Consider the following 57,671-nt stretch of genomic DNA (forward strand, 5'->3'; position numbering starts at 1 on the left):
GACTTACGTGTTCAGCGCACCCAGACTGCGCTGAAAGAGGCTTTTCGGACGCTTGCTTTAAAGTATCCGCGCTATCGTGATATTACTGTTAAGGAGCTCACAAGTGTCGCTAATATCAACCGCAAAACTTTCTATTTACATTTCGATTCCATTGACGATTTAGCGGAAACGTTCGTTCAAGAAGGTGCTGATAAGATTCTAGCACTCATTGACCCGCAAGATTTCAAGAAAAACATTAGCCAACCCGGCTTAATCTTTGATCGCTTAGTGACCTATTTTCGCCAATCTGAAGCTTTTCACCGAGTCATTTTGTTGAATGATGATTACAGTTTTTTGTCTCGGAAAATCCACGCTGCCGTGGTAGCAGGGCTTACAACGACGATTCAAACAAACTATCATTTATCTGCAATCGATGCTAAGGTCTGTTCAAGCTTTTTGATCCACAACAATTTAACCTTTTTCCGGCTCTATTTTAATGGTGATTTAGGACTATCTTTGGCTGAACTAAAGCAGCGTTTAGTTTCGCTCAACACTTATGGCATTCATCAATTCTTCTACCCTAATCAATCACTTTAATAGGACCCAAAAAGCTGAGCTATCGAATAACGATGTTCATTCGATAGCTCAGCTTTTTACTGACTAGTTATAGGCTTTTAATTATTTAACAACTCTTGTTCAATGGTTGCTAATACCCCATCATGTTCATTATCCAGGGCCGTCACGTGTTTTGCTGCGGCTTGAATGTCCGCCGGTGCGTTGCACATCGCATAACTGTGCGCTGCATATCGCAATAATGGGACATCATTCGCCCCATCACCGAAGGCCATCACATTAGCTGCAGTTAACCCAAGTTTAGTCGCCAAGAATTGAATTGCTGGTAATTTTCCGACCCGCTGATCAACCAAATCTACGACGCCATACCCACTATCATGCGCACGTAACTCGCCATCAAAATAATCATTAGCTCGTGCCACCAGATCAGCAGCCTGGTCCGGTGTCGTTGAGATACTGATTTTTTTAACGGTATCATCAACAGTGGCCAGATCCGCAACCAAGTGTAAATGATCATAAAACTGACGGGCCATCGCTACTAACTTATCAGGTGCTCCTAACTCAGTATACGACCCATGGCTACCAACTAAGATTACGTATGCGTCTTTGAATAGTGGCTGGTAACGATCAACAGTCACAAACTTTCGTTGCTGGTCTGCTGAAAGACTACCATCAAAGATCAAGCGGTCCTGGGCATAAATCGACGCCCCATTTTCAGCAACAACGATAAGATTATCCGCCATAACATCTTTAAATAACTGTCTAAGATGGGCATATTGGTTACCGGACGAAAGTACTAGGGAAACATTTATCGCCCGTAACTGCGCCAATACCCGTTTAAACCGTTCTTTGTCAAAACGCTGATCTTGATGCAATAATGTTCCATTCAAGTCAGTTGCAATTAAATTGATTGCCACAAGTAGCCACCCCATCTTTTATCATTTACTAACAAAATCGGCCTCGTCTCGTCATGTGATTCAGCCGATTAAACATCAACATGGCACTCAGTTACATTGCTACGAATACTATTGTAGCATACCATTATTGTCATGCCATAAATGTCGCGGGTAGTTGCGGTTTGGCAAAATAATATCCTTGCCCTCGCGTAATGCCTAGATGATTAGCCAGTTGAACATCAGCCGCTGATTCAATGCCTTCAAAGGTAAATAGCATTTGCTGTTCCTCCGCCTTATCAAACCAAAATTTGAGCGTCGAAACAATTACATCCGTAGTTGGGGTCCCCAGCGGTCGCATATTTTGTAACGCGAATTTAACCGTATTCACATATGGCAACATCATTTTGATCTGTTGGAATAGGTTATCAGAACCAACATCATCAAAAGCAAGTAATATACCAGCTGCCCGGTACCCAACACTTAATTGCTGTAACTCACTTAGCTCAGGTGTCGCAACTAGCTCAACAGTTAGTTCTCGTGGTAACAAATGCGTCTGCACATAGTGACTAATTGCAGCTTGAAAGTCAGGATTAGCAAACTGACGCGCCGTTAAATTGATGGAAACATGATGGTTATTTAATTCCTGAATAGCGCAATCCAGCAATTGAATCAATTCTGTTGGCGCTATTTCAAAGGTCGCTGGTATTCGCCAAGTTTGTTGCCTCTCATCCCACTGTCGTAATAATAACTCATACAAGATTGTTCGGTTGGTTCCAAGGTTATTAATTGGCTGTGCAAAATATTTATATTTCAGCATGACCATTCATCCCCAATAGTCTAATTATTTAGTTGTGTTATCGCAACCGCTTACTTTATCATACCAAAAGATCGTCAACTTTCACAATAGCCTTATGAATATTAGTAGTTAAAAATTATGCAAAAGCTTTGTGGGCAATCAAAAAACGCCACCGTAATCGAACGGTGACGTTTCTTGGTGCCCACACACTTACTTTAAATTATTCAACGGTCACACTCTTGGCAAGGTTCCGTGGTTTGTCCACATCTAAGCCCTTGTTTAAGCTCGTGTAGTAGGCCAATAACTGACCAGGAACAACACTAAGCAAAGCCGTTAATCGTTCATCAACCGTTGGCAAGATAACCGTGTCACCATCTTTAGCTAAACTATCGGTGACGATAGTAACTGTCTTAGCTCCCCGTGCAGCAACTTCTTGTAAGTTGGAGCGGGTCAACCCAGCGGTATTCTTTTGCGTAATAATCCCAATCACTGGGGTATCCTTTTCAATCAAAGCAATCGTACCGTGCTTTAATTCACCAGATGCGAAACCTTCAGCTTGAACGTAAGAGATTTCCTTGAGTTTCAAGGCCGTTTCTAATGAGACGGCGTAATCCAGTCCCCGACCAATATAAAAGGCGTTTGGCGTATTCAATAAGGCACTCTTAGCAATCTTTTCAAAAGTAGCCTTTTCATCAACTAAGCTTTGCATCCCATTAGCGACTAACGCCAACTGCTGTTTCACGTCGAAAGCTGTTGCAGCTGGTTGGTCAACGGCCACACCTAACGCTTTAGCCAAGATGGCTTGTAAGGCAATCTGTGCGGTATAGGCTTTGGTTGAAGCAACCGCAATTTCTGGGCCGGCATGCAATAACAACGTGTACGTTGCTTCGCGTGATAACGTTGAGTTTGGCACGTTCGTGATGGTCAAGCTTGGGAAATGTTGATCGTTCACATTCAATAACACTTCACGACTATCAGCAGTTTCACCAGACTGGGTCAAGAAGATGAAGAATGGATGTGCTGATAATAATGGTTGGTTGTATGCAAATTCTGACGAAACGTGCACTTCAGTTGGCACGTTAGCCAACGATTCAAATAACTTTGCACCAACCAGACCAGCATGATAACTAGTCCCAGCAGCCACAATGTATAGTCGATCGGCTGCTTTAAGAGCTGTTAACAAGTCATCATTGATGATTGGATCACCCGCATCATTAAGATAAACTTGGGATAGCTTCCGCATCACATTCGGTTGTTCATCGATTTCTTTTAACATGTAGAATGGATAAGTTCCCTTGTCAGCTTGAGCTGCGTCAATGTCGACATGGAATGGCTTCCGTTCAACTGGTTCACCGGCCTGGTTCGTGATTTTAATTTCATCAGGTTTAACGACCACGATTTCGCCATCATGTAATTCCAAGAAATCTTTCGTTTGGTCTAACATCGCTAAACTATCTGAGCAGACCACGTTGAAGCCTTCGCCGACCCCAATTAATAATGGACTCTTATTCTTTGCGACGTATAAGGTGTCAGGATCTTCCTTATCCATCAGTAAGAACCCATATGAAGAATGGCCGAGTAGCCCTAACGTCTTACGGAAAGCGGCCAACGTACTCAAGCCTTCCTTGGTGACAAACCGATCGACTAATTGAACAATGACTTCTGTATCTGTTTGAGACTTAAAAGTCACGTCACTTAAATAAGTCTGTTTTAAGTCTTCAAAGTTTTCGATCACGCCATTGTGAACTAAGTAGAAGCGGCCATCCGCAGAAACTTGAGGATGCGCATTGGCAACACTCGGTTCACCGTGAGTCGCCCAGCGAGTATGCCCAATCCCGGTCGAACCATGAACAGCTTCGCCTACTTCTTTACGTAAGTCATCGATCCGACCCTTTTCCTTAACTAAATAGTCATGACCATCTTGATCATTGACATAGATACCAGCTGAATCATAGCCCCGGTATTCCAACTTTTCCAATCCGTTCAATAAGATTGATACTGCACTATCTTTACCCGTTACACCAACAATTCCACACATAAATTAATCTTCCTTTACTGTTTGAATTGTTTCTAGCTGCGTGGTCAATATATCTGTCACCAACCTCACAGTCGGTTTTTGTAATTGACCTGTAGAGTGCAGTCCCTGACGTCACCCGTCGATTATCGATAAACGTCATCCTCGTCAACTTTAGATTCTAAAGTCCTGGCGCTATTCCGCTTTAACCAATTAACAATTGGTCTAGTCTAGCCTCCAATTGGTATATTTCCTAGAAACAAGTTAACTTTACCGTTACATCTAATAAAAGTCAACAATATATTATATTGGTATACGTGTTAGTTAGCGTGTATACCAATCTCAAACGCTTATAAATCAAGGGCATCACGAATTTTCGAATTTTTTGTAACTTTTTTGCGGTCAAATTGGTTTGGGAGGCACTGGGTCCCCTGACAGTCGCCAGTTAACCGCATTTAGCAATAACCGTTCGTTTCATGGCAACAAAAAAAGTCGCGACTCTAGGAGTAACGACTTTTTTGATGATCGGTCTGATCACTTAATTATTCAACGCCAACTTCAGCTTTGACCACATCGACGATCCGATCTACATAAGCGCTAACCAGTTCGTCGGTCTTCGCTTCTGCCATGACCCGCAATAAATCTTGGGTTCCAGAAGGCCGTACCAAGACGCGACCATCACCGGCCATTTCATCTTCAACGTCCTTGATAACTGCCTTGATCTTATCATTGTTCAAAGCGGCTTTCTTGTCTTGAACCTTAACATTCACTAACTTTTGTGGGTAAGTCGTCACTTCGGCGGCTAATTCAGAAAGCTTCTTACCCGTTTCCTTCATGACGTGCAATAACTGAATTCCAGTCAACATGCCATCACCCGTCGTATTAAAGTCTAAGAAGACCACGTGACCAGATTGTTCACCACCAAGGTTATAGCCGTCCTTCAACATCTCTTCGACAACGTAGCGGTCACCAACTTGGGTCTGCTTGCTGTGCAAACCAGCTGCTTCTAAGGCCTTGTATAAGCCCAGGTTACTCATGACCGTTGTGACGACCGTATCCTGCTTCAACTTGCCTCGTTCACTGAGGAATTTTCCACAGATGTACATAATCTTGTCACCGTCAATAATGTTTCCAAGTTCATCGACTGCGATACAACGGTCACCGTCTCCATCAAAGGCTAAACCAACTTGAGCGCCTTTTTCAACGACGAATTTAGATAATGCTTCGGGATGCGTTGAGCCGACCCCTTTGTTGATGTTCAAGCCATCTGGTGCCGTAGCCATCGTATCAAATTCCACGTTCAAATCCGCAAAAATCCGGGAAACTAAGTTACTGGTAGAACCATTGGCACCATCGACAGCCAAATGAATGCCACTTAAGTCATCTGGAATCGTTTGTTCCAAGAATTGTGAATATTTAAGATTACCCTCTGGAAAATCAGCAACTGTCCCCAGACCTTCTGCTGCTGGCCGTGGTAAAGTGTCTTTCGGTTGATCCAGTAATTCTTCGATTTCTTCTTCCTTGGCATCAGACAACTTGAAGCCGTCGCCACCGAAGAACTTGATCCCGTTATCTTCAACTGGATTGTGAGAAGCCGAGATCATGACACCCGCGTCAGCATCTTGGATCCGTACTAAGTAGGCCACTCCTGGCGTCGTAATTACACCGAGACGTAAAACTTCAATTCCGGCTGAAAGCAAGCCGGCAATCAAGGCTTCTTCCAGCATTTGGCCCGAAATCCGGGTATCGCGTGCAACTAAAACGCGTGGTTGCGTACTCTTGTTTTCCGCATGTTCCGTCAATACGTAGCCACCAGCACGACCTAAACGAAAAGCCATTTCAGGTGTTAAGCCTGAATTTGCAATCCCCCGAACACCATCAGTACCAAAATATTTCATTATAATTTACCTCATTTCAAAAGTGTCATGATTAATCATTTTTAACTGTAATTTTTACTTTGACCGACGTTGGGCTAACTGACGAGATCCCATCCTCATCGCTAGTCGAAACATCGACCGTCTTAGTCGTGGTTGAATCAACATTCGTCACATCAACATTGACTGGCAAAGACTTCAACTTCGCCAATGCCGCCTTCGTGCCAGTAACCGTCACTGACTTCGTGTCAGATGAGAATGAATAACTGGTGTCCGCCGCGGTCTTGCCACTGGCTTTCAAATCGATTGGCACATCTTTCGTCGTTGTCGCCTGCGTAATGGGAATATACACCGACGTGGTCGAAGGCGTCAAGACAACGTTCAAATTTTGACCGTTGGCATCTAATGCTTCAATGATAGCCTGCTGGTTCACGGATTTCTCTAAATTCTTGTTGGTATTAACGACCGCAACGACTTTCGCGACTTTGCTAACTTCGCTGACGGCGCCCGTAACTTTGACAGATGATGTTCCGAGCCGTGCCGATCCAACTTCATAACCATCTGCTACGTTGGCTTTATTGAAGTCTGCGCTGACCTTATAAGTAGCCGTTCGTCGTGGCTGAATATTAACATGAATGTACTTTTGACTAAGTCCATAACTCAATTCTTTATTCAAGCCATCGACTTCGACTTTGACACTGTGCCGCCCAACTGCCAACTTAGATAAATTAGCATAAACTTTAAAATTCTGCGTGTTAGCCGTAGTTGTGACTAAAGCAGACGGCCCTTCGATCGTAACTTTAATATTTTCGGGATAGCCCGTTACAAAATATTTCGTACTATTCACGTTCAGTTCTAAGGGCGCGCTAATGGTCACTTTACGGTTAGATGTCAATGTCGTTTTCGATGAACTATTCGTCAAAATACTGGCGTTATGCGTTGTCTTTAACGAATTAACGTAGGCGAAGAGCACCAACGCACACAGCAGTGCTAGTAGCCGCATTGACCAATTGCTATTCATAAATTTTTTCATTTTCGGGGACCTCCTCCGAAAACTCGTCCAAACCAATTTTGAAGCGCGTTTTGCTTGGTTGAATCCTCAGGCGTTAGTAAGACTTGGCGGAAATACCGTAAGTAATTTTCACGCGTCATCCCCCGCATCAGCTCATTGTCCTTAGTAATCGACACTTCACCGGTTTCTTCCGAAATGACGATGGTGAGGGCATCCGTTACCTCACTGATTCCGACCGCGGCACGGTGCCGAGTTCCTAACTCTTTAGGAATCAGATTGCTTTCAGATAATGGCAAGTACGCCGCCGCAACCTTGATTTGATTATCTTGAATAATAACGGCACCGTCATGTAACGGCGTATTTGGAATAAAGATATTAATTAATAATTCGCCGGTGATATCAGCATCTAATGCGATCCCAGTCTCGATATAATCCTCAAGACCCGTGTCCATCTTAATCGACACTAAAGCGCCAATCCGCCGTTTAGCCATATATTGGATGGCCTTATCCAGTTCGGCAATCATCCGCTCTTCATCTTCATTCTGACGCTTACCACGCGCAAACATGGAGCCACGCCCTAAATGCTCCAATCCTCGCCGAATTTCGGGCTGGAATATAATAACCATTGCAATGACTGCCCAGTTAATAATTTGATCCATAATCCACGATACCGTGTCCAGACCAATCAAAACACTCACAGCTTTAATAATCGCAATGACAACGATCCCGCGAAACAGTTGTACGGCTTTAGTGCCCCTTAGCAACACAATCAGCTCATAAATGACAAACCATACCGCAAGAATGTCAAGGAGTCGGACAAAGTTTTGTAAGGTCAACAAACCGCTCCAATTGAAAGTCATTAGTCTCCTCCTCATGAAAATCATTTACTTTCACATTATAGCACGGCAACCCGGTTCTCGCGGTGCGATTTCAGCAGAGCCTGCGCTTTTTAGCTAGATTTTGAATAAATATTAAGCTTGATGTTATTTAATATTGCTTGATTAATATTTCTGTTAGAATTAGTACCAGAAGGGAAGTGACTAAATGACTAAGTTACAGCGGTGGTTTGTGCGACTCGCATTCTGGGGATTTTTCATCTTCGCAGCAGTCGACTTGCACGGCGCGTTCCATTTTCTATTACTTAATTCAATTTTGGCTTATGTCCCGATCGAGCTGAGTTTTTGGCTGACACCCCGACGTAGCCCGCTATTATTTTGGCTGATTGCGGTCATTTGGTTGCTTTTCTATCCGAATGCACCGTACTTAATGACTGATTTATTCCACCTCAGCCTATTGAAGCCGTATGGCATCAACGGTCTCTTGCGCTTCGACTTACCGATGTGGCGGGATTTCGCTTACTTGGTTGGGCCAATGATGGTGTCTACAATCATTGGTACCTGGGGCGTTGACCGAATTGCCCAGCAACTGACCCAACGTTTACACTTCCAGCGACTCCCTGCTAGTCGTGGTATCATCTGTGCCGCACTCTTCCTATTTGCTAGTGTCGGTGTCTACGTTGGCCGATTCCTCCGACTGCACTCCATCTACTTACTAATTACGCCACAGTACATTGTGAAACAATTAGTTGAAATGTGGTCGCTAAAGATGCTCGCTTTTGTCTTGATGATGTGGTTACTTCAACTCCTCATCTACGCGGCTTGGCGATTCACGATGCCAACAGTTCCTCATCAAACACCGGATAAGTCCTAGCGTAATCAAAAACACCGTTTGAACTGATTTGATAATCGGTTCAAACGGTGTTTCTTATTATTAACTAAATATTAGCTAATTCTTCGTCTTAGGATCACTATATTCGGTATGCCGCCCCCGCTTATCATGCAACCCACTGAAGCCACTGAAACCCAGTTCGGTAGCCTTTTGTTCCGCATCGTTGATATAACGCAACGTATCGCTTGCCCGTTTTTCACCATAGACTTGGACCCATTGATGAAAACGTTCCTCGGAAGCCGTGGTGATTTCCTGTTCCACTTTATGACCAGCAGGTGTTAACGATAAGTACTTGATTCGGCGATCATGCGTATTCGTGGTCTGTTCAATGTACTTCAAATCTAATAACACGTTGATTTGACGTGCAATCGCACTCCGTGAAACCCGCTGCTCTTTCGCAATCTTGACCAACGTCAGCGGCTCCTCACTTGTTGCAATCATCCGCATAACCGTGTAGGCCTCAAACGTTATCTTATACGGCCGGGTCGGCACTGAAACGAAGTCCCCGACATATTTTAAAATATGCATATAAGTGTCCACGAAGCGTTCATGAATTTCTGATTCTGTCATAATGATGTTTCCCCCTGTAAGGCTGCCCTTATTCGTCCGCTTAAGTAATGATTAATTTGCAAACCTAACCATTCACCGTCAATACTACTCTAACATCATTATAACCTAGAACTACTGATTTACAATCTAAAAAGTTAACTAATCTTCATCGGCCTCAATATCATTGAGCATCAATAAGTTCTCCGAGTAATTAATGAACTGCCGTAACTTTGCCGCGGTGCGTAAACTAATTTGTCCACTCTCTAACAAATGCTGTACACCCGCACGTTCGGCACCAAGACTCTTGATGCGTAGTCCATGCAGCTGTTGTTCATAATCATCACGTGATAACGTGTGATCATTTTTCGCATTCTCGATGCGATTCCGGTAATGAACGATCAAGTGATACAGAGCCTGGCGATCAAACTGTTGCTCATCAACGTTGGCCTGTTTGAGATACTGCGACAACGCTTTAATAGCAGCTTTAGAAGCTTCACGCTGAATATCCAACAACGCCACTCGTAATTCTTCGCTATCGCCAGGTGCTAACCATAGTCGAATCCCTTGCATTGCACGCGTCAACAACAACCGTAATGAGCGCAGTGTCGGAAGCCCCTGTCGATGTGTCGCCTGTAAGAAACGTTGTTCGCGCCGATCGACACGCCGCAAGTAGACCTGTCCAGCTAACTTACTAGTTTGTTTATTGGCAATCATTTCTCTAACTGCTGCCCGTTCACCATTCAGTGCCACTAAGCGAAGTTCCAATTCATCTGTCAGCATCGGCGCCAACTCATCCGCAGTCTGCGACGCCACTTCTAGACGCCGAATCTGAAACTGCTGGTCCAGGATCAAATCATAGGCCGCACGTTGGTTAGCTGGCCGCCGATGTTCTTCAATATTTTGAATCGCTAACTGTAAGATATAAATGCGGGCTTGCTTGTATGTTAACTGTGGTAATTGCCCACTGCTATCATCACCGTCATCCGTTCCGTCTGCCAAGACCGCGTCGTCTTCATCCGGACTGGATCCCCGAGTAACAAAGGGGAGTGATTTGGCCGCCATCAATGGCAAAATAGCCGCAGCAGCAACTAAACTTACAATGATGACTCCAGCCGCAATGAACAGTACGAGCGCACGTTCCGGAAAGGCTTTGCCCGAGGCCACCACGGTTGGAATCGTGAAGACCCCAGCCATCGTAATGGCCCCCCGCACACCTGATAAACCGGACAATGCTGCAATTCTGAGACTAGGTTTGGCCTTCTTGTGATGTCGTAACCAGTTGAACAACATGTAAGCGTATGTCCAAGCAACCCGAATCAGTAACAAAATCCCCCAGACGATTAAAACGTCAAAGACCGCATGAAACGTATTTGTATGCGCGCCTTTAATGGTTGCTTGCGTTGCTGCCGGCAATTCAATACCAAGAATCAGGAAGACGATCCCATTCAATAAGTAAACAACCACGTTCCAGACCCGTTCCGTCACTAATCGTAATTCCGGCGCATCTTCACTTTCATGTGAATTTTGCAAGTGCGATAATACCCCGGCCGCAACAACGGCGACAACACCGGACGCGTGGAACCATTCTTCAGCAATGAAATAAATTGCAAACGGCGTGAGAATCTGTAACACCACGTTGAACACGATATCGTTGATACCCTCTCGTCGTAACACGTCCCGAATGAGTTGAATGATCGTGATCAGCGCCAGCCCAACGGCCAAACCGACCAGACTAATATAGAAGAAATCCCCAACAGCTTCACCGAGTACAAACGTACCGGTAACCGCTGCTGCTAACGCATATTTGAACCCAATTAACCCACTCGCATCATTAATCAGGCTTTCGCCACTGACCAAGTGCAAAATTTCTTTAGGTAACTTGACCCCTTCCGAGATCGACTGCACGGCAATCGGATCAGTTGGCGATAAAATGGCCGCCAACGCGATTCCAACAGCGAGCGGAATCGTTGGGATCAATACGTGAATCAAAAAGCCACCGAGGATGGTGGTAATAAAGACGAGGACGATTGCATTCGCAAAAATTGCCCCGCGTAGTTCCCATAATTCCTGTTTTGGAAATTCTCTGCCATCGTTGTACAGCATGGGCGCAATAAAGACGAGCATAAACCAATCCGTTTGCAATTTTACCTGTACATTTAATAATAAAGCCACTCCTAGACCCAGCCCGACTTGAATTAAACTGACCGGGATTGCGACTAGATAGTGGCTCAATACATTCGACAGCAGCACTAAACATGCCAGTAAAATCACTAATTCGATAATCGGCATCTAGTGGTTGCCCCCTTTGTTAAATTGACATAACTAACCTTGAACGACGTCTTCACCAATGATTCGGACTTCCGTCTGAAGATGGACGCCAAACCGTTCAAATACAACTTTCTGGACGTAGTGAATCATATCCATATAATCGGTCGCTGTAGCGTGATCGACATTGATAATAAAACCCGCGTGTTTCTTAGAAACTTCAGCACCACCGATTCGATGGCCCTGTAAGCCAGCATCATGAATCAGTTTACCAGTAAAATACCCAGTTGGTCGCTTAAAAACACTCCCGCATGATGGCCATTCCAACGGTTGTTTGGCTGCTCGCAACGTATTCAATTCGTCCATCCGCGCTTGAATCTTGGTCTGATTACCTGGCTTGAGACCAAACGTCACCGATACGACAATATCATCATAGTCCTGGATCGTACTGTGCCGATAGCCAAAATCTAATTCGTCATGATCCAGGGTTTTAAGCTGACCCGCTGGCGTCAAAACCGTCACCGTTTCAACAACTTCACTCATTTCGCCGCCGTACGCACCGGCATTCATGAAAATCGCACCCCCGACACTACCGGGAATCCCAGCTGCGAATTCGAAACCAGTCAAGCTAGCCCCACAAGCAACCTTAGTCGTCGCAATAATTGCGGCACCCGCTTCAGCAACAACTTTGGTGCCACTCGCATGAATTTGCTTCATGCGGGTGAGAATGATCGTTAATCCACGGATACCACCATCTTTGACAATCAAATTACTGGCATTACCAATCACGGTTAGTGGTAAATTTTGCTCATTGGCAAACGTAATCAGAGCTTTCGTCTCGCTGATTGACTTTGGAAACGCAACGTAATCGGCGGGACCGCCTGTTTTAGTATTCGTATAATGACTTAGTGATTCATTTTTTTTAATTTCGATGGCTGGAAAAGTGGCCAAGACATCTTTGGTCATGGTGAAAAGTTCCTTTCGTGTTTCGATTTAATTCACTTACGTTAATAATCACTTTAACCGCATAGCGTTTTTAATTTAGGCCGACGTATCAAGCACCGCAGCATTGAAACGCTATTGAAACGATATAATCAGGTTGAAATTTGTAAGCCTATCAGTTAATTCTAGCACTTTTTAATCACTTAATAAATGACGGCACACCGCGTGACTGGTAATTGCGCCAGTTGGGGCGACTGGATTAGGCCCGTGCGTTGTTACCGCCGTCAGAAAAGCACGGATCAGCGGTGCAAATCCTCGCTTTTCCAATGTCGGTGTCCAATCCGGAAAAGCCGTCGTGGTAGTTGTTGCCGTCGTCATCACGGTTTTAGTACTTAAATCAGTCACAGACGCACGTTGCCCCGTCGTTTGGACTGTCACTTGTTCCAGGTTGACCCCACCGTACATATTCGTGATAACTTCTAATTGCTCATGAGCCGTCTGCACCGTCAAATAGCCTTGCGCCAAAGCGCCAGTTGCCGTCGTCGTCAACCGACCACTAGTGTGTTCAAGTGGTTCATCTAACAAGAATAGCCCCGTATCGACCATGTGGATCATCAGGTCGAAAACCGCCGTTTCAGGATCTTGACTACCCACTTCGCGAACCTTTTCAGCCACTAACATCCGTTTGTCAGGCAATGCCTTCAATTGCTGATTAAAAGGAGCAAAACGCCGATTAAACCCACAAGTCAATAACAGGTGCCGCGCCGCAGCCAAATCATACAAACTTTGGACCACCTGAAGATCAGTCGCGACTGGCTTATCGACATAAACGTGAATCCCAGCTAATAACAACTGCTTGATGATTGCTGCATGCGTGTCCGTGGGAGTATGCACAAATACGGCCGCCGGTTTAACTGCCATTAATTCCTCAAGGGTCGCATGGGTGTGTTGAAACCCATACATCGTCGCTAGTTGTGCTCGTTTTTCCGGATTACGCGTCGTTAGATGAAATTCATACTGGTCTTGCATCGCCGCCATGACGGGTAAATACGCCTTTTGAGCAATGTTACCTAAACCAATGACCCCAATTTTTAACATCGATATTCCTCCAATTTTATCATCAATCTTCTTTTAGCTACTACTGATTGCTCCGTGGCACACTGATTTAAATCATTCAGCGTCCAATTCATGCCAGTGATTGTTAGCTGGAAAAACGTGCCATCACTGAAAGCCAAAGATACCCGCTCGGACGCGCTGAAACTAGGCCAACCAAAGACACCAGCATGCTTTGTCACCCTATCGCACATCTATCCGCCGTGTCTGGCTTTAATCACGGCGCACTGATTCAATTGTCATTAAAATAACCAGTGGCTGCCGTGTTACAATATGAGTAAATTACTTGAAAGGTCTGAAACTCACGTGAAACTTATCTCTTGGAACGTTAATGGACTGCGTGCTGCTGTCAAACACGGCTTTGTCACGACTTTTAATGAGCTCGATGCCGACTTTTTCTGTGTACAAGAAACGAAATTACAGGCGGGCCAAATTGAACTGGACTTCCCAGGTTATTATCAATACTGGAACTATGCCGAGCGCAAGGGTTATTCGGGTACGGCGATTTTTACCAAACACAAGCCGCTCAATGTAACTTATGGTATCGGTGTACCAGAATTCGATGACGAAGGTCGCGTCATCACCCTTGAATATGCGGACTACTACGTCTTGACGTGTTACACTCCTAATTCAGGCGGTGAATTAAAACGTCTCGACTATCGGCAACAGTGGGAAGATGCTTTTCTCACATATATTAACAGTTTGAGTGCCAACAAGCCGTTGATCTTTTGTGGTGATCTTAACGTGGCCCACGAAAACATCGACTTGAAGAACTGGCGTAGCAATCACCATAGTGCCGGCTTCACTGACGAAGAACGGACCAAGTTTGACCGCCTCCTTGCAGCGGGCTATACCGACACATTCCGGCATTTCTATCCTGACCAAACCGACATTTACTCATGGTGGAGTTATCGTGGGCATGCACGTGACAACAATTCTGGTTGGCGAATTGACTACTTTATTACGTCACAGCAATTAGACAGTCAGCTCCTAAACGCCCGCATTCATAATGAAATTTTTGGTTCTGATCACTGTCCAGTGGAACTCGATATTATCCTTCCGAACCATTAACTTGAAAATTAACGAGATTCTTTGTACGATAATCCTATTCTTTAGAAACGGTGGTGGCAACTTTGAACTTTGTCGCAATGGACTTTGAAACGGCGAACGCGAAACGCGACAGTGCTTGTTCACTGGCGCTAACGGTTGTCCGTAATAACCAAATCAGCGATGAATTTTACACACTCATCAAACCAGAGAGCGATTTTTTCTGGCGGAACGTCCAAATTCATGGGATTCATGAAGCAGATGTCGCAGACGCGCCCAAGTTTCCAGACGTTTGGCAACACATTGCACCATTCTTCCAACGCGACCGCCTCGTAATTGCGCACAACGCGCCTTTTGATATTGGTGTGTTACGCAATACGCTTGCCCACTACGGCATCAGCGCGCCGGAGTACCTATCCATGGATACCGTCAAGACCAGTCAACGGTTCTATCCAGAATTGCCTAATCACAAGCTGGATACAGTCTGTCAAGCACTGGATATCGACCTGCAGCATCATCATAATGCACTAGATGACAGCCTAGCTTGCGCCAACATTTTACTCACCGAAGCGCAAGCTTTTGGAACTGAGCAACTCAAACCTTTCGTTCGCGTTCAGGGTTAAAATTAAATTTATGCAAGTCCAGCAATAAGATGCTGGACTTTTTTGTTTACGCATCGCTACCGATTATCAATACTCGTAGACAGCTTATCAATTCCCCCAACCGACTGGGAGATGAGCCAATCATTCACAAGCCGTCGCCGGTTAGGCCTGGTTCGTCAACGCTTAAATTCCGGCCCATCTACTATCAGAACCTGTTTGCCGTCAGTTCAGCGAATCCCGGATTTCAAACCCAGATTCCCATATCAATAGCTGGAACCCGTTTGCCGGTTGGGTCAACGACATCATAGCTCGTTGCCGTACAATTTTCGAACCCAAGATGCTGGTACAGCTTAACGGCACGCACATTTCGTAACTGGACCGTCAACACGAGGCGTTCCAATGAGCTATAGTTACGCGCCCAATCTAAGACTTCCTCAATCAAAGCAGTCCCCAGACCCATGCCCCAAAATTCTTTAAGTACCGCTACGCCAACTTCACCTTGCGCCGCACTAAAATCCGTACTAGCTTGCACGGTGCTCACACCAATCAACCGTGAATCTAATGTCGCAACGAAAATAATGTTGGTCGTTGTGCCATTGATACGCTCAATTTGCGCCTGTTCATCCGTTTCGCTCAAATCCTCAATGCCCTCATCAACAGTGAAAGTATTACTTTCACGTCCGAGCTGAGCGAGTAGCGCTAATAATTGTGCTGCATCCGCGACTTCAGCAGGCCGTACATCAACAACTTCTTCTGCCATGGTTGTCACTCCTTCAATTGATCAACCAGTCGTTGATAGTGTTCACCAATGGGCTTGAAGGTTATTACCCGCTGGTCATCGGCATCAGTGTCCCGGCTAATTGCAATTCGCAAGTAAGTCGTCGGTAAGAGGTCGGCAATAAACTGTGACCATTCCACAACACTAACGCCATCACCATCAAAGTATTCATCTAAGCCTAAATCTTCCGCACCGCCATCTTCCAAGCGGTAAACATCCATATGATAGAGCGGTAGTCGCCCCTGACGATATTCCCGGATGAGCGTAAAAGTCGGACTCTTAACGTTATTAGGAATGCCCAGGCTTTTTGCTAACCCCTTTGTAAAAGTTGTCTTACCAGCACCTAAATCACCATCTAGTAAGATTAAATCACCAGGTTGCACTAATTGGCCAAGTTTGGCCCCGATTGCCATGGTTGCTTCCGGCGACGTTACCGTGATTGATTCCATATTCTTCCAACTCCTCATCCAAATTAACTGTTCTTATTATAGAAAAAACGAAGGAAACTTCAAAGTACAAGCTCTGAAGTTTCCCTCGTTTAACAAACTAAGTGACCGTTTAAGCTAATCCTTGGGCTGCTGTAATAATCGCAACCTTATAAACGTCTTCTTCACTGCATCCACGTGACAAGTCGGAGACCGGCTTGTTCAGGCCTTGCAAGACAGGACCCACCGCTTCAAAATGACCAAATCGTTGCGCAATCTTATAGCCAATATTACCAGACTGAAGCTCTGGAAATACAAAGACATTGGCATGACCAGCTACTTTGGAACCAGGAGCCTTTTGCAAACCAACTTTTTCAACGAAGGCCGCGTCAAATTGAAGTTCACCATCGATAGCCAATTCCGGTTCAGCAGCTTGCGCCTTGGCCGTTGCTTCTTGCACTTTAGTGACCATTTCACCCTTAGCCGAACCCTTAGTTGAGAAGCTGAGCATCGCAACTTTCGGGTCAATATCGAAGACCTTAGCAGTAGCCGCACTCTGAGTGGCAATTTCCGCTAACGTATCGGCATCGGGATCAATATTGATGGCACAGTCAGCAAAGACGTAGCGTTCCTCACCCTTTTGCATGATAAATGCACCCGAGATTCGGTGTGAACCGGGCTTGGTCTTAATAATTTGTAACGCTGGCCGTACCGTATCACCAGTTGGATGGATTGCACCTGAAACCATCCCATCCGCTTTGCCCATATAAACGAGCATCGTGCCAAAGTAGTTTTCATCTTCCAGCATTTTAGCCGCTTGTTCTGGCGTATTCTTACCTTTCCGCCGTTCAACGAGGGCATCAAGCATTGTTTGCTTATCTTCAGCCGGGTATGTCGCAGGATCAAGGACTTGAACGCCTGTTAAATCCGCATTCAAATCGTTAGCCACAGCCTGAACTTTGTCCGTTGCACCTAAAACAATCGGCTTAACCAAGCCGTCTGCAGCTAATCGCGCTGCCGCACCGACAATTCGGGGTTCAGTTCCTTCAGGGAAAACAATTGTTTGATCTTTACCAGTAATTTTTTGTGCTAATGACTCAAATAAATCCATGTGATAACCCTCCAATAAATTAATTAATGCTCAAGATTGACGTGCTCTGGTAACTGCCAATTGATTGGCTGTTCGCCGAAGGATGTTAACGCAATGTTCGTTTTTGAAAATGGTTTGGACCCAAAGAATCCGCGATAAGCTGAAAGCGGACTCGGATGAGGTGCTTGTAGCACGACATTCGTCTGGGTATCAATCAGCTTAATCTTGGACCGAGCCGCCTTACCCCACAAGATAAAGACAACCGGCGTCGATCGTTCCGATAAACGCTGAATGGCAACGTCCGTAAGTCGTTCCCAGCCCTTACCAGCGTGTGAAAAGGCCACACCATTTTGAACAGTCAGCACGGAGTTCAATAACAAGACTCCCTGCTTGGCCCAACTTTCCAAGTAACCGTGGTTGACGGGCGTACACCCAACATCATTTTGCAATTCTTTATAGATATTGACTAGTGATGGGGGCACTGCCACGCCCGGTAACACTGAAAAACTCAGTCCGTGTGCCTGACCAGGACCATGATACGGATCCTGACCTAAAATAACGACCTTCGTGTCAGCAAATGGCGTCCATTCAAAGGCCTGAAAAATATTATACATATCTGGGTGAATATTTTTCGTTCGGTATTCATTTTTCAAAAATTCGTGTAATTGGTGGTAATACGGCTTCTCAAACTCTGGTTTTAAGACGTCCCACCAGTCCGTGTGAATAAACGCTTTCATCCTTAACACCTCTCGTTTTATTGTATCATAACCAAAACCACTAATGATAATAATTCTGTATTCAGACGTAAACATGTTAGAATGTAATTATTAAAACAACTAAGGATGTGACAACATGATTTCGATTATCGCCTCTGATATGGACGGAACGTTACTCAACAATGAAATGGTCGTTTCCGATTTTAACGCTAATGCCATCCGTCAAGCACAACAGCAAGGCGTGCACTTTATCGTCTCCACCGGCCGCCGATTTTCTGAAGCTCAGCCACTACTGGCCGCTCAAGGCATCACGGCACCCTTGATTACGTTAAACGGTGCCGAAGTATACGACGCTTCTGGCAAAATGCTCGACATGGTGCCCATAACCAATAGCGTGGCCCGCACCGTTTTTCACACGCTAACCTCACAAGGTTACTATTTTGAAGTCGTAGGCAACGATGGTATTTACTCTAACAGTAAAGCCAAGCGAATCGAACAAATTGCACATCTCCTAACTAACCTGAATCCAGATACAACGTTCAAAATTGCGGTATCGCTCGCGTCAGCCCGCTTAGAACTTATGGACATCAATTACGTGGACAACTATAACGAGTTATTGGATGATCCGACTAAGCATGTCATGAAGATTATCGCTTTCAGCGAAGAAGGGCCCGCTAAGCTAAAACCCCTTAGTGATGAAATTCTGGCAAAACATTCGTCCCTCAAAATCACATCTTCATCCGCATCAAATATCGAAATCAATAATATTAATGCGCAAAAAGGGATTGCAGTCGAGCGCTATGCGAATATGCTGAATACCCCAATGAGCGATGTCATGGCGATTGGTGATAATAATAATGACGTCTCCATGCTCGAATTAGCTGGCGTAAGTTACGCTATGGGTAATGCCAGTCCCGAAGTCAAACAGTTGGCCCGCTATATCACTGATACAAATGTCAACGATGGTGTCGGCAAAGCAATCTTAGAAGTGCTTGCCAAACAATAGTTTCCGGAAAACGGAGGTTGAAGATGCGTAAATTATATTTCAGCCGCAATAGCTTCGCCCAAGGTGCCCGGATTGTTCGCGATGCGCACAACCAATCTCACTATCTCTTAGTTGGTCGGTGGGGGCGGCGCCAAGACGCGCTCAGTTTATACGCGATCCAAGGTGAGCTACTTGCCGAAATTCGACAAACAACCCTCGGATTGTTGCCAAAATTCGATTTATACTATAACCGTCAAAACGTCGGTTCTATTAGTAAAACGCTGGGCTTCTGGCATGAAATGCTCTATGTTCGCAAGCTTCGCTGGATTATCATGGGAAGCTTGAGTGCCGAAAACTACCGCGTTTATCATGGTACTGAATTAATCATGACGATGCGACCAGTTGTCACCACTAACGGTGAAGCATTTGAATTAGCAATTACTGATCAATCCACAGAACCACTGTGTATTTGCATTGCGGCGATCCTGGATCACTGGCAAAAGCCGACCAACCGCGCGCGGACACCAGTTGCGAAAAAGGGACTCAATGTTAGCTTTGGTGAAAGTAATTATACATTGACACCCCGTAATAAGGTGCCCCAACACTAAATAGGACTAGCCATAAAACAACGGCCACCCCTGTTTCGGGATGACCGTTGTTTTTAGTTAAGTTGGCATAACTAGTTTGCCAGCTTAACACCCTATCAAAGTTGACGTGCCGCTCAAGTTGCCCATATCACGGTATTCACTAGTTAATCGTCCTCAGAGCAACACCGCTTCATCTGCTATGCAAGCACGTTACTACAGAATAGGCGCGCCAAGAATTAAACCAATTCTTAGCGCGCCTATTTGACGGGTTATTTTATTATGACCAGCCGATACTTAAACGTTGATCACTTTTTGTAAGAAATCTTGTAACCGGGGACTTTGTGGGTGTTCGAATACATCCTCAGGCTTCCCCGTTTCTTGAATCAACCCATCTGCCATAAAGACGACCCGGTCGGCCACTTCCTTGGCAAAGCCCATTTCGTGCGTGACCACAATCATCGTCATACCATCTGCGGCTAATTTCTTCATAACATCCAACACATCCCCGACCATTTCGGGATCCAGTGCTGAAGTTGGTTCATCAAACAACATGATTTTCGGATGCATGGCTAGCGCTCGAGCGATGGCCACCCGCTGCTTTTGCCCACCAGACAAGGACTTAGGCATGGCATCCGCCTTATCGGACAAGCCGACCGTAGCAAGTAAGTCACGCGCCGTTTTCTCAGCTTCCTGTTGACTTTCCTTTTTGAGTTGAGTCGGTGCTAAGGTAATATTTTGTAACACTGATAGGTGTGGAAATAAGTTAAAGTGTTGGAACACCATCCCAATATTTTCACGGACCAAATTAATGTTAGTCCCCTTGTCAGAAAGATCGTAACCGCTAATGACAACTTGCCCTTGTGTTGGAACTTCCAAGTCATTTAAGCAGCGTAAAAACGTACTCTTACCAGAACCAGATGGTCCAATCATGCAGACTACTTCGTTATCTTGAACTTCAAGGTTTAACCCTTTCAAGACTTCGTTATCGCCGTAGCTTTTATGCAAATCTTTGACAATTACTTTCGCCATGCTTAGTTAATCCTCCTTTGAACCCAGTTAGATAACCATGTTAATAACGTAATGATAATCAGATAAATAATCGCAATCATTAACCAAATCTTAAAGCCTTCGAAGTTCCGGGCAATAATCAACGTCCCAGTTTGGGTTAATTCAACGATCCCAATAACGGATAGAATTGACGTATCCTTCAGCGTGATAATAAATTGGTTAATGAACGACGGAATCATGATTCGAATTCCTTGGGGCATAATAACCTTGCGCATGGCCGTCCAGTATGGCAACCCGAGTGAACGGGCCGCCTCCATTTGACCATCGTCGACCGCGGCAAAGCCCCCCTTAACAAAGGCTCCGGTATAGGCCCCTTCGTTAAGCATCAACGTAATCATCCCAGCAACGAACGCGGGAATCTTAAAGCCGTGCCCAATCAGGTCTGGGAACCCAATGTAAATAAAGAAGGCCAACACCATCAATGGCATCCCACGGAAAATATAAATAATCGTACTGGAGATGGCCGGACCAAGTTTACCCGGCATAACGCCTAAGACCCCAAGAATCAGTCCGAGGATCGTCGCTAAAATAATTGAAATAACCGTTAATTCCAAGGTCATCCATAACCCTGAGCCAATCGTATCCAAGTTTTGGGTGAACAAGCCAATAAAGGTCCGACTGCTTGCGTCTTCACCCGTTAAGGATGCTTCACTAGACTTCAAGTACTTGTTAATGATCTTTTTGTAAGTACCATCCGCTTTAATCGCTTTGAGACCCGCGTTAAATTTCTTTAACAGTTCCGCGTTTTTACCTTTTTTAACCGCGAAACCATAGTCGCCGGCCTCGTGTTGCTTGGAAACAATCTTCAACGCGATGCCATTCTTGATTCCGTATGACATCACGGGATAGTCTTCAAAACAAGCAGCCGAGTTGCCGACCTTAACATCGTTATACATGTTATTCGAGTCATTGAAATACTTGATTTTGAAGCCGTACTTGCTCTGAATCGACTTCGCATAGGTTGCACCAGCTGTCCCCGTTTTAAGGGCCACGGTCTTACCTTTCAAATCTTTAAACGTTTTGACCTTGCTATCTTTAGCCACGGCCATGACCACCCCGGAAGTATAGTAAGCGTCTGAAAAATCAAACGTCTGCTTCCGTTCAGCCGTAATATTCATTCCGGCAATCACCCCGTCAACTTGGTTCGCACTAAGCTGCTGAACGGCGGCACCAAAACTAAGCGCTTTTAATTTATAATTGAAATTTTCTTTTTTGGCAATTGCCTTCAAAATATCGATATCAATTCCCTTATACTTACCACCCTTGACCTGAAATTCGAACGGCGCAAAGGTTGTATCCGTCGCAATCGTATACGTCTTAGCCTGGGCCTGGGTACCAATCGCAAACCAGCTTCCCAACGCTGCTAACAACATGACAACTGCAACTTGCCACTTTCTCATCGACGAGACCTCCTCAAATAGTTTACTGGAACGGTATGTCATAAAATATAACATAATTCATGTCTCGCGACCAATCCAATTTTTTATACTTTTTTAATTTAGCTTTAATGATGTCGCTATCATCGGCCATTTGCTTAATAAAATAAAGTAAATGGCCGTTTCTAACAAAGATTCTGATGAAAGCACCCCCTTTTTACATTTTAAAATTTTGTTCAAGCATTAATCACTACTTAACTGAATACTTGACACTAGATTCATCAACCCGCGCAACCAGCCGTTAAGTCCAAACAGCAGCAGTTAACAAAACGGACCAATTCAAAATGAATCGGTCCGTTGCAAGAAATCGCTATCAATTTTAGCTAATCGATGAACTTAACACGCCAATCGTACGCTTAATCCTCATGCGTATGCCGCCGACGTCCTAATCCCATTAACCCTAATAATCCCGTTAATCCGAGTACTACCGCGCCTTGTTGTGCTGAGCGGTCGCGCTCGCCCGTCTGTGGCAGTGTGTCAGCAGTCGTGTCAGTTACTCGTGTCACAGGTGTCGCTGCTGCTTTGGCTGCGCTAGTATGCTCATTGTTGGCCGGTAGAGCTGGCACAGCGGTCGTCTTGACCTTAGTCTGTGCACGAGTAGCCGCGGCCGGTTGTTGCTTTGTCGTAATCCGATCATCAACGCCCCAGTCGACGGTATGACCATCCGAATCGTTAGGTCGCTCACTCAGCTTCGGTGTTTCACTAGGATCAGCGATACCTGCATGATCATTGCCGTTAGGGTTAGATGTTTCGCCGTGATCATTGTTGTCAGGTACGGTCGTTCCACCATGATCATTGTTATCAGGGTCGGTCGTGTTAATGTGATCATCGTCAGGTAAGACGACGGTCACCACAGCCGTTTTAGTTAACTGATTACCGGCAACATCAGTATAGTGGTAAGTCAACGTGTACTGGCCAGCGCATTGTGTGTTGACCGTACCATCGGCCGCGATATCAGCTAATGTCAGCGCTTGGCCCTGGGCATCGGTTGCACGTTCGAAATTATCCTGAGCAGCCCAAGTGTTTCCGACGGTCAACTGACTATCACGCACTTGTAACTGGGTCTGACTAGCCAATATATCGATACTCGTCGTGACAGTAATCAGATTACCCGCACGGTCCATGTAACTTAGTGTCAGTGGGTAATTGCCGGCCCGCCGTAAGTTCAGGGTACCATCTACAGTCACCCGTTGGCGCTGCGCTGCTGTCAGCAACGTGCCATCCGCTGCCAAACTCGTTGACCAGTCAACACTATCATTCAGTGACCAGGTCGTCTTAGGGCCGGCAATCACGGTAACTGGCCGCGTACTGATTTTAGCCTGCGTGGCAACGGTTGTCACTTGGACCAACGCCGTTTGTTGTTGTCCCAGCGAGTCCGTGTAAACCAGTTGCACAGTTTGTGGCTGACCAATATGGGCAACCGTTAAATCTGGCATCGCCACGACTGTAATAGCGGCATTATTGACCGCAATCGGCTGGCCCATACCATCAGTAATCGTTCCAATACCCTGATGATAATCCCACTTGGCAGTCGGACCCGCGATGACCATTTGTGGCTGAGTCGTTAATGCTGCTTGGTCGACTGTCACCGTCGTAGTCGCAGTTTTTACGTTGCCCACCTCATCAGTATATGTCAGGGTGACTTGTTGTTTTCCGGCCTGTTGAGCATTGATGGTCGTCATCGTAACATTTTGATAATTCTGACTAGTCTGGCCCCAGGCGTCCGTTAAACCAGTGACTAGATCCACAACCGTTAATTTTCCGACAGCTGCAGGCCAAATCACCTGGTCAGCACTAGTCGTCATGTGCGCCCGTGAGGCGACTGTTGTGACCTCCGCCGTGGTGGTTTGGGTCAATCCTAATTCATCAGTGTAACTGAACGTAACGACTTGAGGCCGCCCCACCATGCCTGTGCTCAAATCTGGGCCTGTCAACACCTTAATATTAGCATCACCGACATTAATCACTTCGCCGGCAGCATTCGTCACGGTTTTAAAGTTCGTCTGATAATCCCAATGGGCAGTCGGCCCGGCAACCGGTCGAGCGGTTTGGGTCGTTAAGGCGGCTTGATCAACCGTCACTTGGGCAGTTGTTGTCACCTCGTTGCCGTAATCATCGGTATACGTTAGAGTCACCGTTTGGGCACCAGGCTGGCTGGCATCGACCGCACTCATCTTGACATTGGTCAAAGACGACACTTGAGTGCCATCCGCGCCGGTAATCGTTTGCAAAAAGTTGGCTGGCGTCAGTAGCCCCGCATCTTTGGCCCATACAATCTGTGCCGGACGTGGCACGAGTGCCGCCTGTGATGCCGTTAAGGTCAAAGTAGCTGACACAGTATGTGTCTGTTGTAGATCATCCGTGTACATCAAGGTAACCGTTTGCGGCTTATCGATCATTTTAGCCGTTAGTTGCGGGCCGGTTATGACCGTAATCTTAGCTTGATCAGGATTAAACTGGTGGCCTTGCGAATCCGTAACAGTCGCCAATTGTTGCCGATAATCCCAAGTCATACTTGGCCCCCAGATTTGAGTCCGGTTCTGACTATCAATCTTGGCCTGATCAACCGTTACTTTTACAACGGTACTTACTTCGTTACCAGCCGCATCCGTATAAGTTAATGAGACGGGTTGAACACCTGGCCAGGTCGCGTCTAGCTTAGACATCCGAACGATTTGATAATCAGTCACCGCTTGTCCAGAGGCGTCCGTTAAGCTCGTTACAAGGTCATTAGCCGTTAGCTTCGCCGCGGCATCCGGTTGCACGATAACTGCCGCCTTGGCCGTTAACATAGCTTGTGAGGCCTCAGCTGTCACCATTGCCGTGACCGACTGGGATTTCCCGAGCTCATCCGTATAAATCAGTGTGATCAGCTGTTGTTGCCCGACTGAATCAACATTCAGATCTGGCCTGTTCAACACTTTAATTGTCCCCGGTTGGACGGTAATAAGTTGCCCAGCTGCATTCGTCAACTGACTAATACCGGCTTCGTAACTCCACGTTGCCGTCGGGCCGGCAATTACCGTACTTGGTTTTGTCGCTAGCTTTGCCTGGTCGACTGTCACATTGGCATACGCGACGGATTGATTACCCGCAACATCCGTGTAAGTCAACGTCAAACGTTGCTGCCCCGCTAACTTGGAATCCAGCACACTCATTTTGACATTGTCGTGATTTGTAATCAGATGACCTTCAGCATCGTATAAACGATCAACTAAGTCCGTTGCCGTCAGTTGTTTAGCTTGATCAGGCCAAATAATCTGGTCAGCAACAGCCGTGATCTTCGCCTTTGAAAGCGTCGTCGTTACAATCACGTCGGTCGTGTGAATTTTACCCAGACTGTCAGTATAGGTCAACGTAACCGTCTGTGGCTTGCCAGCCTTTGCCGGAGTTAAATCAGGCGTAGTAGCTGTAATGTCAGCAGTATCGACATCAATTGTCTTTCCGTTGGCATTGATGACTTGAATGACGCTGTCCCGGTAATCCCAAGTCGCCGTTGGGCCGGCAATTGGGTGTGTCGCTTGACCAGTGATTGTGGCTAAATCCACGATCACAGTCGTCGAATCAGTCATCTGATTGCCATACGCGTCTGTATACGTTAACGTCACGGTTTGTGGCCCGATAGCTTGAGGATCAAAACCACTCATCGTCACATCATCAAAATTATGAATTTGAACGCCATCCACATCGTACAGTGCCGACACTAGCGACGACGCAGTTACCATGTTCGCGTTTTCCGCTAAAATTACTTGCTTGGAAACGGCAGTAATGGACGCTTTTGAAGCCGTGGCTTCGACATTGGCAGTCTCTGTGTGCACTTGCCCTAAATCATCAGTATATTCGATCACGATTGGAGAAGTACCAGCCACACTTAAATCTGGACGCTGCACGACCGTAATCTTAGCATTGCTTAATGTTAGCGATTGTCCCTTAGAATCAGTGACGGCTTTGATGTTATCAGCATAGTTCCAAGTCGCCTTAGGTCCCGCCACTTGAGTGTGATTTTGAAGCGTTAGCGTTGCGAAATCCACGGTTACAGTCGTCGAAACAGTCGTTTGATTGCCATACGCGTCCGTATACGCTAACGTTACTGTTTGTGGTCCGATAGCTTTAGCATTAAAGCCACTCATCGTCACATCATCAGAATTATAAATTTGAACGCCATCCGCATCGTACAGTGTTGACACTAGTGACGACGCAGTTACCATGTTCGCTTTTTCTGCCAAAATCACCTGCTTAGAAACGGCAGTAATGGCCGCTTTTGAAGCCGTCACTTCAACATTGGCAGTCTCTGTGTGCGCTTGCCCTAAATCATCAGTATATTCAAGTACAATTTTATAAGTTCCAGCCACACTTAAATCTGGACATTGCACGACCGTAATCTTGGCATCGCTTAATGTTAGCGACTGGCCCTTAGAATCAGTGATGGCTTTGATGTTATCAGCATAATTCCAAGTCGCCTTAGGTCCCGCCACTTGAGTGTGATTCTGAAGCGTTAGCGTTGCGAAATCCACGGTTACAGTCGTCGAATCAGTTGTTTGGTTACCATACGCATCCGAATACGTCAGTGTCACGGTTTGTGGCCCGATAGCTTTAGTATCGAAACCACTCATTGTCACATCGTCAAAATTCGTAGCTTTGTTTCCTGCCGCATCAATTAACTCACTGACCAGGTCAGTTGCCGTCAGCTTTTTTGCGTCATCAGGTATGATAATCTGGTCAGCAACAGCCGTGATCTTCGCCTTTGAAAGCGTCGTCGTTACAATCACGTCGGTCGTGTGAACTTTACCCAGACTGTCAGTATAGGTCAAGGTAACCGTTTGTGGCTTGCCAGTCTTTGCCGGAGTTAAGTCAGGCGTCGTGGCTGTAATGTCAGCATCGCCGACATCAATTATCTTTCCGTTGGCATCGATAACTTGAGTGACGCTGTCACGGTAATCCCAAGTCGCGGTTGGACCGGCAATTGGGTGTGTCGCTTGACCAGTGATTGTGGCGACATCCACGGTGACTGTCGTCGAATCAGTCGTTTGGTTACCATACGCATCCGTATACATCAGTGTCACAGTTTGTGGCCCGATAGCTTTAGCATCAAAACCACTCATCGTCACATCGTCAAAATTCGTGGCTTTATTTCCCGCCGCATCAATTAACTCACTGACCAGGTCGGTTGCCGTCAGCTTTTTTGTGTCATCAGGTATGATGATCTGGTCGCTGACAGCCGTAATCTTCGCCTTCGAAGCCACCGTGTTGACAACCGCAGTGACTAAGTGTTCTTTGCCCAACTCATCCGTATAACTGAGTGTCACCGTTTGGTCATGGCCGACCATCGCAACACTTAAATCAGGTTCAGTAACGACTTTAATATCAGCGGTTGCGAGATTATCAAGCAACTTTCCATTTGCATCCTTGACCCATTCCAAACCAGCTAGATAGTCCCATTTAGCTTTAGGCCCCGCAATTGGATTCGTTAGCTTGGTCTTCAAATCTGATTGGTCAACCGTTACTTTGGCATAAGCTGTCACTAGATTGCCAGCTTCATCCGTATAAGTAATAGTAACGGTCTGCGCGCCACCTTTGCTCGTGTCAATTGAACTCATTGTGACATCTGTTAGGTCGGTGCTAGTATCGACAGGGTTCCCGTTGGCAGCCGTGATTGTCACCAAATCGGCGACTTTTAATTGAGCAACCTCACTGGGCCAAATCGTTAACGGCGCCTTGGTTGTAACTTGTGCCTGAGAAGCAACGACTGTTACTTGAGTTGGGACGCTGATGACATTGCCCAACGCATCCGTATACGTGAGTGTGACAGTTTGCGACCCAATTTGCGTTAAATCAGGTTGCTGATCAACCACAATGTTAAGTCCGTCTAAACTAACCGGGTTCCCATCAAAATCAGTGACACTCGTGACATACTGGCGATAGTCCCAACTTGAGTTTTCGGGTCCTTTAATGATGGTACTATTACGCATTGTTAAGTCGGCCTTAGTTGCGACCATCGTCACCGTGGTGGTTGTCGTGTGGACCATGCCAGTAGCATCATCCGTATACGCCAGCGTAACCGTTTGTGCGCCAGCTTTACTCGTATCCAAGCCTGTAACCGTAGCCGTCGCGAGTTCGTCGGCACTTAGCTTATCGCCGGCCGCATTGTGGGAGTTGTCCGTGTCGATTAAATCATTAATCGTATACGTTGGCTTAGCACCCATTTTGATCGTCAACGGTTTACCAACTAGTTTGCCTTGATTTGCCGCTACCGCAACCGTACTAGTTTGCTGCCATACTTTGCCATACGCATCCGTATACTGCAAGTCAACTTGATAGGTACCGGTAGTTTGAGTGTCGACCGTCGTTACAGCAGTATCGCCGTTCACGCTAATAACTTTGACGACTGTGTCAGCGGTCGCATAAATATCAGTCCCATTCACATCTTTTAGTGTTGCAACACTATCGGTAACTCGCCACGTCGTCTTCGGCCCGGCAATTAATCCGGTTACATTTTTGGACGTGAAATCAGCATAGGATGGGCTAGTTTCCCAGACCCAAGTGATTGTATCGGCTGGATTATCGACGCCATTATACAAAGCCATTAACTCACTCGACGTATACGTCTGGGTGGCATCAGCTTGATTGACCCATTTACCGGTATAGCCAGTTCCAGTTGGAATGTCTGGCAATGAACTACCGACTAAATATGTTTTTGACCCAACCGTTAATGCGTTTAGGTTCATGGGCAACGGATTCCCGCTACTATCTTGATTCAAAAACATATCATGATCTGCAGGTTCCTTATTCATATCAGCTTCAGTGACTGCTGCAAAGTTAGACATGTCCAAACTCGCAATGTTGATTGCCTTTAATCCAGGGGCTCCCTCAAACATAAACTTAGTACTAGTTAACGTACTGCCCGTCTGCCAGCCCGTTATATCAAGATCAGTGAGATTGGTATCATTTAAAAACATCGATGACAACGCTGTAACATTCAACAAGTTCCAGCCATGTAAATCCGCCGTTGTTAAACTCTTATCTCCATTGAATAACCCATCTATATCCGTGACCATCCGCACATTCCAAGTACTTAGATCAATACTGGTCAAGGCCGTGTTAAATGAAAACATTCTTTTTAAGCTCACTGGTTGAACCGTATTCAACTGCCACTGACTTAAATCATAAGATTGAACTCGCGAGTCACTGGCGAACATAGAGTCAAAGGACGTACCAGAACTGACATTCCAATGCGCTAATCCTGAGAAGTCAGCAATCTTAGTTCCCATAAACATCATTGAAAAGTCAGTGACTTTCGAAGTATCCAGATTTTCAAGGCCATCAATACTGGCCAAATTTGGATTATACCAGAACATATAACTAGTATCAGTCCCCGCATTAATTGGACCATCAATCACTACTTTCGTTAACTCACTGCCAAAATCCCCCGGTACGTCGCTGACATCACCCACTCCGGTCCAATCACCAGCATGAATCGTCAACACACCATCATCTGTGTACTGCCAGGCACTTGTTCCCAGAGTCCCAGTTGAGACAACAATTGCGGGTGTGGCGGCTCGCGCTAATAGTGCCCGATTTAACTGGACTTTATCGTTAGTCGTCGTAATTGTATTAGTTGTGGCAGTTACAGCTATCGGACTAGTTTCTGAATCCACAACTTTTTCAGTTTCATTAGAATCTTTCGAGTCTGAGTCACCAATACTGGCCATTGTGCTAGTACTTGGCGATGCGACACTTGAACGATTAGTTTGTAGTGATTCATCAGCCACCACCGTGTCCGTCACATTAGATTGAATGCCACTCTCAGAGCCCGTTCCTTGATCATTTTGATAATCAGAATTTTGTGTTGTGACTTTCTGTGAACTCGATGCGACACTTACTGAGCTGTTTGACGTTTGGTCCAAACTGTCGCCAGAACCAGTTTTAGCCTGACTGCTTGCTGATGCCGAATCAGAGGTACTGAGATTACTGGTTTGTTTTCATTTTCTCCTACTGCCGTAACCGATTGTTCAGCCTTTGAGTCAGTAGTGGTGCCACTAACCGCCTGTTTTTTTTGAGCACTAGTATTTGTTGTTGCCGCATTAATCGCCGTCGCACTAGACTGAGTCGTTGCCCCTGTTGTACTAGTCGTAGTAGTCCTTAAAACCTGTGAGTTGGATGATGAGGATGCCCCAGCAGTGGTCGTAGCTGCGGTGGCTGCGGTCGTCGTTTCCGTATCTGCCCGACTTATCAGTGGATTCAGAGTAAAGGTAGCCACGGTAATACCAGCAAATACCCAGAAACGTCCCTTTTTATACATTTTATAATGCTGCTTGCTCGTTATAAATCTATTCATACATGTCCCCCCAAGAATCCATGCAATAAATCATATCAAAATTAACTTATTATCAATTTGAGTTATACTAAATCTGATTAATATCAGAATAATAACATTCTCCAAAGTTTAGTATCAATTATATTTATTGAATCAATTAATAAATAACGCGTTTAACTATCAATACAATTATATGCTAACATAATTACCAGCTAAGTCGCAAGTGCTTGTACCCGACCTTTCGCAAAATATTTATAGCCTGATAACCATTTTGCTAGTATCTAGAACATTTATAACAGTGAGCACTACATCAGTACATATAAAATATATGCTTGCCGTCGTCCGTCCACGGCACAGAACCACCAACAACACATACTAAAAAAGGTCTTCCAAGAATCGAATTAATTCTTGGAAGACCTTTTTATGACGCTGCCATACTCGTTGTATGGTGCAGCGATGCAACGCTAACGTAATCGATGCCTAGTAATGTTTCATAACCCGGTCGATTTGACGCTGTTGTTCGCGTTTCTTGATATCTTGCCGTTTATCGTATTCCCGTTTCCCGTGAGCGACTCCAATTAAGACTTTCGCAAATCCATGCTTGAGATACATCTTAAGTGGAATAATCGTCACACCCTTAGTCATTGTTGCTGCACCTAACTTAATGATTTCTTTCTTGTGCAACAAAAGTTTCCGGGACCGCAACGGGTCAACGTTATAACGGTTACCCTCTTTAAACGGACTAATGTGAACGTTTTGCATCCAGGCTTCACCGTTGCGAACTTGAACGAAACCATCCTTTAAGTTGACCCGCCGATCGCGAACTGATTTGATCTCCGTCCCCGTCAGCGCAATGCCAGCTTCATAGGTTTCCTCAACAGCGTAGTCATGGCGTGCTTTCCGATTTTGAGCGAGGGCGGTATCTGGGTGCTTACCGTGTTGTTTGGCCATTGCCGCACATCCCCTTACTTAAAAATTAACGCCGACGATCGGTTGATGACCGCCGATTGTTGTTAGTACTATGATTATTATTGTTGCTATTATGATTATTATTGTTCCGGCGACCATTGCTATTGCCATTACGATGGTTATTGTTGTTGCCACCACGATGGTCGTTATTCCGGTTATTATTGTTCCCATTTCGCCGGTAGTTACCGTTATTGCCACCACGCCGATTATTACCACGATAGTTATCATGATGTTCCCGCTTTGGCAATAAATCAGTCTTTGGCGCTTCTTCAGGATTCAATAACTTAAAGTCGACTTCTCGTTGATCCTTATAGACCCGCATTAGTTGAACTTTGACGGGCTGGCCGATTCTAAATGTCCGTTTCGTCTTACGACCAACCAACGCTAATTGTTTTTCAACGTATTCGTAGTAGTCGTCGTCCATCGTACTGATATGAACTAAGCCTTCAACGGTATTTTCTAGTTCAACAAACAGACCGAATTTCATAACGGAATCAACAACGGCTTCAAACGTCTCACCAACGTGATCAGCCATATATTCAGCCTTCTTCATCGAATCAACGTCGCGTTCAGTATCAATCCCCCGCCGTTCATGATCAGAAGTCGTTTCCGCAATATTTGGTAGGTTATCCCGATAACGTGCCCGGGCTTCTTCACCAGTGCCGTTTTCAGCATAATGGCGAATCAAACGATGAACCATCATATCTGGATACCGCCGAATTGGTGACGTAAAGTGAGTATAATACGGTGCCGCCAACCCAAAGTGACCAAGCGACTGGTCAGCGTATCGGGCCTGCTTCATGCTCCGCAGCATCATGACTGAGACCATGGCTTCTTCGGGCTTACCAGCAACCTTCTTCAAAACGTCTTGAAGCATCTTCGGCTTAACATCCTTAGAACTCCCCTTGACACTGACACCAAAGTTAGTGACGAATTCAAAGAAACTAAGCATCCGGTCACTATCAGGCGTTTCATGTACCCGGTAGATAAACGGTACCTTAAGTTGACTATAGTTTTTTGCAACCGTTTCGTTGGCTGCCAACATGAAACTTTCGATCATTCGTTCAGCTAAGCCACGTACCCGTAATTGAATGTCAATTGGATGACCGGCTTCGTCAACGATAATTTTAGCTTCGTTATCATCAAAATCGATCGCACCACGATGCCGCCGATGCTTGTACAAGATACGGTGTAAGTCGCCCATCGTATCAAACATGTCGACCAAGTCCGCGTACTTTTCACGCGTCTTGGGGTCATGGGCTTCGAGAATCTGATTAACAGCGTCATAAGTCATCCGGGCGTGTGACCGAATCACACTTTGGAAAATCTTATGGTTAACGATTTCCCCCGTTTGATCAATCTCCATCTCACAACTCATGGCTAATCGTTCAACATCAGGATTTAAGGAACAAATCCCGTTTGATAGCCGCCGTGGCAACATTGGAATCACACGGTCAGTTAAGTAAACTGACGTCCCACGTTTGAATGCTTCCCGGTCTAACTCAGAGTTCTCGGTGACATAATGGCTAACATCCGCAATGTGAACGCCTAGATGGAAGTTCCCATTTGGCAAGCGCCAAGCAACAACCGCGTCATCCAAGTCTTTAGATTCGGCGCCATCAATCGTTACTAATGGCTGGTCCGTAATGTCGACCCGACCAACTTTTTCTTCATCAGTCACGTAATCCGGAATCCGGTTGGCTTCATCCGTCACTTCTTCTGGAAACACTGATGGGACGTCGTGTTGGTAGACCACTTGTAAGACGTCCATCCCAGGATCATCAACACTCCCAATGACCTGCTTGGCAATCCCAATCATCCGCGTTGGATGCTGAGCGTCAGGATAAGCAGCCACTTCAGCAATGATGACTTCCCCCTCAGTGGGGTGTAAGCCCTGATCAGTGATTAATAACTGATATTTGGATAATTTCTTATCCTTAATTTCCACAGAACCAATAATCCCGTCTTCATCCGTACTTGGTGTATACGCACCGACAATCTGGGTATAGTTCCGTTTAACGATGCTGACAATTTTACCTTCAGGGCCGCGGTCGGAACCGGGACGGGCTGGTCGAATGATTTCAACCGCAACATCGTCACCGGTAATGGCAAACTGCGTGTTGTCCGGATTAATGTAAATATCAGGCAAATCGGGATCGTAACGAACGAAACCAAAGCCCTTGTCATTACCATGAAATGAACCTTCAACAGTCTTCGTTTCCTGGACCAGCTTGAAATGATCATGATCATCGGTACTAACTAATTTTTTACGTTCCATATTCGCAAGTTCCTTTACTAGAAAAGTAAACGCCGTTGCGCCTGTAAAATGCAATTCATCCGTTAGTTGTTCAACACTATACGTGCGATCGGGATGAGCTTGCAAAAAAGTCAGGATTTGTTCTTGTAAGTTTGCTTCTGACATTATTTACCTCATTTATAAATAGTTTTTAAATATGTTAAAACATCTTGTTCCAATTGGTGATGCGCACTGTTGACGGTAATCACGTGTCCAGCATCAGCATACCAATGAAAATCAACTGGTACTTGTGGTAATTGATCACGTAATCGTCGCGCTACCGTCGCATCAATTAATTCATCTTGCCCACCCTGACCAATGAAGAAAGGTTGGGTCACAGCGCTGAGGTGACTCGTAACCTCTGTCGTAGTAAAGGTATTGACTGCCTGCAATTGCCGCTGAACCAGTTCCGGCAACGTCATTAAGATCTGTTCACGCTCGGTAATTGAGAATTGACTGTGCGCCAGTTGATGGTGACTCAGCGTGATAAACATTTCAGCAACGTCACTACGATTACCAGCAAATAGTGGTGAACTAAACGTGCCACCACCTAGCAACTGAGGATCACGTTCCAAGGCCGCCGTCGCAAAAATACCACCTAATGATAAGCCAAAGATACTAATTTTAGTATAGCCTTTTTGCCGCATAAATGATATTGCTTGTTGCGTATCTTGCCACCATTGCGCCGGCGCCTGTGCGAGAATATCTCGTGGATCATCAGTCGCGTGTCCACTGAATTGGGGGCCATAAACTGTATAATCTTCCCGTTCTAATGCTCGTGCTAACATCCGCACATCATTGGCACTTCCCGCATAGGCGTGCAATAAAATGACGGCATGTTGGCCATGTTCAAAGAAAAACGGTTCCGGTTGTTTCAGCATCATTACACCACCTTAAAAAAAAGCCTCCTGAAATCACAGGAGGACGGTCAATTACTTCGATGAGTACCATGCTAGAGCTAACGCCAGGATAAAGAATGCGATTCCTAATACCACGGTTACCTTCTGCATGAACGCTTCAAAACCGCGGGGCTTCTGCTTGGCAAACAAGTCATCAGCACCACCGGTTAATGAAGACATGGCATCATTAGTTTTGGATGGTTGCATCATCACCGCAATGATAATCAAAACGGAAACAACCAGTATTAACGTTAACAATAAATTATACAAGAAATGTGCCTCCTAAAGCCTCCGCTATGTCTATAACAATTTAACATATTTTGCCTTATTTTTCCAGTATCCTGAACAATTCGTTGCTTTGTTTAGTGCTCAGGGCGTCGCGACCGTTAAATGTGCGATTTGATGACGCACCCACGCACGATTATCACGGTCAGTCAAGATAATTAAGGTATCACCAGCCCGCATCAAGGTGTCGCCATGCGGGATCACTTGACGCTCCCCACGGCGAATAGCGATCAATAATGACTCTGCTGGCCATTTAAAATCACGAACTTGATGGCCCTCTAACTTAGAGCCTTCAAAGATCGGCAATTCTAACCGATCCTGGATACCGCTATGTTCCGGTAACCGCGGCTGAATTAACTTCTCTAGCAAAGCCTCATAAATCGGAGCGCCGCCTAAGAGATCCACGACTAAGTAGGCCGTCATCGAAACGACTGCTAATGGCATCAAGTGATGTAGTGTCCCGACCATTTCAGTAATCAATAAAATTGCGGTAAACGGTGCTTTACCAATGCCGGCAAAGTATCCAGCCATTGCAAAAATAATAAAGTTCGGAATCAAGTTCGTCGGCATCCAACCAACGGCAACCATGAACTGGGCATAGATTGCACCTAAGATGGCGCCCAGTGACAAGATTGGCAAGAAGATGCCCCCCGGCAAACCAGAACCATATGAAATGGTAGAAAAGGTAAATCGTAACACGAAAATCCCTAACAAGGCGAGTAACGCTGGCGTTACCGCGGCCAAATTCAAAATAACAGCATTGCCGCCTCCTAATAGCTGCGGCCAAATTAATCCAATCGGAATCACCAGTAAAAATGGCACCAAGCCATCCAACCAACTGGGCAACCGCAACTTGGCATACCAATTTGGCATCGTCAGCGTCACGTTTTGATATAGATAACCGAAAATACCGAGAAAAATCCCGAGCCCAATCAGATTGCCATATTGACTCAACGGAAGGTTATGGCCGTACGGAATGTGTAATACTGGTACAAGGCCAAAAAAATTGAGCGAAATAAAATTACTGGCCATCGCACTAACTAATGCGGTGGTCCAAATGATTGGTGAAAAATTATGATAAACCTCTTCCAGAACAAATAACGTACTGGCAATCGGTGCGTTGAAGGCCGCTGAAAGGCCAGCTGCTGCACCACCGGCAATCAAGGAGCGTCGATCTGATCCCGTCTGTTTGAGTTTCGACGCGACACCCTGACCAATCGTAGCTCCCAATTGAATCGAGGGGCCTTCGCGGCCGAGAAACAGTCCAGAACCAATGCCCAGAATACCACCGACAAACTTGCGCCAGAGCACTGACCACCAACTATAATCAAGCTCGCCAGCTAATTGACCCTCAACTTGTGGAATGCCAGACCCTTTAATATTCGGTTCATTCTTAACTAACCAACCCACAAAGAACGCCACAGCCACAGACAAGCCTATCCATGGAAAGAGCAGTAGCCAATTTGTATGAATTTGTGCGTACACCCATTGAACGAACCTCAGTCCCTGCTCGATGCTGAAACGAAAAATACTAACCACGATCCCAGCAATCACACCGACAATTAATGCCCGGCCAATCGAGCTGAACCGTGTAAAGTCAAAATGTTGTTTTGCAATGTGCGGCCGCTGTGCCACCATGAGTTCCCCCTCTTAATCATGATAATCGTTGTGCAATCACTTGCTGGACGGCCGCTAACGTCACGGGCGCTCCAGGATGTAATGCCTGAATCTGCTGTGGTCCATCTACGCGTAATAACAAACCTAATAACAGATCCTTTTCTAAGTCGTCAGTTTGATAAGTTTCCTTAAATCCAGCCAATAAGTCAGTATCATCATTAAATGCTTGCAAAATTAGCGGGACTAATTCCGTTTGTTTTGCAGCTTGATGGGCGGCACTGAATCGCTGTAAACCTAATTCACCACTAGTCACAATTAAATTCTCGCCCACTAGATTGCCATGAACAAATTGATTAGGCGTTACAGTGTGTACTTGTAGCCAGGCCGTACGCTCGGCAACAAAGTCGGGGCCCAGTGTATCCCACTCGGTTGATTGGGCAGCGGTTGGCCCAAATGCAGGAACTTCAGCATTAAGTCGCGTCAACATCGTCCCAATCTGGCGCCCCAGTGTTGACTTAGCAAGGGGCTTAGCCGTTGCGCAAAATTCAGTTAGCGTCAGACCTTGTAGTGGCTGATAAATCACGTAGTAGAACTGGTACTTATCAAAAATGAAGCCCGCATGCAATAGACGCGGAGCACCCAAGCTCAATCGAGCCATCCGGGTCAGTCCAAAACGTTCCGCCTGATAATAGGCCCGAGTTTGGGGGATAACCTCACTGGGTGGAAAAATCGCGATTTGGGTGGGTCCGACCGTAAAGCGGGCGGCCAACTTATCCGCAACGGGTTCTGGCGTTTTATAAGGCTCATTTTCACTGGCATAAATTTTTTGAATCACCGGTTCAAAAGCACCCGCATTCAGTTGCAGTCCTTGCCAATCAGACCACTCATTAATTTGTTGCTGAAAGTCATCCATTCTGCTCGCTCCTTACTCAAAATACGCATGTTTCTATTCTACCACGACTCGTCCGTCCCTAGACCCTAAACTCAAACAGATGTTCCTTAAATTATGTATAATAAAAACGCCGTCCCATCGGAACGACGTTTTCATTAGAACTTCAAATTACTTGCTAGTAATGGTGTTCCGTGCAGCTTCGTCTAAGTTGTAGAAACCGTGGATACCTTTGTATTCTGAAGTGCTTTCAAGTTGGTCTTCGATCCGCATTAATTGATTGTATTTAGCAATCCGTTCAGTACGGCTCATTGAACCAGTCTTGATTTGGCCAGCGTTCATTGCGACAACTAAGTCAGCAATGGTCGTGTCTTCAGTTTCACCAGAACGGTGAGAAACGATGGCAGTGTAGCCAGCTTCTTTAGCCATTTCGATAGCTTCAACAGTTTCAGTTAAAGTACCAATTTGGTTAACCTTGATTAAGATTGAGTTAGCAACGCCCATCTTGATACCCTTTGCAAGGTAGTCCGTGTTCGTAACGAATAAGTCGTCACCAACGATTTGAACTTTCTTACCAAGCTTGGCAGTTGCCATTTGCCAGTCTTCCCAGTTGTTTTCATCCAAAGGATCTTCGATAGAAACGATTGGGTACTTGTCAACAATGCTGTCAAGTAAGTCAACGAATTCTTCGGCAGTAAATGATTGACCATTTTCGCCTTCACCCTTTAAGTCGTACTTGCCAGTTTCTTCGTTGTAAAATTCTGAAGCGGCACAGTCAAAGGCAATGGCAATATCCTTACCAGGCTTGTAACCGGCACGTTCGATAGCTTCAACTAAGATTTCGAATGGTTCTTCGTTGTTCTTCAAGTCAGGCGCAAAACCACCTTCGTCACCAACGGCAGTTGAGTAACCGCGTTCGTTCAAGATCGCTTTCAAGTTGTGGAAAGTTTCTGAACCCATCCGGATAGCTTCTTTAACTGAAGAAGCGCCAACAGGCATGATCATGAATTCTTGGAAGTCAACGTCGTTGTTGGCGTGGGCCCCACCATTGATAACGTTCATCATTGGTGTTGGTAAAACGTGAGCGTTGAATCCGCCAAGGTAGTTGTATAAAGGCATTTCAAGTTCGTCAGCAGCAGCACGTGCAGCGGCAATGGAAACACCTAAGATAGCGTTAGCGCCTAACTTAGCTTTGTTAGGAGTACCATCTAACTTGATCATAGCTTGGTCAATGGCACGTTGGTCAGTTACATCGTAACCAACAATTTCCTTAGCAATTAACTTGTTAACATTGTCAACGGCTTTAGTAACACCCTTGCCCATGAAACGGCTCTTGTCACCGTCACGTAATTCAACGGCTTCATGTTCACCAGTTGAGGCACCTGAAGGAACGATACCGCGGCCAAATGCGCCACTTTCAGTATAAAGTTCAACTTCAACAGTTGGGTTACCACGTGAGTCTAAGACTTCGCGAGCATAAATATCTGTAATAATAGACATTAATTTCTCTCCTTAAAATTGGCTTGTTATTTGTTTCACACTTATTGTAGAAGTTTGTCAATCAACTTGCAATAACTATTATTAGTTATTTTGATAATTAACAAGTTCCAAGAATGAATCAGGTTGTAATGAAGCACCACCGACTAAACCACCGTCGATATCATCTTTGCCCATTAATTCGTTAACGTTGGCTGGTTTAACACTACCACCGTATTGAATCCGAACTTTATCAGCAACTTCTTGTGAGTAAAGGTCAGCAACAGTCTTACGAACAACCGCACAAATTTCTTCAGCTTGGTCACTCGTAGCAGTCTTACCAGTACCGATGGCCCAGATTGGTTCGTAGGCAATAACCAATGAACTTACTTGGTCAGCTGATAAGTCTTTCAAAGCAGCCTTGATTTGGCCTGAAACCCATGATTCTGCTTCGCCGGCTTCACGTTGTTCTAATGATTCGCCACAGCAAATGATTGGCTTCATGCCGTTCTTGAAGATAGCGTGTGCCTTTTTGTTAATGTCTTCGTCAGTTTCGTGGAAATAACCGCGACGTTCTGAATGACCAATAACAACGTAATCAACGCCTAAGTCAGCTAAGGCAGCTGGTGAAGTTTCACCAGTAAATGCCCCAGCATCTTCAAAATAAGCATTTTCAGCAGCAATCTTTAAATCAGAACCCTTGGCAGCTTCAACCATTTCCTGTAAGAAAAGGGCTGGGGCAGCAACGACTGATTCAACTTTTGATGGATCTGGTAATTGATCCTTAACAGCATTAACGAAAGCTAAAGCTTCGCTAGCTGTTTTGTTCATTTTCCAGTTACCGGCAATAATAGGTGTACGCACGATAAACCTTCCTTTCGGAGAACAGATTATTTTTCAGAAATAGCAGCAATACCAGGTAATTCCTTACCTTCAAGGTATTCAAGTGAAGCACCGCCACCAGTAGAAATGTGGGTTAACTTGTCGCCAACGCCAAGTTGCTTAACAGCGGCAGTTGAGTCCCCACCACCAACGATGGTCGTTGCGTCTGATAAGGTTCCTAAGAACTTACCAATTTCAAGCGTACCTTTGGCGTAGTTGCTCATTTCGAAGACACCCATTGGTCCGTTCCAAACAACGGTCTTAGCGTCGCGTAAAACATCTTCGAATTCTTCGATTGACTTAGAACCAATATCTAAGGCCATGTAGCCATCAGGAATTGAACCTTCAACAACCTTGCTAGGAACATCGTTATCAAACTTTTCAGCAACGATTGAGTCGCTAGGTAAGACTAACTTGTCGCCAGCTTTTTCGATGATTGACTTAGCCAATTCAATCTTGTCTTTTTCAACAAGTGAGTTACCAATGCCCATGCCTTTAGCAGCATAGAACGTATAAGTCATCCCACCACCGATGATGATCTTGTCAGCTTTGCTGATTAAGTGATCGATAACACCGATCTTATCAGAAACCTTGGCACCACCTAAGATAGCAACGAATGGGTGCTTAGGATTGTCAACCGCGTCACCTAAGAACTTGATTTCCTTTTCCATTAAGAAACCAGCGGCAACTTGATCCATGTTTGAAGCAATCCCAACGTTAGAAGCATGGCTCCGGTGAGCAGTCCCGAAAGCATCGTTGACGTAGACATCACCAAGTGAAGCCCAGTACTTGCCTAATTCAGGATCGTTACCAGATTCGCGCTTAACTTGTTCGCCGTTAACAACGTCTTCAAAACGAGTGTTTTCAACAACTAAGACGTCACCGTCGTTCATGTTGTTGATGGCAGTTTCCAGTTGTTCGCCTTCAGTAACAGGTACGAAGGTAACAGGCTTGTTTAATAAGTTTGAAAGACGTTCTGCAACAGGACGTAAGCTTAAGCCCTTCTTGTCGTCTTCGCTCTTAATCCGACCTAAATGTGAGAATAAGATGGCTTTGCCATCATGTTCAATCACGTATTTGATCGTTGGTAAGGCAGCGACGATCCGGTTGTCGTCACCAATTTTGCCGTCTTTAATTGGAACATTAAAGTCGACACGAATTAAAACTTTTTTATCTTTAACATCTAAATCTGAAACGATTAATTTAGCCAATGTTAAAATCCTCCTAGAATTCGTGACTGCTGAAATTAAAAAAACGGCAAGAGGAGTTTTGCCTCCCCCCGCCGTCAAAACCATATGCGGTTTTAAAGTTCTTAACTATCTAATCAAATATTAGAGAGTGGCGAACTTCAATAAAGTACGTACCATTTGGCAAGTGAAGCCGTATTCGTTATCGTACCAAGCAACAGTCTTAACTAATTGGTTGTCACCATCAGAAGTAACTTCTGTTTGAGTAGGATCGAAGATTGAACCGAAAGTAGTACCGATAACATCAGATGAAACGATTTCGTCATCGTTGTAACCAAATGATTCGTTACCTTCAGTATGCTTCTTGATTGCGGCGTTAACTTCGTCAGCAGTAACTTTCTTGTCTAAGATAGCAACTAATTCAGTTAATGAACCATCAACAACACCAACACGTTGTGCATGGCCTTGTAATTTACCGTTCAATTCTGGGATAACTAAGCCAAGAGCCTTAGCAGCACCAGTTGAATGAGGAATAGTGTTTACACCGGCAGCACGGGCAGCACGGAAGTTACCACCACGTACAGGGCCGTCAAGTAACATTTGAGTTGAAGTGTAAGCATGGATAGTAGTCATAGTACCAACCTTGATACCGAATTCTTTGTTTTCAAAGAATGCTAATGGTGCAAGGCAGTTAGTAGTACATGAACCAGCAGAAACGATACGGTCATCTGCAGTCAAGATGTCATCGTTAACGTTGTAAACGATGGTCTTCAAGTCTGAGCCAGCAGGAGCAGAAATCAAGACACGCTTTGCACCAGCGTCCAAGTGAGCTTGTGACTTAGCCTTTGAAGTGTAGAAACCAGTACATTCGAGAACGAAGTCAACACCGTCGTTCTTAACCCAAGGAATATTTTGTGCTTGTGGTTCAGCATAAACACGGTAGTTCTTACCGTTAACAACGATTGAATCGTCGGTTGCTGAAACGTCAGCGTTCAAAGTACCATGAGTTGAGTCATACTTCAAAAGATGAGCCAACAATGCAGGTGAAGTTAAATCGTTAATAGCAACAACTTCGATATCACTTGACTTTTCACCAAGTTCTAAGATACGACGGAATGCTAAACGACCGATACGTCCGAAACCATTAATACCAATTTTTACAGACATACTAGAATTTCCTCCTTGTGGAAATAAAAATAGTTTTATTTTAAAAAGCAACTTCACTATAGAAGATTACTTTTTTAAAATCAAGTTAGCCGCACCCTCATCCGTGATCAAACACGTCTGTTTAGGTGCAATGTTCTTCATATACGCGGCAATTGCGGTGGCTTTTGAAGTCCCACCCGCAATGGCGAGTATAATCTCCCGATGGGCCAGTTCTCCGATTTGCAATCCAATCCGTGGAATCCGGTAGACCACGTTACCCTTCTTATCAAAGAAGTAACCAAAGGCTTCACCAATCGCTTCACGACTGCGTAACACCTTGATCTGATCCTCAGACATATTCCGGCGATGGGCCATTGAAATGGCTTCACCGATACTATGCACGACCACGTTAGCTTGCCCGATAATCGCCAGCACCTCTTGAATACTTGGTTCTTTGAGGAGCGGTTCATACGTTCGTTCACTGACCTGTTCTGGTACAAACAACGAGCGGAACTTACCGCCAGTATGTTGTGCCATTTGTGACGCGATGGTATTTGCTTGAATCGCAACCGATTCACCAACACCACCACGCGCCGGAACAAATAACAAATCACGTTTATCACCTAATTTATTAGTTAAGCGACTTGCCACATGTTCCATGGTATGCCCACCCATAACAGCAATAATATTACGCCCTTCCGGCAATAATTGCTGTAATAGCTGGTTCACTTCTTCGCCCATGGTCCCAATAACTTTCAACTGTCGATCGGAATCACCAGAAACGATGATGCAACGCTTAATATTAAAGTATTGCGCCAACTGTCGTTCTTTCTGGCGAATGCCCATTAGCTCATCCATAAAATGACTTAGGCCTACTAACACGTCCTGACCTTGCTGGGTAACTTGCATGCCCGATTTGTTTGTCATAATCAAATCTAGCTTCCGTAATGTATCCGTTTCGGTCCGTAACGTCCGTTCGCTAACACCTAACGTCTGAGCTAATAGCCGACGTCCAACTGGGGCCATCCAATTAATGGTTCTTAATACTAAGTAACGACGACTCAGCATGTCAACCATATCTGGGGCAATTGCCTCAATCCATTGAATATCTGAATGCATGGCATCCAACCTGCTCTCTAGTGGGACGGGTCTGGTCCAGCTATGTCGAAAAGCGACCCAAAGACTTCAAAAAACAAAGCACACAACGCAAATTCACTAAGAAATCAATGTTGCATACCTCTCTTACCACACCATGAATTATAACAGGTTCATAAGGTGGTTGCAAATGAAACCCCAATTAAACTTATAACCGACTGGTCCAAATGGCGCGTCAAATTATCGTTCGGTTCTCAAGTATTGTTTTCGCCTTGATGACGACGGAATGTTAAGATTTTCACGATATTTCGCCACTGTCCGCCGAGAAAGTTCGACATTTTCCGCATTAAGAATCTGAACAATTTTTTGGTCTGAAAGCGGTTTTTCTTTATTTTCCTGTTCGATCAAGGTCACAATTCGGTGTTGAACACTGTCGGCCGAAACGATTTTGCCACCAGTGGGACGTTTACTGACCGCTTTGGTAAAGAAACGTTTAAGTTCAAACATACCGAAGTCCGTTTGAATGTACTTTCCATTAATACTTCGACTGATTGTTGATTCATGCACTTTTAACTGTTGGGCAACATCTCGTAACAATAGTGGCCGTAAATCCGTCGTTTTTTCCAAGAAGAAGTCTGCTTGACGCTCGATAATGGCCGTTCCCACTCGAAAAATGGTTGCCTCGCGTTGCTGCAAACTGTTAGCAATCCAGTCATACTCACTTTTCTTTTCTTTCAAATATTCCGTAACTTCCTGATCATCATGCTGCCCCATCTGCTGATAATACCGACTGCGGAATTTAACCACCGGTTGAGCCATGGATGCGGTTCGCAATGCCAGCTGGCCTCCCTGATTCGTCACCACTAAATCGGGAAAGATGTACCCGGTCGTCTCCTGCCCGATTGCCGCACCGGGTACGGGTGTTAGTGTTCGCACATAATCATAAATACTTGAAATGTCCGCAAGCGTCACCTGATACTTCTTAGCCAACAAGTCCCATTGTCGATTAACCAGCTCGTCAAAACTTTCTTCTAAGACAATATAGGCTAAGTTCGGTGCATGGTCATCATTTTCTGTCTGCAACATCAGCGCTTCTTGCAAGCTCCGGGCCCCAACACCCGGCGGATCAAGTTGTTGTAATAAGGTAATTGCATCCAACAACTCAATTGGCGTTGCCTTAGTTTCTTGCCGAACCTGCCTCTCATCAATCCGCAAATAACCATTCACGTCAACGTACTCAATTAAATAAAGGACAATCTGACGCAAATGGGTATCACGCATCGTTAGGTGAATCTGATCCAACAAGTATTCAAATAACGAATGCTGATTAGAGGTCGACACACGCTCAATGAAATCCGCCTTAGTGGTTACATTTTTGGCTGCGTTCAAACTGGCGTGATTATTATTCCAATTTGTATCCACATCGATCAATGGGTTTTCTAATGCTTTTTGCGTTAGAAAATCTCTTAGTTCTTCCACATTAAACTGCAACATCTGAATGGATTGTTGTAGTCGCTGGGTCATCGCTAACTTCTGTGATTGCCGCTGTTGCTGGCGAAATCCTGGTCCCAGTGCCATAAAAATACCTCCCTGAATAAATTTTTATGTAAAACCCTTGTGTTTTTATCCATTATTCGCTAGAATATAATATGTTGTTTAGGCGCCCGTGGTGTAATGGATAGCACGTAAGATTCCGGTTCTTGAGATGGGGGTTCGATTCCCTCCGGGCGCATCAGTAGCTGAGAAATGATTCTCAGCTTTTTTTGTGCATTTATTTAAGTGACAACTACTGGACTATACCAGTCACATCTCCATATAGTAACTTAATTTAAACCAAACAACAAGTAATATCCTTTCGGGGTCAGTAATAGTACCTATACCCGCTCGTCCAAGTAAAAATAATCAAAAAGTAATCAGTTCAAGTAAACCATATACCAGTGTAGTCGTTTAGTAGATTTAATAACAGCTAAACTTACACTATTCAAATAATAATTACTACAATTGTTATTATATTATAGAATCGTTTTAATCATGGTAAATTTCATTCATGCATCCGATACTGATTAATTCGTTGCGAGCAACTTGAGTCCAGCAACAAGGTCAAGTCGTTTAATATGTCGGCTCACGTGCGAATTTCCAACTTCTATTAGACTCATCGTTGTGGGTCACTATCAGTAAATTGATTCACCTACTATCGCGATAATAAAATTATGCGGGTCGACTACTTTTAAATCACCACATTAGTGCTGAATATGCAAGTTCATTACTGCTTAATCTTGAATCATTATTATAAGAGAACATCGTTTTCAAGCCAAGGTAGACGCAACACTTAATCCAAGGCCTACTAACTAAAATCGTCGAAAAAAAAGAGATTGGGTTCACCCAATCTCAAGCCGTATTATGATAGAAACCTAAGTATACCACGTTAACTGCATAAACGGAATTCTGTTTTTGAGGTTTTTCTTTTGACCTTCACTGACCTTAGCGGTAAACTACATTTATATTAGCAATCAGCTAATCAAATAATGCAACCTTAGGAGGCTAACAAATCATGTATCCAGTTCCTACAGTTATTGAACAGTCATCACGTGGCGAACGTGCTTATGACATCTATTCACGACTATTAAAGGACCGTATCATTATGTTATCCGGTCCCATTGAAGATAACATGGCAAACGCCATTATTGCCCAACTACTCTTCTTGGATGCCCAAGATTCAGGTAAGGACATCTATCTCTATATCAACTCACCAGGTGGTGTCGTTACTGCCGGCTTAGCAATCTACGATACGATGAACTTCATCAAATCTGATGTTCAAACCATCGTTATGGGGATGGCTGCTTCCATGGCCAGCGTCTTAGCTTCATCTGGTACTAAGGGCAAGCGTTTTGCTTTACCTAACTCTGAAATCTTGATTCACCAACCATCTGGTGGTGCTCAAGGTCAACAAACGGAAATTGAAATTGTTGCGGAAGAAATCTTGAAGACTCGTAAAAAGATCAACCAGATTTTAGCTGACAACTCGGGACAATCCGTTGAAAAGTTGAACCATGATACTGAACGTGATAACTACTTAAGCGCACAAGAGGCTAAAGACTACGGTTTGATCGATGATATTATGGAAAACAACAAATTAAAATAAGCTAATATCTTTGACTGGGCTAACTAGACGTTGGCCCAGTTTTTTTGCTCGTTTTCTTGTCATTCGTTTTGCAATAGCCCATACTGCACATAAGCAGGGATTACTACCCGGACAATATTACTTGTCCTTGAACTTAAAAGTAAAAAGGAGTCTCTATAATGACAAAAGTCTTTATTGCTGGTCAGCTTCCAGCCCAAGCTAATACGTTACTTTTACAAAGTCAGTTAGTCATTGATACTTATACCGGCGATAACCTGATCAGTCGCGCGGAACTCATCCGTCGAGTCGCTGATGCCGACTTTTTGATTACCCCACTCTCAACTCAAGTAGATCAAGATGTCTTAGACCACGCCCCACACCTTAAACTGATTGCTAATTTTGGTGCTGGCACTAATAACATCGATATCGCGGCAGCAGCTAAGCGCCAGATTCCAGTCACGAACACGCCGAACGTTTCGGCGGTCGCAACCGCTGAATCAACGGTCGGTTTGATTATCAGCCTAGCGCATCGTATCGTGGAAGGCGATCACTTAATGCGAACTAGCGGCTTTAACGGTTGGGCGCCACTGTTCTTTCTCGGCCACAACTTACAAGGCAAGACACTCGGCATCTTAGGCCTTGGCCAAATTGGTCAAGCTGTTGCCAAACGATTACACGCCTTTGACATGCCCATCTTATACAGCCAACACCACCGCCTACCGATTAGCCGTGAAACGCAACTTGGCGCAACCTTTGTCTCCCAGGATGAACTTTTACAGCGTGCCGACATCGTCACTTTACATCTGCCGCTTACCACACAAACAACGCATCTAATCGATAATGCTGCTTTTAGCAAAATGAAGTCCACGGCGCTCCTCATCAACGCCGCACGGGGGCCAATTGTCGACGAGCAAGCACTTGTGACGGCGCTGCAACAACATCAAATTGCTGGCGCTGCACTCGACGTCTACGAACATGAACCGCAAGTCACACCTGGTTTGGCCACGATGAACAACGTCATTTTGACACCTCATCTTGGCAACGCAACGGTCGAAGCTCGCGATGGCATGGCTACCATTGTCGCGGAGAATGTGATTGCGATGGCCCAACATCAGCCAATCAAGTACGTGGTTAACGACGTAACACCAGCATAGACCAATCAGTGTAGTTGTCTTGCGTGACAACTCAAGCACTGTAGAACCATTCGTCGAAATAAATAAGCGGTCCACTTCGATTCGTCAAGACACTCTGACAAGTCGAAATGGACCGCTATTTTGTTTTGATCAAGGCAACGTATGGACCTGGCGCTCCTACTAAGGTAACAGCTAAACGACCAGTTACCATGAACGTCCCTCAATCAGTTAATTATTTGGCAATATAAGCATACTTATAATTCCACTGTGTCCCAGCAGTATTATGAATAATACCCTTTACCTTTGGATTTTGTAAATAAGAGTATACCGTCTGATACAATGGCGTAATTCCTTGATCCTTCATGATCGTCTTCTCAGCGTTGATCATATCTTGCCAACGAGCACTAGTATCATTGGCATCCTGGTTTTGAGCCTTGTTAACCAACGCATTGTACGTGCTGCTGTTATATTTTCCGTAATTATAACCACTATTATTAGTCATAATTTGCAAGTGCGAGATTGGGTCGTTGAAATCAGCACCCCAACCACTGAGATAAAGGTCAAAATCACCACTTTGAGCACGACTTGAAGCTACCTTTGATGGAATGTTGGATAAGTTGACCGTCAAACCATCGAGATTCTTTTCTAATGCTGATTTCAAGTATTGTGAAATCGGCTTATTAGGTTCGTCATTAGAAGCTAATAACTGAATGGACAATTTCTTAATTCCCGTTTCCTTAAGGCCTTGTTTCCATAACTTTTGTGCCAGCGCTTTGTTATATGACGTTGAATTCTTAACCGTTGATTCATCTGCAAAATCCTTACCAGTTTTAGCGTCTTTAACTAAATCCTGAGGAACAAACGTCTTTGAGACCGTTGATGCGTCACCAATCACATTCTTTACTAACGTCTTGCGATTGATCGACAATGAAATTGCTTGACGAATCTTAGCGTTATTGAGCGCCTTTTTGATTGTCGCGTTACTGTCTTGGAAATTATAAACCAGAAACGCGGTGATAGAATAAGGGTACGTGGTATAGTCAGAACTGCTCTTCATATTCTTAACTTGTTCACTCGCTAATTGCGTTAGATCAAGTTTCTTTTCTTGGAACAAGTTCAATGTTGTCGTAGTACTCTCATTGACCGTGTAGTTGATCTTTTGTAGGTGGACAGCTTTCTTATCCCAGTACTGATTATTTTTTACAAACTGCCAGCTATTATTAGTTCCAGTCCAGCCAGTCAACTTAAACGGTCCACTGTAGAGCATGTACTGAGCCTTAGTGGCATATTTGCTACCCCATTTTTTGACCGCTTTCTCACTAATTGGTCCAAACAACGGGTAGGTCATTAACTTCTTAAAATAAGTAATTGGCTTATCAAGAGTCACAATAAAAGTATGTTCGCCTTGCGCCTTGACGCCCAATGTACTTGGTGACTTTTTCCCAGCGACAATTTCATCCGCATTCTTCACCCCTGAGAAGAGGTAGGCATACTGTGACTTAGTTGCTGGGGTGACGGTCCGTTTCCAAGAATAGACAAAGTCTTGCGCGGTTATCTTCGAACCATCGCTCCACTTTGCATTGCGAATCGTAAAGGTATACGTCTTGCCATCCTTTGAAACCTTAGTTGACTTAGCTAATCCCGGTGTAATGCTACCATTCTTTCCTAACCGGTATAAGCTTTCAAAAATATTACCCGTACTGCCATATCCCGACATATTGGAAATATCGATTGAATCCAATGAACTAGGGTACGACAAGTTTAAAACCTGACTACTTGCATACTTGCCATTACCAGAAGACTGGCTATTGTGCTTCCCACACGCAGCCAGCACCGTCACTAATACTAGGCTCATTACCACTGCTAACACTGATCGCTTCTTCAAACTTCTCGCCCCTTTACATTCCCATTTTGATGTGTTGATCTACTTATTCCCATCGGTTGTAACAAAAAACGCCTGTTCAGAATCTCGTCAGATTCCAAGCAGGCGTTTCAAAATTAACGATTTGAGCTCAATCCCGTTATTTTTGATGCAGAGACGCTTGTAATTCAACGCAAATAGCCATGTTGTTTGATTCACAACATGGGCAGCACATCATCATTTGCATTGTTGATTTTTGCATAATTACGTCTCTCCGATTTCAATAAGATGTGTTCAGTATAAATAGTTGCACTTACTTTTGTCAAGTGCTTTTCGAGTATGGCGAACGACAATCAATCCATTTCAACCCAAAAAAGCCGCTAACACCATCTAAAATGGTTAGCAAGCTTTTCAACAAAACTCATGCTTAAGCCATCCTTATCGACAACTAAGCATCTTTTTGTAATTGTTCCGCAAATTGATTGATTTTACGCAGCCGATGATTGATTCCAGACTTAGAAATCGGTCCGCCCGGAACAAGGGTTCCTAGTTCCTTGAGGCTAACTTCACGATGTTCCAACCGGGCAACAGCGACTTCTTGTAATTTTGGTGGTAACTGTTGTAATCCCACCGTAGCATCGATCAATAAAATATTTTCAATCTGTTTGCTAGAGGCATTGGCAACCTTATCCATGTTGGCATTCTCACAGTTAACCAACCGATTGACCGAGTTACGCATGTCCCGCATGATTCGAATATCTTCAAACTTAAGCATGGCATTTGTCGCACCAACCAACGACAAGAAGTCGGCAATTTTTTCCGCTTCCTTGATGTACGTAATGAAACCACCACGCCGATCAGTCGTTCGTGAATTCAAGCCATACTGATTCATCATCTCGGAGATCATATGATTATGTTCCTCATACAGTGAGTAAATTTCCAAATGATACCGGGAAGTTTCAGGATTATTAACCGAACCGCCCGCTAAAAAGGCGCCACGCAAATAAGAACGCACCGCAGCATCATCCGTTAACACTTCAGTTGGTGCCACTTCAACGATTTGATAATCCTTTAAAATACCCAAATCAGCGAGTACCATGTCCGTACCGGTCTTCAATCGTACGATGTACAAATTATTCTTATTTAATTTCATTTTGCGCCGAACAATCAATTCACTATCGACGTCATAAAATTGTTTGAGTAGCCGGTAAATACGCCGCGCGATGGCCGGATTTTCCGTCTGAATATTCAAAATGAAGTGATGATTAGCAATGCTGATCGCCCCATTCATTCGAATCAAAGCCATTAATTCAGCCTTAGCATTCTCGCGATGGACAGCGAGGTTAGTCAATTCTTTCTTAACGTCACTGGCGTATGACATGCCACGACCCCCTTATCTGAAAACGTCGGAATGACCGACTAGATTCATTAATTCAGCGACAACTTGGTCGCCATCATGAAAGGCCCCATTATCACGGAGTTTCAAGAAGTTCGATGAGATTACGCGACAGTTTTGTTCACGTAACCCCCGGAAGTCATGACTCACTTGCTTTGAAACTTCGTTAAACTTATGAAAATCCATGTAATCTTCTGGCACTTTTTCGGTGTTAACTAACACCGTATTAATAAAGTTTTGCCCCAAATGACGGTTTAAGACCCGCACATGATCAGCATCGGAGAAATTATCCGTTTCACCTTTTTGAGTCATAATATTACAAATATAAACCACTTCTGCATCAGACTCACAGACGGCCCGACCAATATTTCCAATCGTTAGGTTCGGTAGAATACTGGTAAACAAACTACCGGGCCCCAAAACAATCTGATCTGCCGCCATAATCGCATCAATAACTGGTTGAACTGCTTGTGGTTCCTTACCATTCTTGTCAGTGACCCAAACACGTTCCAATGACTTATGGGCCGCGGTAATTTCGGCTTCACCTACTAACTCGGTACCGTCACTAAACTTACCATGTAACGTGAGTGCTTCATTCGCTGCCGGGTAAACATGACCTTCTACTTGCATCATATTTGATAATTCCTGTACCGCGTCAAACACCCCGGATTTCATTTCTGTTAAAGCCGCAATCACTAAATTACCAATCGCATGGCCGGCAAAAAACTGGTCATCGCCCTGAAAACGATACTGAAAAATATTTTTATATAAATCAGGCCAATTCGATAAAGCCACCATCACATTACGAATATCACCAGGTGGAACCACGTTAACGTAGTTGCGAATAATGCCAGATGACCCGCCATCATCAGCAACCGTCACCACTGCAGTAATATCAACAGCCTGTTTACGCAGGCCATTCAGAACAACCGGTAATCCGGTCCCCCCGCCAATCACCACAATTTTAGGCCGCTGGGTCTTAAATGTGTATTTTCTCATGAGCGATTAACAGTTTCCTTTCGTTTCTCAATATCACGATGACTGATGTGCACCTTATAGTGCTTAGTCAACGCTTCACCAATACGTTGCGTCAAGGCAACAGACCGGTGTTGACCACCCGTACAGCCAATTGCAATCGTCAGACTACTCTTACCCTCGGCTTCATAGCCGGGCATAATACTTTCCAGCATACTCAAGAACTGCTGATAAAACGCTTCCGTAGCCGGTTGCTGCATAACGTAATCCGCCACAGGTTTATCTAGTCCCGTCAGCTTCTTTAATTCAGGAATGTAGTATGGATTAGGCAAGAAGCGCACATCCATAACGATATCTGCATCAATCGGGAGTCCGTATTTAAAACCGAATGATAGCATTTCAATATGAAAAGTCTCATCCTGATCCGTTTCGAATTTGTCAAAAATTGATTCACGCAATTCACGTGGTGTCAACGTCGACGTATCAATGACGTAGGAAGCCCGATCTTTCAGTGGTGACAATAGTTCCCGTTCCTTGCGCACCCCATCCATCACGCGGCCTTCCATGGCTAATGGATGTGATCGACGCGTCTCTTTATATCGTGACACTAATTCTTCGTTGGAAGCATCCAAAAACAGAATCCGGGTCGACACAAAGTCCGTGTTGTCTAAGTTAGCCAACATGTCCATAATTTCGTCATAAAAAGCCCGCGAGCGCAGATCAATCACCAATGCTACTTTCTTGATTTTGCCCGACTCCTCAACTAATTCTGAGAACTTCGGTAATAACGCTGGTGGCATATTATCAATGCAAAAATAGCCCAGGTCTTCAAAGCTTTGAACGGCAACCGTCTTACCGGCACCACTCATCCCAGAAATAATTACTAGTTGTAATGATTCTGCCATGCTGTATTGGCCCCCTTTAGTCCATATTGTTGGTAGTATAACACACCGGGTGTGTCATTTCTACTGACGAGCCACTTCGTCCCGCCATTTGATTCCAAACATTATTACATTAACGCGCAAAAAAGACCCATTAACGACACACCGGCACCATCAATAACAAGCGCCAAGTATCGCTAACAGGCCAATATTGCCAAGCTAGTTACGCCGAGCAAAGGCAATCAAGATCGCGTTGATACCAAAAACTGCAAAATAGAAACTAACCAATACATTGAAACTAATCACAGCAATCATTGGATTGATTACTAATAAGATTCCCAATGCCAAACTAATAATATCTAAGATTAGAGATAGAACAAAATACCCCGTTCCAAAGACGCGTAGATGTGAGACTACGGTCAGCCGTTCAATCGAATCGATCAAGAACCAAAAGGCAAAGACGTAACCGAGTACCAGTACTCCAGTCGGTGCGTGGAATAAGAATAGTAACCCCACTAAAATATCAATAATCGCAAATACAAGGGCAAAGTTTGCCCGCAACCCCGTTTCACGGCGTAGTTTTGTGTAACCACCGATTGTGGTGACCCCGCTAATAATTGCGGCGATGGCAAATAAAAAGACTAAACTTAAAAGTGCTGCTTGTGGTTGCTTGATGACAAAGTAAGCGGCGATCAAGAAAACGATCCCCGTCATGAATTCAGTCCAATCAAACCCCCAGCGATGATCATTAAACATACATCAACATCTCCCATATCCGATATTAATTCCATCTTACCAGTTAATGTAAGAGTTTCCAATTTTTCTGATAGACTTTATGTTAGCTTAATGCTTTTTCAAAATGTCAGTAGCATTAAAAACGGCCGCTAAATGCCGAGGTTCCGCCACTTAGAGGTCGTCTTTAAAAATAATATCAATGGTCAAATTGATAAGCATTAATTAATCAGTGGTTGCGGACTGATAGGCTGACAATTGCGTTTGTGCCCGTTGCAATTCTTGTCTAATCTGATCAAAACCAGTACCACCTAGCGAATGCCGCCGTTCCACCGCAACTTTTGCGTTCAAATCATGGTAGACATCTTCTTGGATCAGCGGTGAGATTGACTGATATTCTTTGAGTGGAATATCCTGCAACGGCCGCTGTTTTTTCAAGCCATCCAAGACGAGCTTCCCCACAATGGCATGGGCCTCCCGAAATGGAATCCCTTTGTTTGCAAGGTAATCGGCTAGTTCGGTCGCATTTGAGAAATCGTTAGTCGTGGCATCAGCCATCCGATCTTCATTAACGGTCAGCGTTGCCAACATGCCGGTGAAGACGTGGAGACTCGTTAACACGGTCGTGACCGTATCAAACGCCCCTTCTTTGTCTTCTTGCAGATCCTTATTGTAAGCGAGCGGAATCCCTTTCATGACAGTTAGCAATCCCATCAAGTTGCCGTAAACCCGGCCGGACTTGCCCCGAATCAATTCGGCCATGTCAGGGTTCTTCTTTTGCGGCATAATCGAACTACCCGTTGAAAACTGATCGCTCAAACTGATGTACTTGAATTCATAACTGCTCCAGCTGACGATTTCTTCACAGAACCTTGAGAGATGCATCATCAGGATCGAAGCATTGCTGAGAAACTCAAGCACGAAGTCCCGGTCAGAAACGGCATCCAAACTATTATGATAGACTTCACTGAATCCTAATAGTTTCGCACTATATTCCCGGTCGATTGGAAAAGTCGTTCCAGCAAGTGCAGCGGCTCCCAATGGCGAAATATCGGTATGCTTCAGGTTAAACTCGAAGCGTTCCATGTCCCGCTTGAACATTTGGTAATAAGCTAACAGGTAGTGCGCGTACGAGATGGGTTGGGCGTGTTGCAAATGCGTGTACCCCGGCATGACCGTCTCCACGTTTTCACTCGCTTTATCGACCAATACCGTTTCCAGTTCATGTAGCCGGTCCAATATTAGTGGTAATTGATGCTTCAAGTACAAGTGGAAATCCGTGGCAACTTGGTCATTCCGCGACCGGGCCGTGTGCAACTTTCCAGCGACCGACCCAATCTCTTCGGTCAATAATGACTCAATATTCATATGAATGTCTTCGTTGACCGTTGAAAATTCCAACTTACCTTGTTTTTGACGCTCAGCCAAGGTTTCCAAACCAGCAACAATTTGATCAACATCAGCGGCGGGCAAAATACCAGTTTTCTTCAACATTTTAACGTGTGCCAGTGAACCAGCAATATCTTCTGCGGCAAGCAACTGGTCAAAGCTAATTGATGCCCCAAAGTCATCAACATACTTAGCACCCGTTTCGGTAAACCGGCCACCCCATAGCTTCTTGGTACTCATTAGGCGTGTGCCTTATCAGTCTTAGCTTCGGCCTGAGCCTTCGCTTGGACTTGGGCATTAACTTGCGTTGGTAAGCCCCATAGCTTAATGAAACCAACTGCCGCTTGTTGGTCAAATGAATCCGCTGATGTATAGGTTGCCAAGTTCGTATCATATAGTGAGTTGGGTGACTTCCGCCCCTCAGTAATAACGTTACCCTTGAAGAGTTGTACCCGGACTACCCCATTGACGACTTGCTGAGTTTGCTTTAAGAAGGCAACCATCGCTTCCATCAATGGTGAGAACCAAAGACCATTGTAGATCGTATCCGCAAGCTTTTGTTCAATGATTGGCTTGAAGTGAGCTAACTCACGCTCAAACGTCAAATCTTCCAAATCTTTATGTGCTTTGAGCAATACCGTTGCAGCTGGTGCTTCGTAAACTTCCCGTGACTTGATACCGACCAACCGGTTTTCAATATGGTCGATCCGACCAATTCCATGTTCACCAGCAATCTGATCCAACTTGATGATTAAATCAGCTAGGTTAAGTGATTCACCATCTAAAGCAACTGGCAGCCCAGCTTCAAAAGTGATTTCCAAAGTCGTTGGCGTATCCGGCGTATCAGCTAAGGCCTTCGTCCGGTCAAACGCATCGGCAGGCGCGCCCTGCCATGGATCTTCTAGAATGCCACATTCATTAGCCCGGCCCCATAAGTTTTCGTCAATCGAGTAAGGGCTGTCCAAATTGATTGGTACGGGAATATTGTGTTCCTTAGCGTAATCGATCTCTTCTTCCCGTGACCAGTGCCAATCACGTACAGGCGCTTCGATCTTGATATCCGGTGCAAGAGCGTGGATGGCAATCTCAAACCGAACCTGATCATTACCCTTCCCAGTACAACCATGGGCAATTGCAACAGCGTGCTCTTGCTTGGCTAATGTGACTAACTTCTTAGCAATTAAAGGACGTGAAAGTGCTGAAACCAGCGGGTATTCACCTTCATACAAGGTATGACCTTGTAAAGCAATTAACGCATATTCTTCAGCAAATTCTTGCTTAGCATCAATCATATATGATGAAACAGCCCCTAATTTTAGGGCCTTTTCTTTGATTGCATCCATGTCCTTGCCTTCACCAACATCAATTCCGCAGGCCACAACATCATAGCCCTTATCCTTCAACCAACTAATTGCGACCGACGTATCTAAACCACCAGAATAAGCGAGAATAATTTTATCATTTTGTTTGACCATTGATTTGTACCTCCGAAATTTTTATCTTTGCTTTTATCAATGACAGTATCGTACCACCCAATTTAACTTTATTCAATAATATTTTAAATATATTCATAATTTGCACAGCATTCACTAAAATATAGAATTTTTATGCAGATATTCATCAATATCAGTATATTTTTTGTTATTTTTGAAACACTACCTTAATCTAATCTTAGATTGTTTTCCCACGATTCAGGACCGCTAAGCTCGCACAATGTCAGTAAACAGCAAAAAGAGCCTAGCTTTTCGTTATGAAAAGCTAGGCTCTTTTTAATTGGTGGCCGGCACCACCATTACTTTTTATATTTTGGTCTATTCAACGACTTTGCGTACAAATGGATCCGATGAAATTCCTTGCGATAAAATCAACTTGGCCCATTCCTTAGCTGAGAATAAAGAATGATCCTTGTAATTCCCACAGCTATCGATGGTCGTCCCTTGTACGTCTTCCCACTTAGCTGGGCCAGCAATGAATTCTAATGAGGACTTCAATGCCTTAGCAACTTCAACGGTGTCATGTTCACCCCAGGTAATCAAATGAAAACCAGTCCGACAACCAAATGGTGAGCAGTCAATCACGCCATCCATCCGATCACGTAATAACCCAGCCAACATATGTTCAATCGTGTGTAAGCCCGCCGTATCAATAGCGGTCTTGTTAGGTTGAACTAACCGCAAATCAAAATTAGTGATGGCATCACCCTTAGGCCCATTTTCCACCGTAATTTTACGAACGTAAGGTGCTAAAACCTTGGTATGATCTAATGTAAAACTTTCTACTTTAGCCATGTACAAACAACTCCTCTAAATTAAAATTACATTACAAACTCAAGTGTAGCACATTGCCCGTTATTTAGCAGGTGCAGTTGCTTCACGTGCTCGATCCCGTTCTAGAACGGGCTTCAAGTATTGGCCAGTATAACTTTCAGCCACTTCAGCGACCTGTTCTGGTGTCCCAGTAGCAACGATTGTTCCGCCGCCGTCACCGCCTTCTGGGCCCAAGTCAATCAAATAATCCGCCGACTTCACAACATCCAAATTATGCTCGATGATTAACACGGTATTACCCGCATCCACCAACCGATCCAAGACACCAATCAAGCGCCGAATATCTTCACTGTGCAACCCAGTCGTTGGTTCGTCCAAGATGTAGA

General features: G+C 44.8%; 45 protein-coding genes, 1 tRNA gene and 1 pseudogene (2 of these 47 cut by a window edge). 9 read left to right on the forward strand and 38 right to left on the reverse strand.

Annotation, left to right across the window (positions count from 1 at the left end):
• Nucleotides 1-576 carry the 3' portion of a TetR/AcrR family transcriptional regulator gene (locus MMY95_RS01700; RefSeq protein WP_003645807.1) on the forward strand. The gene continues 12 nt to the left of window position 1, outside the view, so the window shows 576 of its 588 coding nt (coding positions 13-588); its start codon lies beyond the left edge, outside the window; it ends in the stop codon at nt 574-576.
• Nucleotides 577-653: 77 nt separating this feature from the next.
• Here the strand turns inward: MMY95_RS01700 and MMY95_RS01705 are convergent, their stop codons facing one another.
• From MMY95_RS01705 to cdaA, 6 genes are all read right to left on the reverse strand, one after another.
• Nucleotides 654-1,469 (reverse strand): Cof-type HAD-IIB family hydrolase, encoded by an 816-nt coding sequence (locus MMY95_RS01705; RefSeq protein ID WP_021356942.1) that lies wholly within the window; start codon nt 1,467-1,469, stop codon nt 654-656.
• 130 nt (nt 1,470-1,599) lie between these two features.
• Nucleotides 1,600-2,265, reverse strand: a complete 666-nt coding sequence (locus MMY95_RS01710) for an EAL domain-containing protein (protein WP_241277471.1) — start codon at nt 2,263-2,265, stop codon at nt 1,600-1,602.
• A gap of 199 nt (nt 2,266-2,464) precedes the next feature.
• Nucleotides 2,465-4,282 (reverse strand): glutamine--fructose-6-phosphate transaminase (isomerizing), encoded by a 1,818-nt coding sequence (glmS, locus tag MMY95_RS01715; protein WP_003641075.1) that lies wholly within the window; start codon nt 4,280-4,282, stop codon nt 2,465-2,467.
• Nucleotides 4,283-4,800: 518 nt separating this feature from the next.
• Nucleotides 4,801-6,156 (reverse strand): phosphoglucosamine mutase, encoded by a 1,356-nt coding sequence (gene glmM / locus MMY95_RS01720; RefSeq protein ID WP_003643988.1) that lies wholly within the window; start codon nt 6,154-6,156, stop codon nt 4,801-4,803.
• A gap of 31 nt (nt 6,157-6,187) precedes the next feature.
• Nucleotides 6,188-7,165 (reverse strand): CdaR family protein, encoded by a 978-nt coding sequence (locus MMY95_RS01725; RefSeq protein ID WP_003641072.1) that lies wholly within the window; start codon nt 7,163-7,165, stop codon nt 6,188-6,190.
• Nucleotides 7,162-8,004 (reverse strand): diadenylate cyclase CdaA, encoded by an 843-nt coding sequence (gene cdaA / locus MMY95_RS01730; protein WP_021356940.1) that lies wholly within the window; start codon nt 8,002-8,004, stop codon nt 7,162-7,164. Before cdaA ends, MMY95_RS01725 begins: the two co-directional genes overlap by 4 nt.
• 184 nt (nt 8,005-8,188) lie before the next feature.
• Here cdaA and MMY95_RS01735 point away from each other — a divergent pair, with 184 nt between their 5' ends.
• On the forward strand, nt 8,189-8,854 hold the full coding sequence (locus MMY95_RS01735; RefSeq protein WP_015825221.1) for a DUF1361 domain-containing protein: 666 nt from the start codon (nt 8,189-8,191) through the stop codon (nt 8,852-8,854).
• 75 nt (nt 8,855-8,929) lie between these two features.
• On the opposite strand, the gene MMY95_RS01740 is transcribed toward MMY95_RS01735, so the two are convergent.
• The 4 genes from MMY95_RS01740 to MMY95_RS01755 all read right to left on the reverse strand — a co-directional run bounded on the left by MMY95_RS01740 (nt 8,930) and on the right by MMY95_RS01755 (nt 13,726).
• The gene (locus MMY95_RS01740; protein ID WP_003641069.1) at nt 8,930-9,442 is read right to left on the reverse strand and encodes a MarR family transcriptional regulator; all 513 of its coding nucleotides are present in this window, start codon (nt 9,440-9,442) and stop codon (nt 8,930-8,932) included.
• Between the two features lie 138 nt (nt 9,443-9,580).
• Nucleotides 9,581-11,710, reverse strand: coding sequence for a sodium:proton antiporter (locus MMY95_RS01745; RefSeq protein WP_003643985.1), 2,130 nt, complete (start codon nt 11,708-11,710; stop codon nt 9,581-9,583).
• 33 nt (nt 11,711-11,743) lie between these two features.
• A complete protein-coding gene (gene murB, locus MMY95_RS01750) occupies nt 11,744-12,652 on the reverse strand; it encodes a UDP-N-acetylmuramate dehydrogenase (protein ID WP_053267134.1) in 909 nt (302 codons plus the stop codon).
• A 171-nt stretch (nt 12,653-12,823) separates the two neighbouring features.
• Nucleotides 12,824-13,726 (reverse strand): Gfo/Idh/MocA family oxidoreductase, encoded by a 903-nt coding sequence (locus MMY95_RS01755; RefSeq protein ID WP_021356957.1) that lies wholly within the window; start codon nt 13,724-13,726, stop codon nt 12,824-12,826.
• A 321-nt stretch (nt 13,727-14,047) separates the two neighbouring features.
• Between MMY95_RS01755 and MMY95_RS01760 the strand changes: the two genes are divergently transcribed.
• Nucleotides 14,048-14,812: an exodeoxyribonuclease III gene (locus MMY95_RS01760; RefSeq protein ID WP_021356695.1), complete on the forward strand. Its 765-nt coding sequence runs from the start codon at nt 14,048-14,050 to the stop codon at nt 14,810-14,812.
• 62 nt (nt 14,813-14,874) lie between these two features.
• The gene (locus tag MMY95_RS01765) at nt 14,875-15,411 is read left to right on the forward strand and encodes a 3'-5' exonuclease (RefSeq protein ID WP_003645814.1); all 537 of its coding nucleotides are present in this window, start codon (nt 14,875-14,877) and stop codon (nt 15,409-15,411) included.
• A gap of 223 nt (nt 15,412-15,634) precedes the next feature.
• Here the strand turns inward: MMY95_RS01765 and MMY95_RS01770 are convergent, their stop codons facing one another.
• The 4 genes from MMY95_RS01770 to MMY95_RS01785 all read right to left on the reverse strand — a co-directional run bounded on the left by MMY95_RS01770 (nt 15,635) and on the right by MMY95_RS01785 (nt 18,420).
• A complete protein-coding gene (locus MMY95_RS01770) occupies nt 15,635-16,150 on the reverse strand; it encodes a GNAT family N-acetyltransferase (RefSeq protein ID WP_003641062.1) in 516 nt (171 codons plus the stop codon).
• Nucleotides 16,151-16,155: 5 nt separating this feature from the next.
• The gene (tsaE, locus tag MMY95_RS01775; protein WP_003643982.1) at nt 16,156-16,617 is read right to left on the reverse strand and encodes a tRNA (adenosine(37)-N6)-threonylcarbamoyltransferase complex ATPase subunit type 1 TsaE; all 462 of its coding nucleotides are present in this window, start codon (nt 16,615-16,617) and stop codon (nt 16,156-16,158) included.
• 109 nt (nt 16,618-16,726) lie between these two features.
• Nucleotides 16,727-17,704: a phosphate acetyltransferase gene (gene pta / locus MMY95_RS01780; RefSeq protein WP_021357040.1), complete on the reverse strand. Its 978-nt coding sequence runs from the start codon at nt 17,702-17,704 to the stop codon at nt 16,727-16,729.
• A 23-nt stretch (nt 17,705-17,727) separates the two neighbouring features.
• Complete coding sequence (locus MMY95_RS01785) at nt 17,728-18,420, reverse strand: uracil-DNA glycosylase (RefSeq protein WP_015825217.1); 693 nt, start codon at nt 18,418-18,420, stop codon at nt 17,728-17,730.
• Between the two features lie 115 nt (nt 18,421-18,535).
• Between MMY95_RS01785 and MMY95_RS01790 the strand changes: the two genes are divergently transcribed.
• Both MMY95_RS01790 and MMY95_RS01795 read left to right on the forward strand, forming a co-directional pair.
• The gene (locus MMY95_RS01790) at nt 18,536-19,405 is read left to right on the forward strand and encodes a Cof-type HAD-IIB family hydrolase (RefSeq protein WP_003641058.1); all 870 of its coding nucleotides are present in this window, start codon (nt 18,536-18,538) and stop codon (nt 19,403-19,405) included.
• A gap of 23 nt (nt 19,406-19,428) precedes the next feature.
• The gene (locus tag MMY95_RS01795; RefSeq protein WP_003641057.1) at nt 19,429-19,992 is read left to right on the forward strand and encodes a hypothetical protein; all 564 of its coding nucleotides are present in this window, start codon (nt 19,429-19,431) and stop codon (nt 19,990-19,992) included.
• A gap of 273 nt (nt 19,993-20,265) precedes the next feature.
• On the opposite strand, the gene MMY95_RS01800 is transcribed toward MMY95_RS01795, so the two are convergent.
• From MMY95_RS01800 to rpoN, 15 genes and pseudogenes are all read right to left on the reverse strand, one after another.
• Nucleotides 20,266-21,000 (reverse strand): amino acid ABC transporter ATP-binding protein, encoded by a 735-nt coding sequence (locus MMY95_RS01800; RefSeq protein ID WP_003641056.1) that lies wholly within the window; start codon nt 20,998-21,000, stop codon nt 20,266-20,268.
• A gap of 2 nt (nt 21,001-21,002) precedes the next feature.
• On the reverse strand, nt 21,003-22,439 hold the full coding sequence (locus MMY95_RS01805) for an amino acid ABC transporter substrate-binding protein/permease (RefSeq protein ID WP_003643977.1): 1,437 nt from the start codon (nt 22,437-22,439) through the stop codon (nt 21,003-21,005).
• 392 nt (nt 22,440-22,831) lie between these two features.
• Nucleotides 22,832-30,810: pseudogene (locus MMY95_RS01810) on the reverse strand (bacterial Ig-like domain-containing protein).
• Between the two features lie 459 nt (nt 30,811-31,269).
• Nucleotides 31,270-31,740, reverse strand: a complete 471-nt coding sequence (gene smpB, locus MMY95_RS01820) for an SsrA-binding protein SmpB (RefSeq protein WP_053267135.1) — start codon at nt 31,738-31,740, stop codon at nt 31,270-31,272.
• Nucleotides 31,741-31,765: 25 nt separating this feature from the next.
• Entirely contained in the window at nt 31,766-34,180 is a 2,415-nt protein-coding gene (rnr, locus tag MMY95_RS01825; protein ID WP_241277474.1) for a ribonuclease R, read from the reverse strand.
• 8 nt (nt 34,181-34,188) lie between these two features.
• On the reverse strand, nt 34,189-34,938 hold the full coding sequence (locus MMY95_RS01830) for an alpha/beta fold hydrolase (RefSeq protein ID WP_053267136.1): 750 nt from the start codon (nt 34,936-34,938) through the stop codon (nt 34,189-34,191).
• A gap of 48 nt (nt 34,939-34,986) precedes the next feature.
• Nucleotides 34,987-35,223, reverse strand: coding sequence for a preprotein translocase subunit SecG (gene secG, locus MMY95_RS01835; RefSeq protein ID WP_003641050.1), 237 nt, complete (start codon nt 35,221-35,223; stop codon nt 34,987-34,989).
• Between the two features lie 99 nt (nt 35,224-35,322).
• A complete protein-coding gene (locus MMY95_RS01840; protein WP_003641049.1) occupies nt 35,323-36,876 on the reverse strand; it encodes a ClC family H(+)/Cl(-) exchange transporter in 1,554 nt (517 codons plus the stop codon).
• 16 nt (nt 36,877-36,892) lie between these two features.
• Nucleotides 36,893-37,768 (reverse strand): hypothetical protein, encoded by an 876-nt coding sequence (locus tag MMY95_RS01845; protein WP_021357260.1) that lies wholly within the window; start codon nt 37,766-37,768, stop codon nt 36,893-36,895.
• Between the two features lie 147 nt (nt 37,769-37,915).
• Entirely contained in the window at nt 37,916-39,244 is a 1,329-nt protein-coding gene (gene eno, locus MMY95_RS01850) for a phosphopyruvate hydratase (RefSeq protein WP_003643976.1), read from the reverse strand.
• Nucleotides 39,245-39,325: 81 nt separating this feature from the next.
• On the reverse strand, nt 39,326-40,084 hold the full coding sequence (gene tpiA, locus MMY95_RS01855; RefSeq protein WP_003643975.1) for a triose-phosphate isomerase: 759 nt from the start codon (nt 40,082-40,084) through the stop codon (nt 39,326-39,328).
• A gap of 26 nt (nt 40,085-40,110) precedes the next feature.
• Nucleotides 40,111-41,313, reverse strand: a complete 1,203-nt coding sequence (locus MMY95_RS01860) for a phosphoglycerate kinase (protein ID WP_202861272.1) — start codon at nt 41,311-41,313, stop codon at nt 40,111-40,113.
• Between the two features lie 120 nt (nt 41,314-41,433).
• On the reverse strand, nt 41,434-42,456 hold the full coding sequence (gene gap / locus MMY95_RS01865) for a type I glyceraldehyde-3-phosphate dehydrogenase (protein ID WP_003643974.1): 1,023 nt from the start codon (nt 42,454-42,456) through the stop codon (nt 41,434-41,436).
• A 66-nt stretch (nt 42,457-42,522) separates the two neighbouring features.
• Nucleotides 42,523-43,554 carry a sugar-binding domain-containing protein gene (locus tag MMY95_RS01870; protein WP_021357259.1) on the reverse strand — a complete coding sequence of 344 codons (1,032 nt, stop codon included), beginning with the start codon at nt 43,552-43,554 and terminating at the stop codon, nt 42,523-42,525.
• A gap of 216 nt (nt 43,555-43,770) precedes the next feature.
• The gene (gene rpoN, locus MMY95_RS01875) at nt 43,771-45,108 is read right to left on the reverse strand and encodes an RNA polymerase factor sigma-54 (RefSeq protein WP_003641042.1); all 1,338 of its coding nucleotides are present in this window, start codon (nt 45,106-45,108) and stop codon (nt 43,771-43,773) included.
• Nucleotides 45,109-45,190: 82 nt separating this feature from the next.
• On the opposite strand from rpoN, the gene MMY95_RS01880 reads away from it, so the two are divergent.
• The 3 genes from MMY95_RS01880 to MMY95_RS01890 all read left to right on the forward strand — a co-directional run bounded on the left by MMY95_RS01880 (nt 45,191) and on the right by MMY95_RS01890 (nt 47,805).
• Nucleotides 45,191-45,262: transfer RNA gene (locus tag MMY95_RS01880), tRNA-Arg, on the forward strand.
• 819 nt (nt 45,263-46,081) lie between these two features.
• Nucleotides 46,082-46,672 carry an ATP-dependent Clp endopeptidase proteolytic subunit ClpP gene (gene clpP, locus MMY95_RS01885; protein ID WP_003641041.1) on the forward strand — a complete coding sequence of 197 codons (591 nt, stop codon included), beginning with the start codon at nt 46,082-46,084 and terminating at the stop codon, nt 46,670-46,672.
• A 158-nt stretch (nt 46,673-46,830) separates the two neighbouring features.
• A complete protein-coding gene (locus MMY95_RS01890; RefSeq protein ID WP_053267138.1) occupies nt 46,831-47,805 on the forward strand; it encodes a 2-hydroxyacid dehydrogenase family protein in 975 nt (324 codons plus the stop codon).
• A gap of 211 nt (nt 47,806-48,016) precedes the next feature.
• Here the strand turns inward: MMY95_RS01890 and MMY95_RS01895 are convergent, their stop codons facing one another.
• The 9 genes from MMY95_RS01895 to uvrA all read right to left on the reverse strand — a co-directional run.
• On the reverse strand, nt 48,017-49,669 hold the full coding sequence (locus MMY95_RS01895; RefSeq protein ID WP_003641039.1) for a peptide ABC transporter substrate-binding protein: 1,653 nt from the start codon (nt 49,667-49,669) through the stop codon (nt 48,017-48,019).
• Between the two features lie 424 nt (nt 49,670-50,093).
• The gene (gene whiA, locus MMY95_RS01900; RefSeq protein ID WP_003641038.1) at nt 50,094-51,026 is read right to left on the reverse strand and encodes a DNA-binding protein WhiA; all 933 of its coding nucleotides are present in this window, start codon (nt 51,024-51,026) and stop codon (nt 50,094-50,096) included.
• Between the two features lie 12 nt (nt 51,027-51,038).
• Complete coding sequence (locus MMY95_RS01905) at nt 51,039-52,040, reverse strand: YvcK family protein (RefSeq protein WP_053267139.1); 1,002 nt, start codon at nt 52,038-52,040, stop codon at nt 51,039-51,041.
• Nucleotides 52,037-52,921 (reverse strand): RNase adapter RapZ, encoded by an 885-nt coding sequence (gene rapZ / locus MMY95_RS01910; protein WP_053267140.1) that lies wholly within the window; start codon nt 52,919-52,921, stop codon nt 52,037-52,039. The genes MMY95_RS01905 and rapZ overlap by 4 nt, the downstream gene beginning before the upstream one ends.
• Nucleotides 52,922-53,116: 195 nt before the next feature.
• Nucleotides 53,117-53,653, reverse strand: a complete 537-nt coding sequence (locus tag MMY95_RS01915) for a DUF308 domain-containing protein (protein WP_011101155.1) — start codon at nt 53,651-53,653, stop codon at nt 53,117-53,119.
• 201 nt (nt 53,654-53,854) lie between these two features.
• A complete protein-coding gene (gene argH / locus MMY95_RS01920; RefSeq protein ID WP_053267141.1) occupies nt 53,855-55,258 on the reverse strand; it encodes an argininosuccinate lyase in 1,404 nt (467 codons plus the stop codon).
• Nucleotides 55,258-56,493, reverse strand: a complete 1,236-nt coding sequence (locus MMY95_RS01925) for an argininosuccinate synthase (protein WP_054519063.1) — start codon at nt 56,491-56,493, stop codon at nt 55,258-55,260. The genes argH and MMY95_RS01925 overlap by 1 nt, the downstream gene beginning before the upstream one ends.
• Nucleotides 56,494-56,829: 336 nt before the next feature.
• The gene (locus tag MMY95_RS01930) at nt 56,830-57,306 is read right to left on the reverse strand and encodes an S-ribosylhomocysteine lyase (protein WP_003641031.1); all 477 of its coding nucleotides are present in this window, start codon (nt 57,304-57,306) and stop codon (nt 56,830-56,832) included.
• A 60-nt stretch (nt 57,307-57,366) separates the two neighbouring features.
• Nucleotides 57,367-57,671 carry the 3' end of an excinuclease ABC subunit UvrA gene (gene uvrA, locus MMY95_RS01935; protein ID WP_003643969.1) on the reverse strand. The gene runs 2,551 nt beyond the window's last position, so 305 of the gene's 2,856 nt are visible here — the last part of the coding sequence; its start codon lies off the right edge, out of view; the stop codon is at nt 57,367-57,369.

The sequence above is a fragment of the Lactiplantibacillus sp. ME-2 genome, assembly GCF_022549155.1.
Classification (GTDB): domain Bacteria; phylum Bacillota; class Bacilli; order Lactobacillales; family Lactobacillaceae; genus Lactiplantibacillus; species Lactiplantibacillus plantarum.

What these genes read in the sequence shown, in the direction of transcription:
- MMY95_RS01790 (WP_003641058.1), top strand. Translation starts at nt 18,536, where the DNA reads ATGATTTCGATTATCGCCTCTGATATGGACGGAACGTTACTCAACAAT.
- MMY95_RS01795 (WP_003641057.1), top strand. Translation starts at nt 19,429, where the DNA reads ATGCGTAAATTATATTTCAGCCGCAATAGCTTCGCCCAAGGTGCCCGG.
- MMY95_RS01830 (WP_053267136.1), bottom strand. Translation starts at nt 34,938, where the DNA reads ATGATGCTGAAACAACCGGAACCGTTTTTCTTTGAACATGGCCAACAT.
- MMY95_RS01800 (WP_003641056.1), bottom strand. Translation starts at nt 21,000, where the DNA reads ATGGCGAAAGTAATTGTCAAAGATTTGCATAAAAGCTACGGCGATAAC.
- MMY95_RS01735 (WP_015825221.1), top strand. Translation starts at nt 8,189, where the DNA reads ATGACTAAGTTACAGCGGTGGTTTGTGCGACTCGCATTCTGGGGATTT.
- MMY95_RS01925 (WP_054519063.1), bottom strand. Translation starts at nt 56,493, where the DNA reads ATGGTCAAACAAAATGATAAAATTATTCTCGCTTATTCTGGTGGTTTA.
- rpoN (WP_003641042.1), bottom strand. Translation starts at nt 45,108, where the DNA reads ATGGCACTGGGACCAGGATTTCGCCAGCAACAGCGGCAATCACAGAAG.
- MMY95_RS01840 (WP_003641049.1), bottom strand. Translation starts at nt 36,876, where the DNA reads ATGGTGGCACAGCGGCCGCACATTGCAAAACAACATTTTGACTTTACA.
- glmM (WP_003643988.1), bottom strand. Translation starts at nt 6,156, where the DNA reads ATGAAATATTTTGGTACTGATGGTGTTCGGGGGATTGCAAATTCAGGC.
- glmS (WP_003641075.1), bottom strand. Translation starts at nt 4,282, where the DNA reads ATGTGTGGAATTGTTGGTGTAACGGGTAAAGATAGTGCAGTATCAATC.
- cdaA (WP_021356940.1), bottom strand. Translation starts at nt 8,004, where the DNA reads ATGACTTTCAATTGGAGCGGTTTGTTGACCTTACAAAACTTTGTCCGA.
- MMY95_RS01755 (WP_021356957.1), bottom strand. Translation starts at nt 13,726, where the DNA reads ATGTTAAAAATTGGGGTCATTGGTTTAGGTAACATTGCTCAAAAGGCG.
- MMY95_RS01915 (WP_011101155.1), bottom strand. Translation starts at nt 53,653, where the DNA reads ATGTTTAATGATCATCGCTGGGGGTTTGATTGGACTGAATTCATGACG.
- MMY95_RS01710 (WP_241277471.1), bottom strand. Translation starts at nt 2,265, where the DNA reads ATGCTGAAATATAAATATTTTGCACAGCCAATTAATAACCTTGGAACC.
- clpP (WP_003641041.1), top strand. Translation starts at nt 46,082, where the DNA reads ATGTATCCAGTTCCTACAGTTATTGAACAGTCATCACGTGGCGAACGT.
- tsaE (WP_003643982.1), bottom strand. Translation starts at nt 16,617, where the DNA reads ATGGAATCAATCACGGTAACGTCGCCGGAAGCAACCATGGCAATCGGG.
- whiA (WP_003641038.1), bottom strand. Translation starts at nt 51,026, where the DNA reads ATGTCATACGCCAGTGACGTTAAGAAAGAATTGACTAACCTCGCTGTC.
- MMY95_RS01905 (WP_053267139.1), bottom strand. Translation starts at nt 52,040, where the DNA reads ATGAGAAAATACACATTTAAGACCCAGCGGCCTAAAATTGTGGTGATT.
- smpB (WP_053267135.1), bottom strand. Translation starts at nt 31,740, where the DNA reads ATGGCCAAACAACACGGTAAGCACCCAGATACCGCCCTCGCTCAAAAT.
- argH (WP_053267141.1), bottom strand. Translation starts at nt 55,258, where the DNA reads ATGAGTACCAAGAAGCTATGGGGTGGCCGGTTTACCGAAACGGGTGCT.
- MMY95_RS01870 (WP_021357259.1), bottom strand. Translation starts at nt 43,554, where the DNA reads ATGCATTCAGATATTCAATGGATTGAGGCAATTGCCCCAGATATGGTT.
- MMY95_RS01845 (WP_021357260.1), bottom strand. Translation starts at nt 37,768, where the DNA reads ATGGATGACTTTCAGCAACAAATTAATGAGTGGTCTGATTGGCAAGGA.
- MMY95_RS01890 (WP_053267138.1), top strand. Translation starts at nt 46,831, where the DNA reads ATGACAAAAGTCTTTATTGCTGGTCAGCTTCCAGCCCAAGCTAATACG.
- pta (WP_021357040.1), bottom strand. Translation starts at nt 17,704, where the DNA reads ATGGATTTATTTGAGTCATTAGCACAAAAAATTACTGGTAAAGATCAA.
- rnr (WP_241277474.1), bottom strand. Translation starts at nt 34,180, where the DNA reads ATGTCAGAAGCAAACTTACAAGAACAAATCCTGACTTTTTTGCAAGCT.
- MMY95_RS01930 (WP_003641031.1), bottom strand. Translation starts at nt 57,306, where the DNA reads ATGGCTAAAGTAGAAAGTTTTACATTAGATCATACCAAGGTTTTAGCA.
- MMY95_RS01725 (WP_003641072.1), bottom strand. Translation starts at nt 7,165, where the DNA reads ATGAAAAAATTTATGAATAGCAATTGGTCAATGCGGCTACTAGCACTG.
- eno (WP_003643976.1), bottom strand. Translation starts at nt 39,244, where the DNA reads ATGTCTATTATTACAGATATTTATGCTCGCGAAGTCTTAGACTCACGT.
- gap (WP_003643974.1), bottom strand. Translation starts at nt 42,456, where the DNA reads ATGTCTGTAAAAATTGGTATTAATGGTTTCGGACGTATCGGTCGTTTA.
- murB (WP_053267134.1), bottom strand. Translation starts at nt 12,652, where the DNA reads ATGACCAAAGATGTCTTGGCCACTTTTCCAGCCATCGAAATTAAAAAA.
- rapZ (WP_053267140.1), bottom strand. Translation starts at nt 52,921, where the DNA reads ATGGCAGAATCATTACAACTAGTAATTATTTCTGGGATGAGTGGTGCC.
- MMY95_RS01785 (WP_015825217.1), bottom strand. Translation starts at nt 18,420, where the DNA reads ATGAAAGCGTTTATTCACACGGACTGGTGGGACGTCTTAAAACCAGAG.
- MMY95_RS01740 (WP_003641069.1), bottom strand. Translation starts at nt 9,442, where the DNA reads ATGACAGAATCAGAAATTCATGAACGCTTCGTGGACACTTATATGCAT.
- MMY95_RS01745 (WP_003643985.1), bottom strand. Translation starts at nt 11,710, where the DNA reads ATGCCGATTATCGAATTAGTGATTTTACTGGCATGTTTAGTGCTGCTG.
- MMY95_RS01805 (WP_003643977.1), bottom strand. Translation starts at nt 22,439, where the DNA reads ATGAGAAAGTGGCAAGTTGCAGTTGTCATGTTGTTAGCAGCGTTGGGA.
- MMY95_RS01770 (WP_003641062.1), bottom strand. Translation starts at nt 16,150, where the DNA reads ATGGCAGAAGAAGTTGTTGATGTACGGCCTGCTGAAGTCGCGGATGCA.